The sequence below is a fragment of the Pedobacter sp. ASV28 genome (assembly GCF_016428855.1).
Classification (GTDB): domain Bacteria; phylum Bacteroidota; class Bacteroidia; order Sphingobacteriales; family Sphingobacteriaceae; genus Pedobacter.
Window position 1 is genome coordinate 1 of the sequence record NZ_JAELTN010000019.1, and the last position, 57,671, is coordinate 57,671.

General features: G+C 38.8%; 48 protein-coding genes and 1 tRNA gene (1 of these 49 running past the window's edge). 17 read left to right on the forward strand and 32 right to left on the reverse strand.

Annotated elements, in window-relative coordinates:
* Positions 1–627: 627 nt before the first annotated feature.
* Entirely contained in the window at positions 628–1,977 is a 1,350-nt protein-coding gene (locus JHD79_RS08880; RefSeq protein ID WP_199118875.1) for a PhoH family protein, read from the forward strand.
* 26 nt (positions 1,978–2,003) lie between these two features.
* Here the strand turns inward: JHD79_RS08880 and JHD79_RS08885 are convergent, their stop codons facing one another.
* From JHD79_RS08885 to JHD79_RS08895, 3 genes are all read right to left on the reverse strand, one after another.
* A complete protein-coding gene (locus JHD79_RS08885; RefSeq protein ID WP_199118876.1) occupies positions 2,004–3,215 on the reverse strand; it encodes a TCR/Tet family MFS transporter in 1,212 nt (403 codons plus the stop codon).
* 421 nt (positions 3,216–3,636) lie between these two features.
* Positions 3,637–3,885, reverse strand: a complete 249-nt coding sequence (locus tag JHD79_RS08890) for a hypothetical protein (RefSeq protein WP_199118877.1) — start codon at positions 3,883–3,885, stop codon at positions 3,637–3,639.
* 110 nt (positions 3,886–3,995) lie between these two features.
* Positions 3,996–6,164, reverse strand: a complete 2,169-nt coding sequence (locus JHD79_RS08895; protein WP_199118878.1) for a S46 family peptidase — start codon at positions 6,162–6,164, stop codon at positions 3,996–3,998.
* A gap of 167 nt (positions 6,165–6,331) precedes the next feature.
* Here JHD79_RS08895 and JHD79_RS08900 point away from each other — a divergent pair, with 167 nt between their 5' ends.
* Together JHD79_RS08900 and JHD79_RS08905 are read left to right on the forward strand one after the other, a co-directional pair.
* Positions 6,332–6,808, forward strand: a complete 477-nt coding sequence (locus tag JHD79_RS08900) for a GAF domain-containing protein (protein ID WP_199118879.1) — start codon at positions 6,332–6,334, stop codon at positions 6,806–6,808.
* The gene (locus JHD79_RS08905; RefSeq protein WP_199118880.1) at positions 6,801–7,403 is read left to right on the forward strand and encodes a DNA-3-methyladenine glycosylase; all 603 of its coding nucleotides are present in this window, start codon (positions 6,801–6,803) and stop codon (positions 7,401–7,403) included. Before JHD79_RS08900 ends, JHD79_RS08905 begins: the two co-directional genes overlap by 8 nt.
* Before the next feature lie 12 nt (positions 7,404–7,415).
* On the opposite strand, the gene ruvB is transcribed toward JHD79_RS08905, so the two are convergent.
* The 7 genes from ruvB to gyrA form a co-directional block, all read right to left on the reverse strand.
* Positions 7,416–8,438 (reverse strand): Holliday junction branch migration DNA helicase RuvB, encoded by a 1,023-nt coding sequence (gene ruvB, locus JHD79_RS08910; protein ID WP_199118881.1) that lies wholly within the window; start codon positions 8,436–8,438, stop codon positions 7,416–7,418.
* An 88-nt stretch (positions 8,439–8,526) separates the two neighbouring features.
* Positions 8,527–9,426, reverse strand: a complete 900-nt coding sequence (locus tag JHD79_RS08915) for a 3-hydroxybutyryl-CoA dehydrogenase (protein WP_370583312.1) — start codon at positions 9,424–9,426, stop codon at positions 8,527–8,529.
* A gap of 721 nt (positions 9,427–10,147) precedes the next feature.
* Positions 10,148–13,102, reverse strand: a complete 2,955-nt coding sequence (locus JHD79_RS08920) for an RNA-directed DNA polymerase (protein ID WP_199118883.1) — start codon at positions 13,100–13,102, stop codon at positions 10,148–10,150.
* A gap of 218 nt (positions 13,103–13,320) precedes the next feature.
* On the reverse strand, positions 13,321–13,902 hold the full coding sequence (locus tag JHD79_RS08925; RefSeq protein WP_199118884.1) for a hypothetical protein: 582 nt from the start codon (positions 13,900–13,902) through the stop codon (positions 13,321–13,323).
* A gap of 368 nt (positions 13,903–14,270) precedes the next feature.
* A complete protein-coding gene (locus JHD79_RS08930; RefSeq protein WP_233164619.1) occupies positions 14,271–15,410 on the reverse strand; it encodes a lipopolysaccharide assembly protein LapB in 1,140 nt (379 codons plus the stop codon).
* An 80-nt stretch (positions 15,411–15,490) separates the two neighbouring features.
* Positions 15,491–16,573, reverse strand: a complete 1,083-nt coding sequence (locus JHD79_RS08935) for a lipopolysaccharide assembly protein LapB (RefSeq protein WP_199118885.1) — start codon at positions 16,571–16,573, stop codon at positions 15,491–15,493.
* A gap of 26 nt (positions 16,574–16,599) precedes the next feature.
* The gene (gene gyrA / locus JHD79_RS08940) at positions 16,600–19,140 is read right to left on the reverse strand and encodes a DNA gyrase subunit A (RefSeq protein ID WP_199118886.1); all 2,541 of its coding nucleotides are present in this window, start codon (positions 19,138–19,140) and stop codon (positions 16,600–16,602) included.
* 267 nt (positions 19,141–19,407) lie between these two features.
* On the opposite strand from gyrA, the gene JHD79_RS08945 reads away from it, so the two are divergent.
* Genes JHD79_RS08945 through JHD79_RS08960 form a run of 4 tightly spaced genes read left to right on the forward strand, consistent with a single transcriptional unit; the run spans position 19,408 to position 23,153 of the window.
* Positions 19,408–19,893 carry a DUF4442 domain-containing protein gene (locus tag JHD79_RS08945; protein WP_199118887.1) on the forward strand — a complete coding sequence of 162 codons (486 nt, stop codon included), beginning with the start codon at positions 19,408–19,410 and terminating at the stop codon, positions 19,891–19,893.
* 17 nt (positions 19,894–19,910) lie between these two features.
* Positions 19,911–20,549 (forward strand): helix-turn-helix domain-containing protein, encoded by a 639-nt coding sequence (locus tag JHD79_RS08950; RefSeq protein WP_199118888.1) that lies wholly within the window; start codon positions 19,911–19,913, stop codon positions 20,547–20,549.
* A 47-nt stretch (positions 20,550–20,596) separates the two neighbouring features.
* Complete coding sequence (locus tag JHD79_RS08955) at positions 20,597–21,979, forward strand: MATE family efflux transporter (RefSeq protein ID WP_199118889.1); 1,383 nt, start codon at positions 20,597–20,599, stop codon at positions 21,977–21,979.
* Between the two features lie 34 nt (positions 21,980–22,013).
* On the forward strand, positions 22,014–23,153 hold the full coding sequence (locus tag JHD79_RS08960) for a cytochrome-c peroxidase (RefSeq protein WP_199118890.1): 1,140 nt from the start codon (positions 22,014–22,016) through the stop codon (positions 23,151–23,153).
* 4 nt (positions 23,154–23,157) lie between these two features.
* Here the strand turns inward: JHD79_RS08960 and JHD79_RS08965 are convergent, their stop codons facing one another.
* The 6 genes from JHD79_RS08965 to JHD79_RS22745 all read right to left on the reverse strand — a co-directional run bounded on the left by JHD79_RS08965 (position 23,158) and on the right by JHD79_RS22745 (position 27,994).
* Complete coding sequence (locus JHD79_RS08965; RefSeq protein ID WP_199118891.1) at positions 23,158–23,316, reverse strand: hypothetical protein; 159 nt, start codon at positions 23,314–23,316, stop codon at positions 23,158–23,160.
* 108 nt (positions 23,317–23,424) lie between these two features.
* Positions 23,425–24,519, reverse strand: coding sequence for a DNA polymerase IV (dinB, locus tag JHD79_RS08970; RefSeq protein ID WP_199118892.1), 1,095 nt, complete (start codon positions 24,517–24,519; stop codon positions 23,425–23,427).
* Positions 24,519–25,472 carry a hypothetical protein gene (locus tag JHD79_RS08975; RefSeq protein WP_199118893.1) on the reverse strand — a complete coding sequence of 318 codons (954 nt, stop codon included), beginning with the start codon at positions 25,470–25,472 and terminating at the stop codon, positions 24,519–24,521. Before JHD79_RS08975 ends, dinB begins: the two co-directional genes overlap by 1 nt.
* A gap of 88 nt (positions 25,473–25,560) precedes the next feature.
* Positions 25,561–26,313 (reverse strand): hypothetical protein, encoded by a 753-nt coding sequence (locus tag JHD79_RS08980; protein ID WP_199118894.1) that lies wholly within the window; start codon positions 26,311–26,313, stop codon positions 25,561–25,563.
* 38 nt (positions 26,314–26,351) lie between these two features.
* Entirely contained in the window at positions 26,352–27,035 is a 684-nt protein-coding gene (locus JHD79_RS08985) for a pseudouridine synthase (protein ID WP_199118895.1), read from the reverse strand.
* Positions 27,036–27,118: 83 nt separating this feature from the next.
* Positions 27,119–27,994 carry a carboxypeptidase-like regulatory domain-containing protein gene (locus JHD79_RS22745; protein WP_233164620.1) on the reverse strand — a complete coding sequence of 292 codons (876 nt, stop codon included), beginning with the start codon at positions 27,992–27,994 and terminating at the stop codon, positions 27,119–27,121.
* Between the two features lie 151 nt (positions 27,995–28,145).
* Between JHD79_RS22745 and JHD79_RS08995 the strand changes: the two genes are divergently transcribed.
* Together JHD79_RS08995 and JHD79_RS09000 are read left to right on the forward strand one after the other, a co-directional pair.
* Positions 28,146–28,493 carry a hypothetical protein gene (locus tag JHD79_RS08995; protein WP_199118896.1) on the forward strand — a complete coding sequence of 116 codons (348 nt, stop codon included), beginning with the start codon at positions 28,146–28,148 and terminating at the stop codon, positions 28,491–28,493.
* Positions 28,493–30,100: a Na+/H+ antiporter gene (locus JHD79_RS09000; protein ID WP_199118897.1), complete on the forward strand. Its 1,608-nt coding sequence runs from the start codon at positions 28,493–28,495 to the stop codon at positions 30,098–30,100. The genes JHD79_RS08995 and JHD79_RS09000 overlap by 1 nt, the downstream gene beginning before the upstream one ends.
* A 28-nt stretch (positions 30,101–30,128) precedes the next feature.
* Here JHD79_RS09000 and JHD79_RS09005 read toward each other — a convergent pair whose 3' ends face one another.
* From JHD79_RS09005 to kynU, 3 genes are all read right to left on the reverse strand, one after another.
* The gene (locus JHD79_RS09005) at positions 30,129–31,031 is read right to left on the reverse strand and encodes a histone deacetylase (RefSeq protein ID WP_199118898.1); all 903 of its coding nucleotides are present in this window, start codon (positions 31,029–31,031) and stop codon (positions 30,129–30,131) included.
* Positions 31,032–31,933: 902 nt separating this feature from the next.
* Positions 31,934–32,794 carry a bestrophin family protein gene (locus tag JHD79_RS09010; protein WP_199118899.1) on the reverse strand — a complete coding sequence of 287 codons (861 nt, stop codon included), beginning with the start codon at positions 32,792–32,794 and terminating at the stop codon, positions 31,934–31,936.
* A gap of 3 nt (positions 32,795–32,797) precedes the next feature.
* Complete coding sequence (kynU, locus tag JHD79_RS09015; RefSeq protein ID WP_199118900.1) at positions 32,798–34,081, reverse strand: kynureninase; 1,284 nt, start codon at positions 34,079–34,081, stop codon at positions 32,798–32,800.
* A 171-nt stretch (positions 34,082–34,252) separates the two neighbouring features.
* On the opposite strand from kynU, the gene JHD79_RS09020 reads away from it, so the two are divergent.
* Complete coding sequence (locus JHD79_RS09020) at positions 34,253–35,758, forward strand: carbon-nitrogen hydrolase family protein (protein ID WP_199118901.1); 1,506 nt, start codon at positions 34,253–34,255, stop codon at positions 35,756–35,758.
* 267 nt (positions 35,759–36,025) lie between these two features.
* Here the strand turns inward: JHD79_RS09020 and JHD79_RS09025 are convergent, their stop codons facing one another.
* Positions 36,026–36,241 carry a hypothetical protein gene (locus JHD79_RS09025; RefSeq protein WP_199118902.1) on the reverse strand — a complete coding sequence of 72 codons (216 nt, stop codon included), beginning with the start codon at positions 36,239–36,241 and terminating at the stop codon, positions 36,026–36,028.
* Positions 36,242–36,344: 103 nt separating this feature from the next.
* Between JHD79_RS09025 and queG the strand changes: the two genes are divergently transcribed.
* A complete protein-coding gene (queG, locus tag JHD79_RS09030) occupies positions 36,345–37,280 on the forward strand; it encodes a tRNA epoxyqueuosine(34) reductase QueG (protein ID WP_199118903.1) in 936 nt (311 codons plus the stop codon).
* 18 nt (positions 37,281–37,298) lie between these two features.
* A complete protein-coding gene (locus JHD79_RS09035; protein WP_233164621.1) occupies positions 37,299–38,129 on the forward strand; it encodes a hypothetical protein in 831 nt (276 codons plus the stop codon).
* Between the two features lie 13 nt (positions 38,130–38,142).
* Here the strand turns inward: JHD79_RS09035 and JHD79_RS09040 are convergent, their stop codons facing one another.
* From JHD79_RS09040 to JHD79_RS09050, 3 genes are read right to left on the reverse strand one after another with little or no spacing between them, the layout of a single operon-like run.
* The gene (locus JHD79_RS09040) at positions 38,143–38,478 is read right to left on the reverse strand and encodes an L-rhamnose mutarotase (protein ID WP_199118905.1); all 336 of its coding nucleotides are present in this window, start codon (positions 38,476–38,478) and stop codon (positions 38,143–38,145) included.
* Positions 38,475–39,326: a fumarylacetoacetate hydrolase family protein gene (locus JHD79_RS09045; RefSeq protein WP_199118906.1), complete on the reverse strand. Its 852-nt coding sequence runs from the start codon at positions 39,324–39,326 to the stop codon at positions 38,475–38,477. The genes JHD79_RS09040 and JHD79_RS09045 overlap by 4 nt, the downstream gene beginning before the upstream one ends.
* A 26-nt stretch (positions 39,327–39,352) precedes the next feature.
* On the reverse strand, positions 39,353–41,689 hold the full coding sequence (locus JHD79_RS09050; RefSeq protein WP_199118907.1) for a glycoside hydrolase N-terminal domain-containing protein: 2,337 nt from the start codon (positions 41,687–41,689) through the stop codon (positions 39,353–39,355).
* Between the two features lie 311 nt (positions 41,690–42,000).
* Between JHD79_RS09050 and JHD79_RS09055 the strand changes: the two genes are divergently transcribed.
* The 3 genes from JHD79_RS09055 to JHD79_RS09065 all read left to right on the forward strand — a co-directional run bounded on the left by JHD79_RS09055 (position 42,001) and on the right by JHD79_RS09065 (position 44,153).
* A tRNA-Lys gene (locus JHD79_RS09055) sits at positions 42,001–42,073 on the forward strand.
* 311 nt (positions 42,074–42,384) lie between these two features.
* On the forward strand, positions 42,385–43,602 hold the full coding sequence (locus JHD79_RS09060; protein WP_199118908.1) for a site-specific integrase: 1,218 nt from the start codon (positions 42,385–42,387) through the stop codon (positions 43,600–43,602).
* A 56-nt stretch (positions 43,603–43,658) separates the two neighbouring features.
* Positions 43,659–44,153, forward strand: coding sequence for an ORF6N domain-containing protein (locus JHD79_RS09065; RefSeq protein WP_199118909.1), 495 nt, complete (start codon positions 43,659–43,661; stop codon positions 44,151–44,153).
* A 250-nt stretch (positions 44,154–44,403) separates the two neighbouring features.
* Here the strand turns inward: JHD79_RS09065 and JHD79_RS09070 are convergent, their stop codons facing one another.
* Genes JHD79_RS09070 through JHD79_RS09080 form a run of 3 tightly spaced genes read right to left on the reverse strand, consistent with a single transcriptional unit; the run spans position 44,404 to position 48,875 of the window.
* A complete protein-coding gene (locus tag JHD79_RS09070) occupies positions 44,404–47,397 on the reverse strand; it encodes a S1 RNA-binding domain-containing protein (protein WP_199118910.1) in 2,994 nt (997 codons plus the stop codon).
* A 37-nt stretch (positions 47,398–47,434) separates the two neighbouring features.
* Complete coding sequence (locus JHD79_RS09075; RefSeq protein ID WP_199118911.1) at positions 47,435–48,064, reverse strand: alpha-ketoglutarate-dependent dioxygenase AlkB; 630 nt, start codon at positions 48,062–48,064, stop codon at positions 47,435–47,437.
* A 19-nt stretch (positions 48,065–48,083) separates the two neighbouring features.
* Complete coding sequence (locus JHD79_RS09080; protein ID WP_199118912.1) at positions 48,084–48,875, reverse strand: hypothetical protein; 792 nt, start codon at positions 48,873–48,875, stop codon at positions 48,084–48,086.
* A 162-nt stretch (positions 48,876–49,037) separates the two neighbouring features.
* Here JHD79_RS09080 and JHD79_RS23135 point away from each other — a divergent pair, with 162 nt between their 5' ends.
* Positions 49,038–50,033, forward strand: coding sequence for a WYL domain-containing protein (locus JHD79_RS23135; RefSeq protein ID WP_199118913.1), 996 nt, complete (start codon positions 49,038–49,040; stop codon positions 50,031–50,033).
* A gap of 453 nt (positions 50,034–50,486) precedes the next feature.
* Here the strand turns inward: JHD79_RS23135 and JHD79_RS09090 are convergent, their stop codons facing one another.
* The 3 genes from JHD79_RS09090 to JHD79_RS09100 all read right to left on the reverse strand — a co-directional run bounded on the left by JHD79_RS09090 (position 50,487) and on the right by JHD79_RS09100 (position 51,752).
* Positions 50,487–50,765, reverse strand: a complete 279-nt coding sequence (locus JHD79_RS09090) for a hypothetical protein (RefSeq protein WP_199118914.1) — start codon at positions 50,763–50,765, stop codon at positions 50,487–50,489.
* A gap of 9 nt (positions 50,766–50,774) precedes the next feature.
* Positions 50,775–51,134, reverse strand: coding sequence for a hypothetical protein (locus JHD79_RS09095; protein WP_199118915.1), 360 nt, complete (start codon positions 51,132–51,134; stop codon positions 50,775–50,777).
* A 138-nt stretch (positions 51,135–51,272) separates the two neighbouring features.
* Positions 51,273–51,752, reverse strand: a complete 480-nt coding sequence (locus tag JHD79_RS09100; protein ID WP_199118916.1) for a hypothetical protein — start codon at positions 51,750–51,752, stop codon at positions 51,273–51,275.
* 314 nt (positions 51,753–52,066) lie between these two features.
* Here JHD79_RS09100 and JHD79_RS09105 point away from each other — a divergent pair, with 314 nt between their 5' ends.
* Positions 52,067–52,846, forward strand: a complete 780-nt coding sequence (locus tag JHD79_RS09105) for a hypothetical protein (protein ID WP_199118917.1) — start codon at positions 52,067–52,069, stop codon at positions 52,844–52,846.
* Between the two features lie 5 nt (positions 52,847–52,851).
* Here the strand turns inward: JHD79_RS09105 and JHD79_RS09110 are convergent, their stop codons facing one another.
* The 3 genes from JHD79_RS09110 to JHD79_RS09120 form a co-directional block, all read right to left on the reverse strand.
* On the reverse strand, positions 52,852–53,652 hold the full coding sequence (locus JHD79_RS09110; protein WP_199118918.1) for a hypothetical protein: 801 nt from the start codon (positions 53,650–53,652) through the stop codon (positions 52,852–52,854).
* A 7-nt stretch (positions 53,653–53,659) separates the two neighbouring features.
* On the reverse strand, positions 53,660–54,454 hold the full coding sequence (locus JHD79_RS09115; RefSeq protein ID WP_199118919.1) for a hypothetical protein: 795 nt from the start codon (positions 54,452–54,454) through the stop codon (positions 53,660–53,662).
* Between the two features lie 328 nt (positions 54,455–54,782).
* On the reverse strand, positions 54,783–57,671 hold the 3' portion of the coding sequence (locus JHD79_RS09120) for an FG-GAP-like repeat-containing protein (protein ID WP_199118920.1). Its footprint extends 2,994 nt past the window's final position; 2,889 of the gene's 5,883 nt are visible here — the last part of the coding sequence; its start codon lies beyond the right edge, outside the window; the stop codon is at positions 54,783–54,785.

Here is a 57,671-nt window from a genome sequence, read left to right on the forward strand (position 1 = left end):
CCCCCCCCCCCCCCCCCCCCCCCCCCCCCCCCCCCCCCCCCCCCCCCCCCTTTTTCAAGCAAAAGACGGAATACGAGATGGTAACGCAGGTCTCGTGGGCGCGGAGATGTGTATAAGAGACAGGATACTATCAATAACGAAGTACTTTGACCGTCTGAAAAAATAATCCAAAACGAATAATGAAGTTGAGAGGCTAAAGTTTTCGGGATTATAAATTGTTTCAACCTACCTCATTTCACAATGATCGTAGCTGTTCAAAGCTAGTTGCAAAACTAATTGAACAAAATTTATCCAATATTCCAGGTCATTCGAAAGAAAGGATGGGAGTAATGAGAAAAGCAGGCTGTAATGCCTAGAATTTGTTGGACAACCAAACAGGCATTGATGTGAAGTGGTGTTCTATGGAACAAAGCGGAAACATCGATAAGTAGAGGCAAAAATGATCGAAAGAAAATAGCGCCAAAACAGGTAAAGTAATATTCTATTGATAGCTTATCTTGAACTACGGTTAAGGATAGGTTTAAACGGAGAACCAAATCGAAAGAGGCGGATCTCCGTTTTGTTTTTTAAGACATTTTTTGCTTTATGCTATAATCTTTAAATGCTAAACGCTAATTTTAAGGTATAATGGCAAAAAAGGAAAATCCTCATCAATTAACCCATAAGATTTTTGTACTCGATACTTCGGTGATCTTATACGACCATGAGGCCGTAAATAGTTTTCAGGAGCATGATGTGGCTATTCCTGCACTGGTATTGGAAGAACTAGACAATTTTAAAAGTGGTAATGATACCAGAAACTTTGAAGCGAGAAATTTTATCAGGATCATAGATCAGGCATCTAAGCATAATCTGCTCAATAAATGGTTTTCCCTGAATAAAAATAGCTTGGGAAAGTTTAAGGTATTGCTCAACGAATTTCCCCAAAAGCAAAATGCCGAAATTCTATTTGGCGAAGGAAAGTTTGATAACCGTATCTTGAACGCAGCTTTGGCCTTGAAAGAAGAACATCCCAGCCATAAAGTTATTCTTGTGTCCAAAGACATCTGTTTGCGCCTTAAGGCTAAATCTTTAGATCTGCATGCCGAAGATTACGAAACCGGCAAGGTGAAAAATGTAGATGAACTTTACACTGGAAAAACAGCACTTAAAAATATTGATATTGACATAATTGAGCAGGTTAGAAAAAATGAAGTGGTTAAGGCTGATGAGATTAAGCTGCCTTTTACCAACGCCAATCATTTCTATATCCTGAAAAACAAAAAAAGGGAGGTGATTACCTATTATAGCCTGCTTGACAAAACCATAAGGCTGGTAAATAAAGCACCTATCTTTAATATATCGCCAAGAAATGCCGAGCAATGTTTTGCCATTGATGCTTTATTAAACCCAGCGGTTAAACTGGTCACCATACAAGGTAATGCAGGCACCGGTAAAACCCTATTGGCCTTGGCCAGTGCGTTGGCTTTAAGAAAGGAATATAGGCAGATTTATATCACCAGGCCCATTGTGCCTCTTAGCAACAAGGATATAGGTTTTTTGCCTGGAGATGTCAAATCTAAAGTAGATCCCTATATGGCACCCATATGGGATAACCTTAAATTTATACGCGAACAGTTTGCCAACGATGAGAAAATGCAGTTTAAGATCGATGAGCTGGTAAGAACCGAAAAGATTGAAATAGCCCCATTGGCTTTTATTAGGGGCAGAACATTGACCAAGATCTTCTTTATTGTTGACGAGGCGCAGAACTTAACCCCACATGAAATCAAAACCATTATCAGCAGGGCGGGGGAACATACCAAAATTGTATTTACCGGCGATATCTATCAAATCGATACTCCTTATCTTGATTCGGAAAGTAATGGACTTTCATACCTCATTGAGAATGCCAAGCACCATCCACTTTATGCGCATATTACCTTACAAAAAGGCGAAAGAAGTGAGTTGGCTAATCTGGCTACAGAATTGCTATAACTGGTTGACTAATTATTTCTCTGGTCTTAATGATGTTTTTTCAAGGTTTGGTAGCAGATTATAATCGATACACAGGTAAGCAGTGCTCCCATGATAAAAGGGGCTCCTGGAAAGTATAGATTTGTTTTCGGGCTGGTGAAATGTGCAAATAGAAAAGACATGAGTAAAGGTCCGATAATACTTGCCAAGCTCATGAAACTGGTCATAATTCCCTGCAGTTCGCCCTGTTCATCTGCACGTACCTGTGTAGAGATAATGCCTTGGATAGCCGGTCCGGTAATTCCAGCGAGGGCGTAGGGAACAATAAAGGCAAACATCATCCAACCCTTACTGGCAAAGGCAAATAAGATAAAGCCCAGTACATATAAACCCAATCCCATCATTATCGATTTTTTATGTCCAAATTTAGGAATGATCAACCTGATCAAGCCACCTTGTACAATGGCTACGGTTAAGCCTACAAAACCTAGGGAATAGCCTACCCAGGAACGATTCCAGTCGAATTTTTCTTTGGTATAATAGGCCCATACGGTTTGTGTAGATTGGGCAGCAATATATAAAATGAGTAGGGCGGTTAATAAGCCAATTAATGCAGGATAACGTTTTATTTGCATTAAGGCACCTACCGGATTGGCTCTTTTCCATTCGAATTTACGTCTGTTCTCTTTTTTTAGCGATTCGGGAAGGATAAAGAAGCCATAAAGCCAATTGATCAAAGATAGGCCGCCTGCGATCATGAAAGGTACCCTAGTGCCAAACTCACCAAATATTCCACCCAGCACAGGGCCTATGATAAAGCCAATGCCAAAAGCAGCGCCAATCAATCCGAAGTTTTGTGCTCTTTTTTCTGGGGTGCTTATATCTGCAATATAAGCGGATGCCGTAGTGATACTGGCCCCGCAAAGTCCAGCTATAATCCTCCCGATAAACAATAGGGTAATGGTGTGGGCAAAGGACAGAAAGAAGTAGTCTATGGCCATGCCCAATAAAGAAATCAGCAATACTGGCCTACGGCCCATTTTATCGCTAAGTGCTCCCAAGATAGGAGAGCATGCAAACATCATGAGCGAATAGATGGTGAGCATTATCCCCCCGTATTCAGAAGCTTTGCTTAAAGTAGAGCCGGTAAGCTCTTTGATCAGGTCGGGCATGATAGGGATGATAATGCCAAAGCCTATGCAATCAAAAAGTATGGTAACCAATATAAAGAATATACCTGCTGTTCTATTTTTCGACATAAATGTAAGGTTGGGATACAAAGGTAATTTTATTTGTAAAAATGTACTTGAGAAATCAATTTTTTCCCGTAGGATTTAGCGCAGGTTGGTAGCCGACGAGATGTGATGAAATCATGGATTCAACTTGTTTTTTGGTGGAAAAAGGCTGTGCATGGGCTTTTATGGAAATGCTCGAAATCACCTGAGAAATCCATAAATTAGGGCATACTTCTCATTTATTTGGCATATTTAGGTGTCGAAATTATATTTTGTTTAATATCATAATTAACTTATTATCAGTATTTTTAAGTTATTTTATTTATACTTTTTATTTATATATTGGTTGTCTACTGCTTTTAAAACTCGTTAAATTTCAAAATTTAATTTTGTTTAATATATTAAATATTTGTAATACAATGAATTATGGTTTATTATTAAACTTTTACTGCTGTTTTTGATAAGCCGTAACGAAATCTGTTCTCATGCTTTTAAATCTTTCTATAACGGTTGTGATAAATTCTTCATCGATGATTTGAAAAACTTCGTTTACACCTCCTCCCATGAGGTCAAGTTCAGCTAGTTTGTAGCTTTGCTCATAAGGTCCCTGTTCAAATTTTACAATGTATTTTTGGTTCATGCTGAAGATGCTGATCTTGCATTGTGGGTGTGGTAGTTCTGCAATTATTCTCATGTTTTTTGTTTTTAAGGTATGATCGTCATTTCGAATGAACGGAGATCTCCTACAATTATGGGGGCAGAAGTATTTGCCGTTGATGTTATTCGAAATGACGATCTGATTGATTACGGGTTTACCCCCATTTCTTTCAGTAGAAAATCGGCCTTGTCAATTTTTGAAGCTGCCCATAGCACATACCTGATGTCAACTCCAATCGAGCGGCTGTAGCTTTCATTCCAGGCATAATCATTAATGGTAGCGCCATAGGCCCGATCAAAGTTTACGCCGATCAGTTCGCCGTTGGCATTCATGATTGGAGACCCCGAATTGCCTCCTGTAGTGTCCATGTTGTATAGCAGGGCTACGGGTACGTCATTTAATTCCTTTTTAACAAAAGGACCAAAGTCTTTCTTTGTCCATAATTGTTTAATGATATCAGGATAATAGAAATCGGGATTTCCGGTAGCGCCTTTTTCTAAGATACCCTTGATCGTGGTAAATGGTGACATATAAGTGGCATCTGCCGGAGAGTAGCCCCTTACATAGCCATAAGTTAGTCGTAAGGTACTGTTGGCATCGGGAATAAATCCCTTTTGCAGGAACTTTTCTTTCACGTTTACATAATCGCCCATTAGTTTGTTCAATAAGCCGTCCCTACGGTCTTTTTCGGGCTTAAGTTCGGTAATCTGTCTGGCAATGTCGTTTTCGAATAAAAGTAGGCCGTCATTATAGTCGCCAATGGATTTGCCAGACTTTAAGAGGTTATTGAATACGTAAGCTTGATCCTTTAATTTGGTCAGGCCAAAGGTATCGTTAATATATTCATTAATGGCTGTCTCATTGTTGTTGCTCCTTGCAGTGATTTTGTCGACGGCAGTCACCCGTTGGTTGGGCGTAAAGCTTACGGCGTCGCTCATCATTTTCTTAAAGATCCTTCTGTCTACATCTAGGTCATAAGCAGCATAAATGTTGTCTAATGTTTGTTTAAGCTTGGCGATGTTTGCGGCAAAGTAGGATTCTTTTTGCGCGGCAGGTTGTTTGTTCAGCTCATTTTTGAATAGGTTGATGTTTTTGGCAACGTTCAGTAGGCTGGTGGAAGTGTAAATTTGCCCTAGCCAAAGGTCTCTGTTGGCATCTCCATTGATTTGTTTGTACAGTTGGTCTATGTTGTCCATAAGTTGACCGTATTGGGCTTTAACATCCGCATTGTTATTGATGAACTGGGCCAATGACTCATCTTCCTGTTTTTTTTGTCCAATGAGGTCGATACCTTTAATTCCGGTCAATTTGCCTCTGTAGTTTTTCATTACATTGGCATTTCTTTTAATTCTTGTGGCCAACTTTATTTCGGTTGTTTTATCTTTTTTGCCTACATTTTCCATGGTGCTGTTCTGGAAATCGTAAAGATCGGAAGTGTAAGGCAGTACGTATTTTGCCTGATACGCTATGAACTGTGCAGGCCTATGCCTGAATGTCTTTCCAGGATAACCCAAGATGAATACAAAATCTTCCTCATTGGTGCCATTGGGATTAACCTTTAACGATTTTTTGGGGACATAGGGTATATTCTCTTTTGCATATTTTGCAGGCTTGCCATCTTTGCCTACATAGGCCCTCATGAAAGAATAATCTCCGGTATGTCGTGGCCAGACCCAATTATCGGTTTCGCCACCAAATTCTCCTATCTGCCTATTTGGAATATAGACCAATCTTACATCTTGAATGGTTTTATAACGGAACAATACATATGTTTTTCCGATAAACATTTCCGATACTTCTGCTTTGATACTTGGATCTTTCTTTTCTGCTTCGGCAGCGAGGCTTTTCATGGCATTGTTGATCAATTGTAGGCGTGCTGCAGGATCTTCTATTTGTGCAACCGCACCTAAAACTTTGCCTGAAACATCTTCATAACTGTCAGTAATACGGCAAGTTAATCCTTTTGCTTCAATTTCTTGTTCACGTGTTCTGGCCACAAAGCCATTGTTCAGGTAATCATGCTCTGGTGTGCTGGCCAATTGCACAGCACTGAAAGCACAGTGGTGGTTGGTAATGATCAATCCCTGGTCCGAAACAAAGGAGCCGGTACATCCTCCAACATTTACCAGGGCATCTACCAGGCTTATGCCGTTAGGGTTATAGACTTCGTTCTGATCAATTTTTAGTCCTGCTTTTTTCAGGTCGAGCTTGTGGATTTCGCTTAAAGGAAACATGCCTTCTTCACGAACTTTATATCCAAGGTGCGAAATTCCGCCAATTAGAAGTAAAGTAATTAATAAGCTTTTCTTATTCATTGTGTTGTTAGTTAAGTTCTAAGCCTCCAAAACTAATGAAATTGTTTTAACCAAGCATAGAATGTGGAATAGTAACTGCATGTTAATTTGATTGGTGGCATAATTCATGGCTTTTATATGATATTTTCCTCAAGGGCAATTTTAAATTTAATGGCTAACTTTGTGTTATGGCAGAAGATTTAACCATCAGCAGGGCAGGTACCAAGGAAGAGCAGTACCAGTCGATTATTCCGCAACTATCCGCTTTATTGGAAGGAGAAACAGATTTGATAGCCAATCTTGCCAATATGGCCGCGGCATTAAAAGAGCAGTTCAATTGGTTTTGGGTAGGTTTTTACCTGATCAAAAACGAAGAGTTGGTACTGGGCCCATTTCAGGGGCCGGTAGCCTGTACGCGTATTGGAAAGGGAAAAGGGGTGTGTGGCAGTTCTTGGGAAAGGGAAGAAACCATTATTGTTCCAAATGTAGATGAATTTCCAGGTCATATTGCCTGTGCTTCCGCTTCGAAATCAGAAATTGTTATTCCTTTTTATCAAAGAGGCAAGATCGCTGGAGTACTAGATGTTGATAGTGAGTATCTATCTCATTTTGATGAAGTTGATCATAAATACCTGAATAAAATAATTAGATTAATTAATGACTAGGCTTTCTTCCGATTTTTATCAGAACGAGGACGTATCTAGCGTGGCCAAACAGTTACTTGGCAAGTTGTTGTTCACTTATGTTGATGGGGAACTAACAGGAGGCGTGATTACGGAAACCGAAGCATATGATGGCGTTGTAGACAAAGCTTGCCATGCTTTTGGGGGAAGAAACACCAATAGGACAGCTACTATGTATTTGGCAGGTGGTGTAACTTATGTTTACCTATGTTATGGTATCCATCATTTGTTAAACGTAGTAAGTGGTAAAGAGGGTAATCCGCAGGCGGTTTTGATAAGGGCCATTGAACCAAAGGTGGGTATTGAAACCATGTTGCTAAGGAGAAAAATGGAAAAGTTAGCGCCACGTATTACTGCTGGCCCTGGTGCTCTGTCGCAAGCCCTGGGTATTGACAAACAATTGAATGCAAAACATCTGTCTGCCAACGAAATATGGATTGAGGAAGATCTGAATTATAAAGCGCCCGAAATTGTCACCACCACCAGGATAGGGGTAGCCTATGCACAAGAACATGCGCTATGGCCCTTTCGCTTTTATATAAAGGGCAATAAGTTTGTAAGCAAGCCCAATTCTTAACGGTTTCTTTTGCTAGAATAATTTGCCGGTTTGCCCCAGTCTTATACGGTTAAGGTGTTTATAGGCCGCTTCTGTTACTTCACGTCCGCGTGCGGTGCGCATGAGGTAACCTTCCTGGATAAGGAAAGGTTCGTACACTTCTTCAATGGTACCATCATCTTCACCTACGGCAGTAGCAATGGTTTTCAGCCCAACTGGGCCTCCCTTAAATTTATCAATAATGGCCAAAAGGATCTTATTGTCCATCTCGTCCAATCCGTGTTCATCGACATTTAAGGCCGATAAGGCATAACGGGCTATTTCGGTATCGATGCTTCCATTGCCCTTTATCTGGGCAAAATCTCTGGTACGACGCAATAAGGCATTGGCTATACGTGGCGTACCTCGGCTGCGTCGGGCAATTTCATAAGCGCCCTCATCACTAATAGGGGTATTGAGTATAGCAGAAGACCTCAGTACGATAGTCGTCAGCAGTTTGGCATCATAATAGGCCAAACGAGAATTGATGCCAAACCTGGCCCTTAAAGGGGCGGTTAACAGACCCGATCGGGTAGTGGCGCCTACAAGGGTAAAGGGGTTAAGTCCTATTTGCACAGAGCGGGCATTAGGGCCACTCTCTAACATAATGTCAATTTTGTAATCTTCCATAGCAGAATACAGATATTCTTCCACTAGGGGACTTAAACGGTGTATTTCATCAATAAATAGGATGTCGCCGCTTTCCAAATTGGTCAACAAACCAGCTAAATCTCCGGGTTTATCCAATACTGGACCCGAAGTTACCTTGATGTTTACGCCCATTTCATTGGCAATAATGTACGATAGGGTAGTCTTGCCCAAGCCCGGAGGGCCATGTAGCAAAACATGATCCAACGCTTCGCCACGCAATTTGGCTGCTTTTACGAAAATCTTCAGGTTTTCGAGAATCTTATCCTGCCCAGTAAAATCCTCAAACTCTTGTGGTCGCAATACTTTTTCGATATCACGTTCTGTAGGGCTTAAGTTTTCTGAAGAAGGATCTAGATTTTCATTCATGCTACAAAGATATATTTTTACAACGCATATCAGCCAGCCGGTTCAATGAAAATTGATTTGGCAAAGAGGTGGCCCTGGAAATACTACATCATGTTACATTGAATTTGCCCGCTACTTTTGCTTCTTTCAAGCCATGACTATAGTCATAGAAACCCTCACCAGATTTAACGCCTTTTTTGCCTGCCGTTACCATGTTGACCAATAGTGGGCAAGGGGCATATTTAGGATTTCCAAAGCCTTGGTGCAATACCTTCAGAATGGCCAAACAAACGTCCAATCCAATAAAATCGGCCAGTTGTAAAGGGCCCATTGGATGTGCCATGCCCAGTTTCATCACTGTATCGATTTCATGAACCCCGGCCACACCTTCATATAAGGAATAAGTGGCTTCATTGATCATGGGCATTAATATACGATTGGCTATAAAGCCGGGATAATCATTCACCTCGACCGGAACTTTGTCCAGTTTATGGGAAATTTCCATGACCAATCGGGTCGTTGCGTCGCTGGTTGCATAACCTCTGATCACTTCCACTAATTTCATGATCGGTACAGGATTCATAAAGTGCATACCAATTACTTTGTCGCCACGTTGGGTAACCGAGGCGATCTGTGTAATGGAAATGGAGGAGGTATTGCTTGCCAAAATCGTATTTGGCCCAGTAAATTCGTCCAGTTCTTTAAATAGCTGTAGTTTTAAGTTGGTATTTTCTGTAGCTGCTTCAACTACAAGATCAACATTGGCCACACCATCTTTCAAATCGGTGTAGGTGGTTATATTTCCTAAAGTATGTTTTTTTTCTGCTTCGGTTAAAGTTCCCTTGGCCAATTGCCTGTCCAAATTTTTGGAAATGGTTTCGATGGCTTTTTGCAAAGCAGCCTTGTTAATGTCGATGAGGTTCACCTGATAACCAAATTGGGCAAAGGTGTGTGCAATGCCATTGCCCATGGTTCCTGAACCGATTACCGCTATATTTTTCATTTTTATTGATAAGTTGATTAGCTGTTTGCTAATTTATAAATATTAATTGATAGATGGGATGTCTATAAGGTTTCTATGCTTTTGAATAAGTCAAAGTTAAAGATTAATGCTGCTGTTGGGGCAAATTAACGAATAACCTCAATTATGATTGTTAGTTGTATTATTGTAATATAATGTATTGCGTTATGTTAACGTAGCTGCCCTTTAAAGTTGTTCTTTATTGCCCCTCGAAGACAAGATCTCCTGCGTGAGGGATAGTAGCGGATAGCCCACAGCCATGAGGCACGAAATGGCGAGGACTACGAGCGATAGCCCGACCACTGCCCCGGTACAAAACCCTTTACCTACAGCACACACCTTAAAAGGGCAGGGGCACGCCCAAATTATAAACAATGTGCTTTTCAATATCCAAAGCAACTATAGCGGAGCCACAGTGCGGGCGCGGGGCAGAGAAATACGAACCCGTTAGTTTTTGAATACTTCTTGCCTTCCCCCGTGGGTAAATATATGTGGGAAGAGAGAGGGGGCGTGCCGCCGCTATGGGGCAGATAACACCACGGCTGCCGATGGCAGAGAAACCTACCGATGCCCCATACCGCCGTCGGGCTATCCGCTGCTACTCCTCACGCAGGGCAACACGATACGAGAACTTTTTGTAAAGATGAAATCAGATTTTCAATATAATAAGGTTCTTGCATAAGATATCTTTAAACTAACTAATATCAAACTATTTATTTTTTCTTGACGAGAAAACTTTGAAATTAGGCGGGGTTGGTTTAAATATTTTGTTCCTTTTTTGAAGGTTATACTCAAGACTCTGAAATTCTCTCAATGCTTTAATGTCAATGGTTCCCGTAATCAGAGAAACATTATTACCACCTTTTATCTTCAAAATATCTTTTCTAAAAGTCTCGGCTGGTTGTGTAATACGACTATCTCCATAGTGAGAGGAATTTACTTGTACCACATAACTATGTATATCTCTGGCTACAGATTCTATAATGTTGGAGAAATAATTGATATCAGGATTGTGTTCTACTGTAGCAATAAAATCTACCTTGCCTCTAAACATTGCCCGCTTTTGGATATCGGCCAATTCGAAGCAATTAAATATGCTGAAATGCACACTATTCCAAACATACAAACGTAATTGCTCTTTATCCATAAGGCCAAAAGGTACTTTAAACTTATGTCCTTGTATTTCTTCTATTTCTTCGGGAGAATAGTCCTTCTTTAATCGAAAATCAATCATAGCGTTCTGATATTTGTTGAACGTGAAAGGCAATATCGTTGCCACGTAGTTGAGCGCCATTCCTTTATCGTTTACAAAATGTTCTACACCACAACAGATAGCAACATTATTACGCTTGGAAAACGACGCTAAAATGTGCAGCCATTGGAAAGGAATAGATATTTCGGGAAAAATAATAATATCACATTTTTGGGTTTGAAGCGATTCGTTTAGCAATTGGTTAATTTCATCAAGACGTTTAAAGGACAAATTGGGCTTGCCCATTAGCGAAGATTTTGAATTTTCGAAATCTATAATCGCATTCACCAACCCAATTTTAAGCTTCTCTTTATTTTTTCCTGATTTTATCTCAATCTTTTTTCCTTTGCTTTTAGCGAAAGGTTTTTCGGTAGGGTAATATGGTTGATAAACCCTTCTCGCTATTTCTGAAAGTTTGTTCAATGACATATACTGATCAAATAAATATCCATATTGATTGTTAGTATATTCATTGTCTTCGTCTGTAATAGCATCAGACTTGAACCATCGTTTCATACTATTAAAAAGACAGATTTCGTGATAATGAATAAACCTTGGCGAATACTCAATTTTATTGTCAGAAAACTTAAACACGGTTTCATCCAATTTAGGATGCTTATCTAGGAAATTGAATTTTGCATTTTGCTCGCAATAGTTCAGTAGCGGGTAATATAGATAATTGTGCCTGAACAAATTAGCATTGATCAATGCTTTGGCCTGCAATTGCACCATATCTGTCGTAACGATTTCAAAGAAAAGAGTGGTATCATTTACTGGCCCGTTATCTTTTAAACTATTAATTATTGCATCGTTAAAAAAAGAAATATTCAGGGCGGCAGCCATAGAAAAACAATTGGTCAGATGCATGAGCAAGCTGGTTTGGATACCTTTATAACCTTTAAGTGTATCAATATCAATCTTGCGGTCTCTGTCTTCTATTTTAGAAATGCTATTTATCTGCGCTTTGGCAAATGTTATCAGTTCTTCTTTTGCAGAATTGACTACATAAAAGGTAAATACCTTTTCCCAGAGGGCATTGAGCTCAAGGCTTCTTTTGCCTGAAAAAAAAGCCACAATCTTTTCATTAAGCTCATCAAACTTTTCTTTTGAGAGTTTTTCAGCTGTTAACGACGTCGCTATAAGTTTCGCCAGATGTTTAGAAGCGCCCAACTTATCTGTATTAAAACCGTCAATAGACCGAAGTTTGTTTACAGTATCAGAATAAGAGATTTTGTACGAAGAATTTTCGAAGCTTTCGAAAATATTTTTTGATTCTGGCTGAAACTTAAATTCACTGCTATTCTTTTTTATTTCCTTCTCAAACTCATCCAGCAGATTTGCACTCTCATTGCTCAAGAAATGATACAATTTTACCTTTTTTACCTGAAATGGTAATACATTAGTGCCCATACGGATATGGTACTCTGCATCCTCTCCGTTTTTTTCTACTACTACTTTAGGGTCTTTGCCCCAAATTCTGTTGTCTGCAAGGATTTTATTAATAAACGAATTGACGTTTGTATTAATTTGGGGATTAGATATTACCAACATAATATCATCCACATATCGTCCGTAAAACTCGGGCTTTACTTTTTTTGTAACAGCGGTATCGAAATCCTTTAAATAATAATTAGCAAGGATGTTAGATGATATGAGGCCAATGGGCATAACAGTTCTTTTTTCTCCTTCTGCCAATTCTCCTTTAAAAAGCAATGCCGAATATTTCGTATGAGCTTCTTCCAGAAAATCATTTAACCAGTCGAATCCCGATGCTATACCCCTTATTGTCTTAAAATCGAAATCTATAGAATTATAATAACTTTTAAGGTCCAGGCTTAATATAGCCACATCAAGGTTGAGCTTGTGTAATGCTTTGGCTTTAGTTATAGCCTCATCTCGCCAATTATTGTAGCTTAAAAAGTATCTTCTAAAAAGCTTGATCGAATTTTCTTCAAACTGATCGTCATAGTTTCTCAGCAGTCTGTTGCCATAACAGGTATTGCTTAATTCGGCATCTAGTAGATGCCCAACCTTCATAATCCACAATATAGAAACAATATGGATTTCTATAGGACACATGATAAAAGGAGTTTCCTTTTCTACTTTATACTTATGTAGTTTGTTAGCGTTTGAAAAATAAAATGCCCCATCGGCCGCTACTCTTTTTTCGTCCTCAAAATTCTTGGGCATTAAGGACACTTCAATTTCATTAAGGTATTTTTTTATTCCTTTGTTTCTGTTTGTAGAATAGGCATTGATTTGTTGGGTCAATTCATTGAGCTTTTCTTCTATTTTATCCGTTTCGTATTTTGCCAATGATACACGTAGCGACAATGAGAAATTCTCATGATATACGTATGATTTGAGTTTCTTATACGCTGTTTTTACTTCTGTAGTAGTTATTTGATCCATATTTGGTTATATTCTTTTGTTCAACGAGTATTCTTTACTGCGTACTGTAAAACTATTACCTCCTCTCATCATCACCGCGGAGTAAAACACACGTTCTGCCAGCTATTTAGCTCTACAGTCAGTACCCTAGGGGCATAAAAAGGGGAGACCTCTTTTGATCTCCCCGCCTAATTCCTGTCTCTTTAATATCCTGATTTTGCTTTTGCTAATCAGTAAACTTATTTATGTTTGCCTATAATCGGATCGAATTTCTTTGCAAATGCCATTTCAATAATAGGCATCGAATCAGCCATATTAGTGTCGAACTCCATAATGTGAAACCTTAGCGTTAAACCCATTCCCTTGGCCCAATAAAACAATTGCAAACCTTGTGTAGCATCTACTTTGAAGTATCCCAAATGTTGTATCAGCCTACCCCAAAATATCTGTTTTACCTTTCCTACGTATAAGGTGTTAGAATCGTAGTTGATATGAGGTCGTAAAGCCGGAGTTACTTTTGCTCCTGGGCTTGCTTTATAAGCATTCAATGCTTCTATTATCTGTCTTCTATCCATATCAGACAATATTTCTATGCGATATAATGTAGGCCCTTTTATGTGTGCCAACTCAGTAAACAATTGGCTGAATTTTTCTGCCTTTCGGATATCGATATAGTTATAGTCTTCCAAATCAGAGCAGTTTATATCAAAACTGTATTCTCTGTTTGCACCATTGGCACGAATATGCTCAAGATTGGCAATAGTGGTACTAATAAAGTCTTGGAGATGCTCGTTATTTGTCAAAATTCTGTTTCTAAACATTGTATCTGTTTGGTAGTGTTCATCATAAGACAAATCTAAAATTTTTCAACTTATGTAAATTACGGATTCCCGCAATAAATTACCAGTAAAACAAATAATATTATCATGTAAAGTACATTGGCCTTATGTGGGATACAACCGCGCAACCGCCTTGCTTTGTGGCAAAAAACAACCTTATGGCAACAGGATCGAATACAAGACAGCTAACGATATGCAACAAAGGCTTTGCCCGCAAAAAGAATTGCTATTTGTACTATAATTAACATTATGTTAAGTTGTAAAAAACATAATCCCCTATGTCAAGCTTTATACCTCTAAAATATCCTTGGATTTACGAATACGATTTAGTTAAGTTAAATAAGGCTTCTTTAAAACTCATTTAATTTGCGTTTCAACTCCTGAACCTTATCCAATCTGTTTTTGCGGGTATAGATATCAATCAGCAGTTTAATGGTATTCTTATGATTGATATTGATTTCATGGGCCTTAAGCAGTGAGAATTCTGCACGGTTGATCATGGAATTAAACTGGCGCGTATTTTTTGCTTTTAAGGCATCATTGGCATTCTGTATATAAACCAAGGCCAATTGATATAGTGCATCAAAATAATTATGGTCAATTTCCAGGGCTTTTTTATAAGCCAATTCTGATGTACCGGTATTTTTTAATTGGTTTTGTTGTAGGTAACCATAAAGGTAATACAATAGTTTGCTTTGTTTTTCTGTAGTTAACGAAGCTTCTATGGCTTTTAGCGCCCTGTCGTACTGTTCGTTATCCAATAAGAGGTTAATGTAGTCATTGGTCAAAAAAACATGATATGGGTTGATTTTTAAGCCATCTTCAATGGTTTTAATGGCCAGTTCATTCTCAAATTTAGAGGCATAAATGCTGGCGATGTTCTGATAGACCGTAGGATTTTTAATGCCATTTTCCTTGGCCCTTAAAAAATAGGCCAAAGCATCGTTATACAGTTGAAGGTTTTGTGCGCATATGGCTACATTGCTGGCCAATAAAGTATCTTTTGGCATAAAATCGCTTACATCCTTGAGTAACTTAAATGCGGTGCCAAAATCATTTTGGACAAATGCTTTTGAGCCTTCCCGTTGCTTTTTGACATTGATGTTGTAGGTGGCTGCCTTGATCAGCTCGGTATTTGATTGGAATTTATCCAGTTTTATGGCATTTTCCAAGGCGTCTGTGGCAAACTGGAAATATTTATCGGAATTGACCTCGTTTTCGTCGATAAGGGCTACATAAGAAGATAAATATGATTTAATAGCCCATGTTTCGGGCCAGTTTTTTGTTTTTTTATCTTTTTCGGCTGTTTCAAGAGCTTTGATCCCCTCTCCTATAATGGTCAGTTGCTTTTTGAAATCGGCTTTTTCTGCAATACTTATGTGTAGCTTGGCCAAGCTGTTGTTGGCAATTTTAATTTGGGAACCTTGTGCAAATACGCAAATGGTAAAAAGCGAAAAAATAAAGGTCAGTGGAAATATCTTGGGCATCATCCTTATACTTTTATACAAAGAAAACAAAAAAGGGAGATAAAACTTACTTATCTCCCTTTTATAACTCAAATTATTTAGAATTATTTCTTTTGAAGGGCATCTAGCAATTTTTTAGTCTCTTCGTAATTCTTGGTGTCGTTTTTAAAGCCGTAAACCTGTTTCAAGGCTTCTAAGGTATGGGTGGCTTTAGGATCAAGCTCTTGTGCTTTTTTATAGTAAGGTAAAGATTGATCAATTAACGCCGTCATCTTGGTCGTTAAAGCATTGTATTCTTTTACTTTCTTTGCATCTAATTTTACACGCTCATTTTGCACATTAAGGGCTTGTTTGTAATAGGTTTCGCCCATTAAGAATTGATAGATGGCTTTCTTAGGATCTTTGGCAATTAATTTGCCTAATGAAGCCTGCGATTTTTCAATTTCGCCCCTAATAATATAAATATCAGTCTGGGTGCCTACAAAATCTGGATCATCTGGATATTTTACCAAGGCTTCATCAATGGAAGCTAGGGCTGTTGTGGTATCTTTTAAGTTAACCAATTCGATGTTGATGACCTCCAATAAAAGATTTTTAGCTTCAGGAACATTAAAGCTTACTACTTTTTTGAAATTTTTAACAGCACCTTTATAATTGCCAGCCTGTTTTGCGGCAACTCCTGCATTTAGGTACATAGAGGTGTCTGTTGGATTTTTCTCCGTAATTTCAGTGAAAATTTTAAACGCAGTAGCAAAGTCCTTTTTATTATAAGCCCTAATTCCTCTTGATTGGATGGCATTGTTAATGTTGATCTCTGCATTGGCCAAGTTATCTTTCTCCTCTCCCTTTTTATCAAGGGTTTTGGCTTTGGCCAGCGCTTCTTCTGCTATTTTTTGTTTAGCAATTGAATTTTCATTGTTAATGGTATCCAACAAGGCAATGGCCGAAGAAAAGGAAGCCCTTAAGGTCCAGGCTTCTAGGCTTTCTTTGGTCTTTTCATTTACAATGGCATTGTCCGTGTTTTTCAAGCCTTTGTTTAACAGGTCCAAATTTTTGGTTAAATTCTGACCTTGATTCATGGCCTGGAAAATTCCCCAAGTTTTCTTGGCTTCTGCAACTTCCGTCTTTTGTGCGTTTACGTATGTAGAAGCTCCTAATAAAAATATACTTAAAATTAACTTTTTCATTTCTATTCGAATTTTTAATCTAATATTTAGTTTTCAGGTTTATTTTCTTCGTTAGTGGTATGGTTATCATTATTTGTTTCTTCTCCGCCAAGTTCTTCGATCTCTTCCTCATCTTCATGGTCTATTCTGGCCACAGAAGCGATTTCATCGTTTCCTTTTAGCGTAATCAACCTTACTCCTTGTGTGGCCCTTCCCATTACCCTAAGTTCACTTACGGCAATTCTAATGACAATACCAGATTTGTTGATGATCATTAAATCGTCAGCATCGGTTACATTTTTAATGGCTACAAGGTCACCTGTTTTATCGGTAATGTTAATGGTTTTCACGCCCTTACCACCACGATTGGTTACACGGTAGTCTTCAATGTCGGTACGTTTACCATAGCCTTTTTCAGAAACGACCAATATGGTGGCTTCACTACTTTCTACGGCAATCATGCCTACTACTTCATCTTTATCATGTCCCAAGGTCACCCCACGTACGCCTGTAGCCGTTCTGCCCATTGGCCTCACCGTGCTTTCGTTAAAACGGATTGCCCTGCCCGAACGTAGTGCCATGACAATTTCACTGCTTCCGGTAGTTAAACTGGCTTCCAGTAATTGATCGCCCTCGTTAATGTTAATGGCATTGATACCGTTTACACGCGGACGTGAATAGGCTTCTAAAGAAGTTTTCTTAATGGTACCTTTTTTGGTACACATAATGATGAAGTTATTTTCCAGGTATTCTTGGTCTTTTAGGTTTTTGACCTTGATATAAGCCTTTACTTTTTCTTCTTTAGGAATATTGATGATGTTCTGCAATGCTCTTCCTTTACTTTGGCGACTGCCTTCTGGAATTTCATAAACCCTTAGCCAAAAACACCTTCCGGCTTCGGTAAAGAATAGCATATAGTTGTGGTTGGTGGCAATCAACAGGTGTTCTATAAAGTCTTCGTTTCTCGAATCGCTTCCCTTGGAACCTTTTCCTCCACGTCCCTGCGTACGATATTCTGAAGCAGGTGTACGTTTAATATAGCCTTCATGAGAGATGGTAATCACTACTTCTTCATCTTCAATGAAGTCTTCCATACTCATATCTTCGGCAGAGTACACAATGCTCGTTCTACGCTCGTCACCATATTTCTCCAGCATTTCTGCCAGTTCATCTTTAATGATCTGCATACGTAGGCTTTCATCGGCCAATACTGATTTCAAATACTCGATGGTCTTCATCAATTCTGCATATTCATCCTTGATCTTGTCGCGCTCCAGTCCGGTTAACCTACGTAAGGTCATGTCTAAGATGGCACGAGCTTGAATATCGCTCAGGCCGAAAGTTTCCATTAAGCCAGTTCTGGCTTCTTCTGGTGTATTCGAAGAACGGATGAGCTTGATGACCTCTTCTATATGATCAAGGGCAATGAGTAAACCCTCCAAAATATGTGCACGTTTTTCTGCCTCGGCCAGCTCGAACTTGGTCCTGCGAATTACGACATCATGCCTATGGTCAACAAAGTGATGGATGAGGTCTTTTAGGTTGAGCAATTGCGGGCGGCCATTAACCAGGGCAATATTATTAACACTAAAAGAGGTTTGAAGGGCAGTTTGCTTAAATAGATTGTTTAGTACAATACTGGCATTCGCATCGCGTTTGATTTCGTAAACAATACGGATGCCATCTTTATTGGATTCGTCCTTAATGTTAGATATGCCCTCTAGTTTCTTCTCGCCAATCAGCTCTGCTGTTCTTTCGATCATTTGAGCTTTGTTCACTTGGTAAGGGATTTCGGTGACAATGATACTTTCGCGGTCCCTATTGCTTTCTATTTCGGCTTTGGCACGCATCACAATACGTCCCCTACCGGTTTCAAAAGCTTCTTGTACGCCGGTATAACCATAAATAATTGCACCGGTTGGGAAATCTGGTGCCTTTACGAATTTCATCAATTCGGCTATGGTAATTTCCTTATTGTCAATATAAGCTATAGTGGCATTAATGGCTTCGGTAATATTGTGGGGCGCCATGTTGGTAGCCATACCCACCGCAATACCCGATGATCCATTCACCAATAGGTTAGGTATTTTTGCAGGAAGCACAGAAGGCTCCTGTAGCGAGTCATCAAAGTTCAGTTGGAAATCGACCGTATCTTTATTGATGTCGGCCAACATATCCTCTGCAATTTTTTGGAAACGGGCCTCTGTATAACGCATTGCTGCAGGCGAATCGCCATCGATCGAACCGTAGTTACCTTGTCCTTCTACCAATAAATAACGTAAGCTCCAAGGTTGGGCCATACGTACCATAGTCATGTATACCGATGAGTCTCCATGTGGGTGGTACTTACCTAGCACTTCCCCTACAATACGGGCAGATTTCTTATATGGTTTTCCGTTGCCAAGACCTAAATCCAACATACCGTATAAAACCCGACGGTGCACTGGCTTTAAGCCATCGCGTACATCAGGTAATGCCCTACTCACAATAACCGACATGGAATAATCGATATAAGCAGATCGCATCTGCTCATCTATATTAATTGGAATAATCTTGTCGTTCTCTTGATTTTCTAAATCTTCTGCCATAAAACAATTTACTCGTTAAAAACGAAATTAATTAGCTATTGATATAATCTTGCGAATTTAACAAAATAAGCTACACTTTACAGCCCTTTGTGGAAAAGTTTTGACCAATATGAAAATGCAGCAAATGAAGCTGGTATTAGGTAAAAAAATAGGACACCTTATACTTGCTCATGAGGAATAAAAACCATGAGTTGTTGAGGTTTAATTTTTAGTTAAATTTTGCACAAAGTTTTTAATGTTCGGCACAAATGATGATATTTAGCTGTCATGATTGTTTCAGAGAAAACCCTAAAATGGGCATTGAGTTTGTATCCTCCTTTGTTATTTCAGCGAATATGGGTGAGGAAATTCCATCCAGGATTTAGAGGGGTCGACGTAAAGATTACGAACAGTTTCTTGAACAGAAATTACAATGGTTCTATTTTTGGTGGTACCATTTATGCCGCTACGGATCCTTTTTACGCTATTTTGTTTGATCAGTTGATGCAGCGCAAAGGACATAAATGCAGGGTGTGGCTTAAAAGTGCGTCTATCCAGTATTTAAAACCTGGTCTGACCAATCTATATTTTACCCTAACCATTACCGACGAGATGATCAAGGAGGCTGAGGCTTCATTAAATGAATATGGGAAATTTGTGAAGGCCTACCCTATGGAATTATTCAATAAACAGGGCGAGCTGTGCGCTACGGTGATGAACGAAGTTTATCTGCGTACCAAATTCCCGAATGAAAAACAACGTGTAGCCATATAATTTTAAATGCTGAGCTGATGAATATTAAAAGATTGATTTTAGCAGGTGAAAATGTAAGCTTGGATTTCAAGAAAACGATCAGCAATTGCGAAAAAATTGCCAAAACACTCGTGGCATTTGCCAATAATAAAGGAGGCAAGTTACTGATCGGGGTGGCCGATGATGGCACGATAAAGGGCGTAAAAGCTGAGGAAGAGGAAAAATACATGATCACCAGGGCCGCACATCAGTTTTGTAAACCTGCCATTGAGCCATCTTTTGAAGAATATTTGGTAGATGATAAATTGGTTTTGGTGGCCGAAATTCCTAAAAGCGATACCAAACCGCATTACGCTTTAGATGAACAAGGAAAATGGTGGGTATATTTCAGGGTGCAGGACAAGAGCGTGCTGGCCAGCAAAATACTGATAGAAGTCCTAAAAAAAGATGGGGAAAACGAAGGGACTTTCATTGCTTATTCCGAGCAAGAGAAAGCCCTGTTGGAATATTTAGGTGCAAACGGACGAATTACCCTGAAAGAGTTTAGCAAATTGACCAGGAGCGCCTACAAAAAAGCACAGAAAATTATCGTCAACCTTATTTTATCGGGTATTATTTTACCGCACATTACGGAAAAGGAAGAATATTACGTCATGGCCGATTTAGGTGGAAAGTAAAAAGCATTAGTTTATAAGTTCCCACTTAAAATTCCGATTTTTGTGGAATGTTTACGTATTCCGTCGCAAAGTATAAATCTTACTATAAAGACAACCTTATTTTAGCCCTACCTATTGTATTATCACAATTGGGGCATACCTTAGTACACATGGCCGATGGAATGATTGTTGGCCACTTTGCAGGTACGGTACAGCTGGCCTCGGTTTCTCTGGTAAATAGTTTGTTCATGCTCATTTTAGTGTTGGGCCTGGGCATTTCTTACGGCTTAACGCCTTTAATAGCACAAGCCAACGGTAGTGGCCACAAGAACGAATGTGGCAGACTCCTTTCCAACAGCTTGCTTATTAATTTTGTGGCCAGCCTTATCTTGTTTGCGCTGGTGTTGCTGGTTTATTTTAAAGTAATTGACCATATTGGGCAATCGCCAGATGTGGTCTTACATGCCAAGCCCTATTTAATGTACATGGGTATTTCGATATTTCCATTAATGATTTTCCAGGCTTTTAAGCAATTTACCGAGGGATTAGGATTTACCAAACAGGCCATGTTAATTTCTATTTGGGGAAATCTGTTAAATGTCGTTTTGGGAATTATCTTTGTTAGAGGCATGTTTGGCATTGTTCCTATGGGGGTTAAGGGTGTAGGATTAAGTACACTGATAGACCGTGTTTTAATGGCCGTTGCCATGGGGGCCTATGTTTTTAATGCTCAAAATTTCAAGGTGTACCTTCCTGATTTTAAACTGTTTTCTTTTGATACCTCAAGAATTACTAAAATTATAAAACTGGGTGCTCCGGTAGCTATGCAATATGCTTTCGAAATCAGTGCCTTTAGTGGTGCAGGCATATTGATTGGAACCATTGGTAAGATTGAACAGGCGGCCCATTTTACAGCACTTTCTTTGGCAGCGTTCACTTATATGCTAGCTACAGGTATTGCTAATGCGGCTACCATTAAAACCGGAAATAATTTTGGAAGCAAAAACTATATTGGTTTACGCTTATCGGCCATTGCCAGCTACCATGTGGTAATCGTATTCATGTCTATTACGGCGTTAATTTTTATGTTGGCCAACCATTACCTTCCCTATATTTATACCAGCGATCAAACGGTAATTGGTATTGCGGCACAATTGCTAATTTTGGCAGGCTTCTTCCAACTTTTTGATGGAACACAGGTGGTTGGTTTGGGTGTACTTAGGGGCTTGGGCGATGTAAATATGCCTACTTTCATTACATTTTTATCGTACTGGGTAATAGGGATCCCGGTAGGTTATTTGCTAGGCTTTCCATTGGGCTGGGGCGTTAAAGGAATTTGGTACGGTTTAACTTTAGGACTACTTACTGCCTCTATCCTACTCTTTATCAGGTTTCAGAACAGAACAAAGAAATTAATTGCCAATGAAGAAACTGAGCTTCATCAGCATTAAGTTGCATATTTAGCATTTTATTATTTTTGCAGCTATGAACAAAGTGCTGGTTTGCATCGCCTTTCTTTTGAGTTTTCTATTGTTGATCTCCTTTAAATCTCATGAATGGATGAATGGTAGTGGTTTACTGGACGATTCTTTAAGAAAAATATATGCAAAACCCAGTCAGGATTGGCCAAAGCCCAATGTAGAGGCTAGTGTTAAATTTGAAGAACTGGCTTCTTTATCCTCTACTCCGCTCGATTTATCTAATGATTCGATTAAAAAAGTGATGGAGTTGGGTAAACTGCTATTTTTCGATCCGCGACTTTCTGGTGCCAACCAGATTTCTTGTGCCTCCTGCCATACTCCAGCAATGCATTGGTCTGATGGAAAAGAAGTTTCTTTGGGGCATAACGAACTGCCCAATATTCGAAATGCACCATCTTTAGAAAACGTTTGGATTTATTACAGTTTCTTTTGGGATGGTAGGGCCAATACTTTAGTAAAACAGGCCGAAGGTCCCATTTCTGCACACCATGAAATGAACCAAGATTTAAAATTACTGCCTAAAAAACTTGGCAGGATAAAAGGATACGAGCCTTTATTTATGGCGGCATTTGGCACGGCCAAAATCACCAACCAATTGATATTTGAGAGTTTGGCCACTTTTCAACAAAGTATTGTAAGCGGAGAAACACCGTTTGACAGGTTTTTAAATGGGGACAAGGCGGCATTGACAGATGAGCAACTGGTAGGCCTGCACTTGTTCAGGACCAAAGCTCGATGTATGAATTGCCATTATGGGGCTTATTTCACCGATAAAGAATTTCATAATATTGGATTGACGGAATATGGCCTGAAAAACCAAGATTTAGGTTTGTACCATGTAACCAAAAAGGTAGAAGATATAGGTAAATTTAAAACCCCTGGTTTACGTAATGTGATGAAAACCGGTCCCTGGTTTCATCATGGAATGGTTAAAAGTATGGATAGCCTGATGGTTTTGTACAATATGGGTATGCCTGAACATATCGTTTTACCAGGCCAAAAGGATGATCCTCTGCTGCCAAAAAAGGATAAATTAATTAGGGGGATTATGTTGAGCATAAGGGAAAGAAAAGCCGTCATCGCTTTTTTGGAAGCATTGTCGTCTCCTCCTGTGATCATAAAAGTAGACCAATTGCCTAAATAGGCCACTACATATGTTCGCTATCGTGCTTTTCTGGTTTTAGCTCTTTTTGGTTGAGTTCTTTTTCCAGTTCTTTTTGGTCTTTCTGATTTCTTTTGATGATGAAATAAACAAAACCTAAAATGGCAACAATAGCTACTGCGATAAGAATAAAATTAATCTTCATTATCTCTAATTTGATATAACAAATTTAACTTAAGTAAATTAAGTGACTATTAAGTAGCTGTTAAACTTTATCTTCAATAGAAGATATACAAGGCTGGGTCAATCACAATTAAAAAAGCTCCTTCTGTTCCTCTATCCTATTTCTCATTTTAGGTTCGTGGAAATTAGAAAAACCAACCCCTATTAACCTTACTGATTTACCGTCGAAATCAGCGTTTTCAAGTAACGTTCTTGCCGCCTGATAGGCCTCATTTTCATCCGTAATGGGCTGTTCAAAAGAAATGCTCCTGGTGATCTGCTTAAAATCAGCAAATTTAACCTTTACGGTTATGGTCCTTCCGTAAAGTTGATATTGGCTAATTCTCCTGAAAGCCGATTGGGTAATTTGCAGTAAGCGTTCATATAACTCGCTTCCTTTATCTAAATCATAACTAAAGGTATCTTCAGAACTGATTGATTTGATTTCACGATCGGGTTTTACAGCCCTGTTGTCAATACCCCTTACAATATGATAGAAGAACTTGCCCGATTTGCCAAACAAGATGGCCAAACGTTCTTCACTGAGTTTCTTAAGGTCGCTACCTTTGCGTATCCCCTGCATTTTCATTTTTTCGGCGGTTACCTTTCCCACCCCATGGAATTTTTCGACGGGAAGTTTCTCCATGAACTTCTCTATTTTAGAGGGGCCAATGAAAGTCAGCCCATCGGGCTTGTTCATATCAGAAGCTATTTTAGCCACGAATTTGTTGATGGAAACACCCGCCGATGCTGTTAAATGAAGTTCGTCTTTAATGGCTTTCTTTATTTGTTCGGCAATGGTAATGGCAGAGCCGATTCCCAATTTATCTTCCGTAACGTCTAAATAAGCTTCGTCTAAAGAGAGTGGCTCTATCAGATCGGTATATCGGCTAAATATTGCTCTGATATGCTTGGAAACTTCTTTGTAAGCCGAAAAACGTGGGTAAACAAAAATGGCATAGGGACAAAGTTGCTGCGCTTTTTTTGACGACATGGCCGAACGAATGCCGTAGGTTCTGGCTTCGTAACTGGCGGTAGCGACCACTCCTCCTCTGCCCTCTGGTGATCCGCCAACCACCACGGGCTTGCCCCTCAATTCTGGAAAATCTCTTTGTTCTACTGAAGCATAAAAGGCATCCATATCGATGTGGATAATTTTTCGAATAGGTCGGACAGCTGTTTCCATTATTTTAGCAAATTGTTGTCATAAGCCCGATTAGCCCAAAATTGATAATGCTTTCCGCTAAATTTTGTGCCATTAAATACCAAGTGGATAAATCCGTTCTTTTCCACCAAAATCGTATGAAGTATTTTTGCTTCCGGATTTTTAATCAATAGGAATGCTATATTTTCCGATTTATTTTTCCATACCTCTCGATCATTTTCATCTTTATATTTTAACTCAAAGGTAGTTTGAAGATCTCTTGCCATTAACTTACTGCGATATAATGTACCACCTGTTGCCGATACCAGTGGTTTACCGTTATAAACGACCACGCTATCGTTATACGCAATTACCTGTAAAAACTTGTTTTTTTGTTGTAGCCAGCTCTTCAGTTTGGCCAAGTGCTTTTGGGGCTCATAGCCATAAGTGGCCTCTAAAAATACTATTCTTTCGATATAATTGGGCAGTATTTCATAGGCATTGATATAGCCAAAGACAAAACTTCCACCACCACTATGACCACTTAGCGTAATTTGAGGCTTTAAAGCTTGATATTTTTCATAGATCTTATCCACCATATTTCTAATGAGACGATCGCTATGCTGGTATTGTCTTCGCCAAGATGGCCAACTTTTATACTTGTTTTCTGCGTAGACAATAATGTAATTGGTACCTTGATCGGTCTGACGAACAAAAGCACTTTGTGCACCTATGTGTTGGATGTTATAATGCCAATCTTCAGTGTCGTCTACTTTTTTTCCAAAGGTTTGTGCAGTTGTATTGCCATTGGGAAGTGCATAAATGACAATCTCGGTTGGTTTTTGGGGGTAAATAATGGGCTCGTCGATACTAAGCGTAACACCGCTGTCCATCTGAATCTGTACTAAAGAATGAATTTTTTGTTGAAATGCAGTTTGTGCCTGTAGGCCAAGCGAAGCAAATAAATAAAAAGCCAGTACAAGAAGCCTCATCATCCAAATTTAAGAAACTGTTTAAACTTTGTTGAGCAGAAGTGTACTTATTTTAGTCTATTGAATGGAGATGCCATTGCAGCTTGTCTTCTTATTTGGTTTTTGGCTTTCTGCCAATATTCAATACGGCACCTACGCTAAATACAGAGTTCCCGGCATTTAAAAACTTTCTGCTCTTTAAACCAAAATTGCTTCCACTGGTATATTGTAGCTGCACCTCGTCACTCAGGATCATTCGGGTAAAAAATACGGGCTCTAAAAAGATGTTATCTTCATTGGGCTGTAGCACACCATTCCTGTAAAAGTTATCGGTGTTGATAAAACTTAAACGCCAAGCGGTACCATAATTGAGACCGAAATTAATACCGAACAATTTTAGGTTGCTTATTCTTTTTGAACTGTAGTTCACCTGAAAGAACTTTTTGTTGTAATTTGCCTCGTAGTGGTCGGTGCTCAATATGACATCATCTTGATCCAACTCTCTGAACGTTCTTTTACTCTTTCCGGTACCTACACCTGCATAAATTTCCAAGATCCTGTTGTTTTCTGGCCCAAATGTTTTAAAATATCCTCCCCCTATCTCAAAAGCTTTATGGTTAATGTCTTTTTTGGTGTTTTCAAAGTTCATAAAACTTCCGTTTGCCATTACTGCAAAGTTTTCGACTAGGGCATAAGCAGTATTAAAATTGGCATTTCCCCTTAACGAAATATGGGCACCTCCTGCAAATTCGCCTTTGGTGGTCAGCATTGGGGTATTGGGTACACTTGGAATATAGATGGATGAGCAACTGCCCAAAAGTAATACAAGCGCAAAGGATAGGATCGGGTTAAATTTTAACTGCATAGATTTATTATTAACAGATTTAATAAAGGAAAATTGCCTTAGCGGGTAAAATTCATGAGGTCCATCATGCGTTTGAACGCTTCTTGTACCCTGGCTTGAATCTGAATCTGTTCGGTGGTGACGGGGTGCTTAAAACGAAGTGACGATGCATGTAATAACATGGTCTCCATTTCGAATTGTTCCTTAAAAAATCTATTCTGTTTGTTGCAGCCGTGCGGCCGGTCGCCAATAATGGGATGAAAGATGTGTGCAAAGTGTTTGCGCAATTGATGCATCCTTCCGGTTTTTGGGTTAGCTTCTACCAAACTGTAGCGTGAAGTAGGATGTTGGCCAAAAGGAATATCCATTTCGACCTGCTGTAAGGTTCTAAAAGTGGTATAAGCTTCCTGTATGGTGCCATTTTCTTTGGCCAGTGGATAATCTATTACCATTTCGGGAAGCGTAAAGCCCCTAACAATGGCCAGATAATGTTTATCTACCAAGTTTTCCTGAAACTGTTTTTGCATGGCTATTTCTACCTCTTTATCAAAGGCAAACAACAATACACCACCTGTTTTTCGATCTAAGCGATGAACGGGATTGACTTGGCGACCTATTTGATCCCTAAGCATTTGTAAGGCAAATTCCTTGGCATCGTTGGCTATTTTAGAACGATGCACCAGCAATCCGTGTGGCTTGTTAATGGCAATCAAATGCTCGTCCTGATATACAATTTCTAACACGCTGCGAAGATAGGAAATTATATCAGCGAATTTGTTTCGTGATTATCGGGTAAATAAAGTAAGACCTGCAAGGACTAGGGTGCTCATTTCTTTTTAGAGAAGTCTATTTTGTTGGCATATTTTTTCTTTATGCCTATCAAAATTACGCCATTGGCAGCTTTTGATCCATAGAGCGCTGCTGCTTTTGCATCTTTTAATATTTCTAATTTTTCTATCCATTCTGGATTGATGTCCTTTAACTGGCTATCTTTTTCCAAGATACAACTTTTATCGCCGACATAGACCACATATAAAGGTTGATTAGAGGTGTTTATCGCATGGACACCTCCTACCATTATCCTTTGTGCTTTAGATAGCTTTATCACCATATTGGCGCTGATTTCTTTTTCTATATTACTATAATTGTCCAGGTTAAAAACCAATGGGTATATGCTTTCTTCTGGAGCCATGCTTAGCATAAAATGACCACCGCTATCTGTTAAGGCGATCACATTTTTAAAGCCCTTTTGGGTAATCTTAACACCTGCTAATGGCTTGCCTGTCGTTTCGTCTATTACTTTTCCCTTTATGGTATCCAGTTTTGCTTTCTCAATTGGCTGAGACTGCTCTGTTTTTTGAACCCTTGGAAGAATGCCGTCATTGTGAACCGTAACTGGTTTTAATGCTGATGCTTTGGCAGGAGTAAAAATGCTTGCTCCCATAACAATGGGCCATAGCCAATGCCAATTAGGTTTTTGTGTAGGTGCAGTGATCTCTCGGTCGAGCTGGTTAGATAATAACCGACCGCAAACATTGTCTTTCTTTTTGGTGAAAAAATCAATCAGCTCGGCATCAGAGCGCTTGGTCAGATCTATCACATGTTTTGCGCAAGTATTACAATAGCGACCCGCTTCGGAAGGAAGCATTTCATCCCAATTTTCAGCACAAGGATTGGTAAGTAGGAGTTGTAGTTTTTTCATCTATTTATCGATGCTTAATTTCGCACCATTCCATAAATATTAATTCAATTTTTTTCATGTACAGAAATGGAAAATTTAATCCAGCTCAGATTCTGAAAGTCTCACCTTTTTTGTAAATAAACTAAATCTTATTTTAGTAGAAAAAACTACGATGATAAAAATTATAAATAGTCTATTGATACTTTTTGCCGTGTTTATGGGCTTAAAACAAGGCTACAGCATGTTTTCTGCCAAACCCGAAATGATTGAACTATTTAGCAAATGGCATTTCTCTAAAACGGCGGTTACCATTAATGGCCTAATCACCATGCTGGGTGCATTGCTTATTTTGCATCCCAAGACCTTTCTATGGGGCAACTTTATCATGGCCGCTGGCATATTGCTAATTTTGTGTTTACAATTATTGATTAAAGATTTGAAAGGTGCAGCTATCGAATTACCATTTCTGCTTCTTAATTTTGTAATTATTTACTTCCAATATCCCTTAAATAAAGTCTAATGCATCACGATATACTTCTAATATTAGCCTTACTTTTTATCGTTTTCTTATTGGTCATGCTGGCCCAAAGGATTAAGATTGCCTATCCTATTTTTTTGGTGATCGCAGGCCTTGGCATTAGTTTTATACCTGGTATACCTATTTTACATTTAGATCCCGATCTGATCTTCCTGATCTTTCTACCTCCATTGCTTTATGAAGCCGCTTGGTATACCTCTTGGAATGATTTCTGGAAGTGGAAACGACCAATTGCGTTATTGGCCTTCGGTCTGGTCTTTTTTACTTCGGTCATTATCGCCTATACTTCTACAGCATTTATTCCCGGTTTTACCCTGGCCTTAGGTTTTCTATTGGGCGGCATTGTATCTCCACCAGATGCTGTTGCTGCAGCTACCGTACTTAAGGGCATGAGTGTACCGAAGAGGATATTGACCATTTTGGAAGGGGAAAGTTTGGTCAACGATGCTTCTTCATTGATTGTATTCAAATTTGCTTTGGTGGCCGTTATGACGGGTGCATTTTCCATGCAGCAGGCCACCGGACAATTTTTTTTGGTGGCAGGTATGGGCATTGTGGTTGGCTTGGCTGGAGCGCATGTGATGTACGTGATCCATCGTTTCCTGCCTACTACACCCGCTATTGATGCCGCTTTAACGGTAATGACCCCCTATATGCTATTCTTGTCGGCTGAGCAATTTCATTTCTCCGGTGTAATGGCCGTAGTAACCGGAGGCTTGTTCATTTCTTATCGTTCGCATGAGGTTTTTCAAACCGGAAGCACCAGATTGAACATGCTTGGCGTGTGGACCACTCTGATCTTTGTCATGAATGCCTTAGTTTTTGTACTGATAGGACTGGAACTGCCCGAAATTATCCATGGTTTGGGCAATTATTCTATAAGTGATGGGATTAAATATGGTTTGATCATTAGTGGGATTACCATTCTATTGCGATTTTTATGGATTTATCCAGCGGCTTATGTGCCACGCTGGTTAAGCGCCAGTATCAGAAAGGATCCGTCGCCAGGTTGGAAAGGACCATTGGTGATTGGCTGGGCCGGAATGCGAGGCGTGGTTTCCCTGGCAACAGCACTTTCTATTCCTTTGTTAATGACTGACGGAACGGCCTTTCCACAACGTAACCTGATCATCTTTATCACTTTTGTGGTCATCTTCATTACCTTAGTAGTGCAAGGCTTAACCTTGCCTTTTGTCATCAAGTTGATCAAATTAAAAGAAATTGATGCCATTATGCGTAGTGAAGAACAGCAAGCGGGCATACAATTAAAGTTAGATGAATTGGCATTAGCAATTATTAATGAACATCATCTGAATAAAGTAAGTGAAAATGAGCTCATCGGCTTTTACAAAAGTGCTTTAGAAGACAGCATTGCCGATGGAAAAAGGCAGCTGGCATCTTTAGAATGCAATGACACAGAGATTGAAGAAATACATTTGTATCAACACGTATTATTAGAGGTTTATGCAGCACAAAGAAAGGAGCTGTTTAAGCTTCGTAAAGAAAAGTTTTATACTGACGAGGAAATTAGAAAAGCTGAACTACAGCTTGATCTTAATGAGCTAAAGATTACTGGTAGAGAACATTAAGCCAATACATATAGCACAGAAATGAAGTTTAAGTAAAGAATGAAAAAGCCGTTCTAAAGGTATTGCAATGCGCATCAACTATCACTTTGATGTCTTCTGAGTATCCGCCGCCCATGCTCACTTGCAAAGGCAGTCCGTATTTGATGCAAGTTTCAAAAACCAATTGATCTCGATGTTTGCAAGCCTGCTTACTTAAGGACAGCTTGCCAAGCTTATCGCTTTCCAGTACATCAACCCCCGATAAATAAAAAACAAAATCAGGTTGATGCGTTTCCATAAGAAAAGGTAATTTATCCTTTAAAATGGTGAGGAATTCATCATCGCTAGTCCCATCGGCCAAAGGAATATCCAAATCAGATTTTTCTTTCCTAAAGGGGAAATTCTTATCCCCGTGCATAGAGAAAGTAAATACTTTATCCTCATTTTCGAAAATTTGGGCGGTGCCGTTGCCCTGATGTACATCTAAATCAATAATTAATATACGTTTAGACAAGTTGTTATTTAACAGGTAGTAAGCTGCAATGGCCTGGTCATTCAACAGGCAGAACCCTTCCCCCCAGTTTCGGCCTGCGTGGTGTGTACCTCCAGCCACGTTAAAGGCAACGCCATTCTGTTGTGCAGCTATTGCGCCGTCAATGGTACCCTGGGCAATTCTCAATTCCCTTTCTACCAATTGGGCATCTAAAGGAAATCCAATTCTGCGTTGCTCTTTATAGGGTAGCGTCAAATCTTTTAATTGTTGCCAATAAGCCTTATCATGTGCAGCTAATATATTTATTTCTGCTGTTGGGAGAGGCTCAAACAAATTGTCCTTACCGATCGTTCCCTCGTGCAGCAATTGTTCGGGGATCAGCTCATATTTCAGCATGGGAAACCGATGACCCTTAGGCAATGGATGTGCGTATATGGGGTGATAAGCGATTTTAATCATTTCTTAAGTCAGAAGTCAGATGTCGGAAGTCCGAAGATATAGTGTTTTAAAACAATTGAACGATTTAAACAATTTTAGCAGTTAACCTTATCCTAGTATCTCCCCTACTGCTTTCCCATATTATTACTGATTTCATTCATTTTTTAAGTCAGAAGTTAGATGTCGGAAGTCCGAAGATATGGTGTTTTAAAACAATTGAACGGTTTAAACAATTTTAGCAGTTAACCTTATCCTAGTATCTGCCTTACATGCTTTTCCATATTATTACTGATTTCATTCATTTTTTAAGTCAGAAGTTAGATGTCGGAAGTCCGAAGATATAAGGTTTTAAAAAACATTAAATGATTTAAACATTTCAGCAGTTAACCTTATATTCCCCTACCGCTTTCCCATATTATTACTGATTTCATACGTTTTTTAAGTCAGAAGTTAAATGTCGGAAGTCCGAAGATATAAGGTTTTAAAAAACATTAAATGATTTAAACATTTCAGCAGTTAACCTTATCCTAGTATCTCCCCTACTGCTTTCCCATATTATTACTGATTTCATTCATTTTTTAAGTCAGAAGTTAGATGTCCGAAGATATAGTGTTTTAAAACAATTGAACGATTTAAACAATTTCAACAGTTAACCTTATCCTAGGATCTCCCCTACATGCTTTTCCATATTATCACTGATTTCATCCGTTTTTTAAGTCAGAAGTTAAATGTCGGAAGTCCGAAGATATAAGGTTTTAAAAAACATTAAACGATTTAAACATTTCAGCAGTTAACCTTATATTCCCCTACTGCTTTCCCATATTATTACTGATTTCATTCATTTTTTAAGTCAGAAGTTAGATGTCCGAAGATATAGGGTTTTAAAAACCATTAAAAGATTTAAACAATTTCAACAGTTAACCTTATCCTAGGATCTCCCCTACATGTTTTTCAATATTATTACTGATTTCATCTACCGGAAGGTCATTGGCATCGGTACCGAAAGGGTTCTCTATTTCTTCGGCAATGAGTTCTAAACTGGCCAATACATATAAGATAAAGGGTACAATTCCAATAACAAAATAGCCTAGGCTAAATACCCATCCAAAAGGCAGGGTAATCACATAAACGAAAATGAACTTTTTGATGAAGGCACTGTAGGAATAGGGAATTGGGGTATTTTTGATACGTTCGCAGGCGCCACAAACATCGGTGAACTGTGTGGTATCGTTACTTAATATAATGAGCTGTTCTGCGGAGATCTTACCCTCACGTTGTAGTTCAAAAAGCTTATTGGTCATACTTGTGGCCACCTGGTTAGGGATATGCTTACCACCATCTATTTCTATCAAGATACTGTTCTTGCCAAAATACTGCTTCTCTCTCAAATGCTCTTTTAGGGCAAAGGCATATTTGGGAATAGCATATTTGAAGAATTCTTTGTCTGTAGCGCTAAGGTTGAGGGCATTGATCCTAATGGCGAAATTTCGGCTCACGTTCACCAAAGTCCCCAGAAGTCTTCTTCCTTCCCACCATCTGTCGTAGGAAGTATTGGTCCTGAACACCAATAGCATGGAAATCACAAAACCTAAAAGATTATGCATCATGCCTACATTCTTTATATAGGTAGTTTCAGCTAATTTTAGGTAATTCAGTTCTAAATAGGCTATTATTCCAGAGAAAATGGCTACACTGATCATTAGTTTCCATAATTTCCTAATGGTATCTGCTTTATGGATATGGAAAATAAAACTGATCCACTCTTTGGGGTTATAATTAATCATCTTTTAAATAGATTTGCTTAGGGTTAATAAAAGTTCACCTGTTCTAAATACATCTTCAAAACTATTATACATAGGCACTGGGCTCAATCTAATGACATTGGGCTCCCTCCAATCGCCCAAAACGTGGTTGGTCACCAAATGGTCGAATATCTGCTTGCCATGTGTTCTGGCAATAATGGAAACTTGGGCGCCCCTGTCGTTTTCTTCTGTAGGCGTAATGATCTTGAATTGCTCAAATCCAAGCTTTTCATTTACTTGATTTACAATATAAAACAGGTAAGAAGTTAAAGTTTTACTTTTTGTTCTTAAAACCTCCATATTTCCTGCTTTTTCAAACAACTTTAGGGAAGCATGGTACAAGGCCATAGGCATTACCTGTGTGCAGCTGACCTGCCAACCGTCGGCTCCTGTTTCGGGTACAAAACCTTTCTCCATTAAAAAACGTGTGTTTTCTTGGTAGCCCCACCAACCTGCGAAGCGGTGCAGGCTTTTGTCCAAAAAATGCTTTTCGTGTACAAAAATACCACTTATACCACCAGGTCCCGCATTTTGATATTTATAAGAACACCAACAGGCAAAATCTACCCCCCAATGGTGTAACGCTAGCGGCACGTTGCCAGCAGCATGTGCTAAATCGAAACCCACTTTAGCGCCTATACCCTGCCCAGCCTTGGTAATGGCCTCCATGTCAAACCATTGTCCGGTGAAATAATTAATTCCTCCAAATAGTACCAAGGCTATTTCATTGGCATGCGCTTCAATCTTTTCTATAATGTCGACCGTCCTTAAAGTATATTCTCCTTCTCTTGGCTTAACTTCTATGATGGCATCTTTAGGATCGAAGCCATGAAAACGTACCTGGCTTTCAATGGCATATTGGTCGGATGGAAAAGCACCCGCTTCCATAATGATCTTATAACGCTTTTGGCTAGGTTGGTAAAAGCTGACCATCAGTAAATGTAGATTGACCGTTAAGGTATTCATTGGGCAAACTTCAGCCTCTTTTGCCCCCACTATAGGAGCCATTAACCTCTTTAGCTCCTTATGGTAGAACATCCAAGGCTCATCCCCTTCAAACCAACCTTCTACCGCTAGGTTTTGCCAAAGTTGAAGCTGTTGGTCAAGTACCTTTTTTGCTGATTTAGGTTGAAGTCCTAATGAATTGCCACACAGGTAGATAAATGGAGTTCCGTTTTGTTGCGGAAAAAGATATTCATTTCGCATTTCCCTTAAGGGATCTTTGCTATCCATGGATTGGGCAAAGGCCAGATGGTTTTCAAAATTCATGCGCCAATAATAATAAAAAAGCCAAAGCTTTTATTAACAGTTTGGATTTAGCTCAACTATTTTATATTCCATGTTTTATTACACAACGACAATTCGTTATGGGCAGGATGATATTTTCCCAATTTTTCTCGGTTGCAATGAACATTATTTTTCTTTTGATGTTGTTTAGTTATGAATATAGAATTACGAAAACTTACCATTGACGATTATAATGATTTAAGGGAATCGATGCAGCAGGCCTATTTGGATAGTGGTAACGGAGTTTGGAGCAAGGCAAAAATCCAAAACCTACTCAACATTTTTCCTGAAGGTCAGCTTTGTATTTCGGTAGATGATAAAGTGGTGGCCTGCTCATTATCCATCATTGTAGATTATGATATTTTTGGAGATAACCATACCTATGAACAGATTACCGGAAAATATACCTTTTCTACACATACTGCAAAAGGCAATGTACTTTATGGCATAGAAATATTTGTTCATCCCGATTATAGGGGATTACGGTTGGCCAGAAGGTTATATGAAGCCAGAAAAGAATTATGTGAACTGTTAAGTTTGGAAAGTATTATTGCGGGTGGAAGAATACCGGGGTATCATCAATATGCGGAAACTTTAAATCCGAGGCAATACATCGATAAGGTGAAGGCAAAGGAGCTATATGATCCTACCCTGAGCTTCCAGATTTCGAACGATTTCCACGTTCGTAAAATTTTAAAAAATTACCTGCCTGGAGACCTGGAATCAAAGGAATATGCCACCTTAATAGAATGGAATAACATATATTATCAGGATAACGTATCTGCCCGATCTGCTAAAACGATTAGGTTGGGCTTGGTACAATGGCAAATGCGATTATTTGCAGATTTGGATGCTTTTTATGAACAGGTAGAATTTTTTGTAGATGCGGTTAGCGGATATAAGTCTGATTTTATCATGTTCCCCGAATTTTTCAATACCCCACTGTTGCAGCCTTATAATCATTTGCCGGAAATGGAAGCCATGCGGAAATTGGCCGAAAAAACAGAGGAAATTGTTCATAAACTACAAGAATATGCCGTGTCCTATAATGTGAATATCATTTCTGGTAGTATGCCGATTATAGAGAATGGTAAATTGTATAACGCCACTTATTTATGCCATAGAAATGGATTAACAGAAGATTATAGGAAGATACACATTACCCCCAATGAACAAAAGTATTACGGCATGAGCGGTGGGGATAAAATCGGCGTATTTGATACCGATTGTGGCAAAATTGGAATCTTGATCTGTTATGATGTAGAGTTTCCTGAGCTCAGCAGGATCTATGCCGATCAGGGAATGCAGATTTTGTTTGTTCCTTTTTTAACAGATACACAGAATGGTTATACCCGAGTAAGACATTGCGCACAGGCAAGGGCCATAGAGAATGAATGCTATGTGGCCATTGCAGGTTGTGTGGGTAATTTACCAAAGGTGAATAATATGGATATACAATTTGCACAATCTGCAGTGTTTACCCCCTCAGACTTTGCTTTTCCTACCAATGCGGTGAAGGCAGAAACCACGCCCAACACGGAAATGATGTTGGTGGTTGATGTGGACCTGCACTTGCTGGATGAATTACATCACTTCGGGACCGTCAAGATTCTTAAGGATAGACGTAGGGATTTATATGAGGTAAAATTGCTTAAATAAGGTGAGCTTAGGCGAAATCAAAAAAGTACAGTTTTGAGTTTACTCATTTTTGCCTTAATGGCTCGCTGAGCCTGACAAAGGTCTACAAGATTTAGGACATCCTATTCTTTTTGAAAAGCTATTGGTGGGGACACCAATAGCCCCTTTTTGGGTTTTGCTGTATCAGCCCATAATCACCTCCAAAATGTTGGCGTCCTTACCACGTATATAACCATATGGTAAAAGTAGGCTTGTTATGCAGCTTTTGCCACACAACACTTACTTTTGTCAGATATCCTTCCTGAAAAATATGAACCACAGAATCAATAAAATGATGACGGCTATGGGAATGATCCATTTCATGGCCTGCCCTGCTCCCTTGTTATCGGGCTCGTTTACCGTGGGCCCCGGTCCAGGGTCTGATTGATGTGCTCCATAATTGGTTTCTACAGGATGAGTAGGTTTATTAGGATCCTCGGTATGGTTTGGGCTTGAATTTTCCATGATGTTTCACATTTAGTTTTTGATGTTGCTTGTTGATTATGCTATGAAGTAACAAACAGTACGGTCAAAAGTTTTTCTGTTAAAAGCCTATCTTTGTACTTCGATGTTCAGTAATGCTGCAAAATATAGTCAAATGATCAAGGCCGAGGCGCTACGCTTGGGCTTTATGGCCTGTGGCATTAGTAAAGCCGAATTTCTGGAGGAAGAAGCTCCCCGACTGGAAAGTTGGCTGAACAATAACCATCATGGTGAAATGGGCTATATGGAAAATCATTTTGATAAGCGGCTTGATCCCAGAATCTTGGTAGAAGGTGCCAAGTCTGTCGTTTCGCTCACCCTGAATTATTACAGTGATGAAAAACAAAGTGATCCTGCAGCTCCAAAAATCTCCAAGTATGCTTATGGGATGGATTATCATACGGTGATCAAGGAGAAGTTGAAGGCGTTGATGGCTTATATCAATGCGCACATTGGTGAAGTAGGCGGCCGTTGCTTTGTAGATTCGGCTCCGGTAATGGATAAGGCCTGGGCGCAAAAATCGGGCTTGGGTTGGCGCGGAAAGAATTCCAATCTGATTAGCAAGAAAGCGGGTTCGTTCTTCTTCTTGGCAGAATTGATCATAGACTTGGAGCTTGAATATGATAGTCCCTTTGTTACCGACCATTGCGGCTCGTGTACCCGTTGTATAGATGCCTGCCCTACTGATGCTATTGTGGCGCCCTATCAGGTCGACGGAAGTAGATGCATTTCTTATTTAACAATTGAGCTGAAAAACGAAATCCCCATAGCATTTAAGCAAAAAATGGACAATTGGATGTTTGGCTGCGATATATGTCAAGATGTTTGTCCATGGAACCGTTTTGCTGTACCTCACCAGGAAGAATATTTTAAACCAGCGGCAGAGTTGCTCCAGCTCAACCAGCAGGACCTGATCGAAATGACCGATGAGGTATTTGCCAAAGTATTCAAGAACTCGGCGGTTAAACGCACAAAGTATAGTGGACTGAAAAGGAATATCGAATTTTTACATCAAATTTAGGTTAAAAGTATGCGTAGAATGGTATTTTTATGGGGTTTGGTAATGATGTTTAACTTACCGTTACAGGGCCAGATGCTTCGATTGAAAGCCCGTTCTGACCAAGCATTGAGCGGAAGTGCTTTTGCGAAATCTATAGCAGATACCAGTCTATCTTTAGCGAATAGGGAAGCATTGATCTTCAAGGAAATTAAGGAAGGAAATGTTCCTGATTTTTTAAGAAAACTAAGTGTGGTGAAATTAACGGATACAATTGAGGGCAAGGTTTACATTTTAGCATGTGAGGTATTGCCCGATTATTTGGCCATCGGTAATAATGAGGATTATTTCTATATTCCCACTACGCCTATGCTAGCCCAAAAAATCGCCAATCTTACCCATACAGTTTTACCTACCCGTAAGCTGGTCGACTTGATCTATCAACAGGCCAAGATTAAATTGATGCCGCAACCTATTCCTCCAAGTATGTCGATGACAAGTGTACCTGTCTTTATGGCCCATAATGCTATGGTTTTAGCGCAACTGGCTCCATTTAATACAGCGCATTTGAATTCGGCGTTAACGGCCGGAAATAAAAAGGATGTGATCATTTCCAATAAGATCTATGGTGAAAAAACACCAAGGGTGGTCATTTATGGATGGCATCAATTAGACGGCAAGCCTATTCAGCCGGTTTACAACAAACATACTCATACTTGGGCCGATTATAGCCATGGCATACGTTTGGTGCTAAATAAAGTTCGGCTAAATGGTCGTGTGGTCGCTATTAAGAAATTATTGAAAGACCCCATTTTGGCCGAACTTTTAAGTGATGAAGGCATGATAGCCAAACCTGCCTATCCTATAGATTGATCATAACAGTTCTTTAGGCTTTAAGGGCAAAAATTTTATCCATCAATAACCATTTCTCCCCAGGTTTTGCCATAGGCAGTGCCTGCTGGTATTTCCACATCAGCTCTTCCCATTCCTGTACTTTAGGGTTGCCAATATCGGCCATTGTTTTGTATGAAAAGGAAAAATCATCCTCCGTTTCCATGATCATGAAAAGACGGTTGCCTAACCTATAAATCTCCATGCTTTGCACGCCTGTTGACAAGATACTTTGTGTTATTTCTGGCCAAATGGCTTGATGGTAGGCTTCGTATTGGGCAATCAGTTTTTCGTCATCCTTTAAGTCGAGGGCTAAGGCATATCTTTTCATCTTGAATAAGCTTTTGCAATTTGCTGTGCCTTTCCCAATCCGTCAATACCATAGGCTACCACATCGCCAGGTTTAAGGAACCAAGGTTCTGGTCGTTGACCTTGTCCCACCCCTGCCGGTGTACCTGTGGTAATCACATCTCCGGGTAAAAGGGTCATAAACTGGCTAATATAACTCACCAAAAAGGCAACATCAAAAATCATGTTGTGGGTATTTCCATCCTGCAAGATTTTTCCGTTCACACTGAGCCAAAGCCTTAGCTGTTGTACATCTTTAATTTCATCTTTGGTAGCCATGAAAGGTCCCATTGGGGCAAAGGTATCACAGCTCTTGCCTTTTACCCATTGTCCGTTACGCTCCAACTGAAAAGCCCTTTCACTATAATCGTTGAGCAATACATAACCCGCAATGTACTCTTGTGCTTCTTCTACCGTTACGTATGCCGCTCTTTTCCCGATCACTACGGCCAATTCTACTTCCCAATCCGTTTTGGAGCTGTCTTTGGGAAGAACCAGCTCATCATTCGGTCCTACAATGGCTGAAGTAGATTTGAAAAATAAAATGGGTTCTTTGGGCAAGGGAGAATTTGTTTCTGCCGCGTGATCTTTATAGTTCAGGCCTACACAAACGAGCTTTGAGGGTCTGGCCAAAGGTGAACCCAAACGTTGCGTTTTCGAAATCTTAGGCAGATCGTCCCTTAAAATCACTTTTTCAAGTAGATTTAGTCCACCATTTTCAAAAAAGGCTTCATTGTAATCCTGTACATGGGCGGATACATCATAATATTCATCATTTAAGATAATCCCTGGCCTTTCCTTTCCATAAGGTCCAAATCTGATCAGTTTCATTTGCGGTTTGGTTTTAGTTTGTCGTATTATTTAGCCACCAATATATCCAAAGGATAACGTTGATGGGGTTTTGTTTTCAGTTCGATTGTCTTTTTACCATACTTGATCTTGGTGCTATTGCCTTTGTTCGATAAGATTTCTGCATGGATGAGTTGGCCATTCTTCCATACGATATCCAACTCAAAGCCTCCTCTCGCTACCAGGCCTTTAATTTTCCCCTCTTGCCATGTAGAAGGTAAGGCAGGCAACAGTTCTATGTAGCCATTGTGGCTTTGAAGCAATGCTTCGGCAATGCCTGCCGTAGCGCCAAAATTTCCGTCAATTTGAAATGGCGGATGGGTATCGAGCAGGTTATCCAATGTAGATTTGGCCAGTAGTGCATTTACATTTTCGCCCACTTTGTCACCATCAAATAAACGGGCATAGAAATTAATGATCCAGGCCCTGCTCCATCCGGTATGTCCACCGCCATTGGCCAACCGCCTTTCGAGTGTTTTTCTGGCGGCCTCAAACAAAGCTGGTTTTGCGGGTGTAATGGTATAGCCCGGATATAGTCCAAGTAAGTGAGAGATATGTCTATGGCCAGGCTCTGCTTCTTCATAATCTTCTATCCATTCTTGTATGGTGCCTGTTCTCTTGCTGATCTGTATGGGCGGAAGCTTTTTTGAGATCTCATTTAATTGCTGAACGAATTTGGTATCTGTATGAAGAACTTTTGCCGCTTCGCTACAGGCTTTAAATAGATCCATGACCAATTCGATGTCAATGGTTGGTGCATAGGTTAGCTGATCTTTTTTTCCATTGGCCATTATAAAAGTATTTTCAGGCGACATAGAGGGTGCAGTGACCCAATAGCCATTTTTGTCTTTGATGAGAAAGGACTGTACAAATTCTGCCGCCTCTTTCATAATGGGATAAGCTTCGTTTTTTAGATAGGCCGTATCGGCAGTAAATAAATAATGGTCCCATAAATTTAGGCATAACCATGCTGCAGATAATGGAGAAGTTGACCAATGTATGCCCGAATGGATGGCCCCTTTTCCAAATACATCGGTAGCATGATGGATGGTCCAGCCTTTGGCACCATAATATTCTTTTGCCGTATTTCTACCGGGTATACGCTGTTGATCTACAAAGTTAACATAAGGGGCAAAAGCAATGGAAGTATTGGTAAGGTCGGTAGGCCAATAATTCATCTGTATGTTAATGTTGGTATGGTAATCGGCATTCCAAGGGGCTATATAATGGTCATTCCAAATACCCTGAAGGTTGGCTGGAAGTACGCCCGGCGCCCTGGAAGAAGCCAGCATGAGGTACCTTCCAAACTGGAAATAAAGAGGGATAAGGCTTAGGTCTGCCTTTCCTTTTTTAAATAGGGCTAAGCGTTCGTTGGTTGGTAAATTGGTGTCTTCTTGTTTCCCCAAGCTAAATGACATTTTATGGAACAGTGGCTGGTATTCTTCAAGGTGACGGTTAAGCAGGGTTTTGAAATCCTTTTCACCTGCCTTTTGGATGATATCCTCGCAAGTCTGCTGCGGATTGATACGTCTATCGAAATCTAACTTTTTCAAATTATAATCTGTGGCTGCTGTTATGATGATGGTCACCTCATTGGCCTTGCTTACCATAATCCCATTATGGGCTGCTTCAGTCTTTCCTCCATTGGCCATTACCCTTACCATGGCCTTAAATTTCATATGAAGGCCACCTGGTCCTGTGTCGCTATTGGGTAGATCCATGACCTGCCCACTCATGAGTAAGGTACGTTGATCAATGGCATTTGTACTGGCATCAAACGCTCTGTTAAGTTGAAGTTTAAAAGTAAGGCTTTGGGCTTGATCGGCTTCCAAGTGGATAACGATTGCGTTATCGGGAGCTGAAACAAAGGTTTCACGTTTAAATTTAATGCCATTTGACTGAAATTCTATCTTGGCAATGCCTGTAGAAAGGTCTAAGCTTCTTTCATAATTTCGTATACTGCCCTGATCGATAAAACTTAATTTAAGGTTGCCCAAGGTTTGGTAAGAACCAAAATTGGCCGGTGTGGCCAATAAATATTGATCTGCCAAGGCATGTGCCTCGTTGTTCCTGCCCTCTAAAAGCAGTTGTTGGATCTGTTTGATGTTGGCCGATGCTTGTGGGTTATTGTTGTTGAACTTGCTGCCACTCCATAAGCTTTCTTCGTTGAGCTGGATGTTTTCTGCCAAGGGGTCTCCATAAACCATGGCGCCTAATCGGCCATTGCCGAGCGGCAGGGCGTCATTCCATTGGCTCGCTGGTTTTTTGAACCATATTTTTAAAGGTTCTTGTGCACGGAGGTTTACTGCAAAAAATAGCAGTAAAAAAAATAATCTGAATTTCATGGTGTAGGTGTTTGTTTTATGAGCTATAAATATAATTGTAAAAGTCTAAAAACCTTATACTATTGTCATCATTGGAAAGAAAAGTGCCATTCATTAAAAAAACATACCTATAATTTAAAAAGATGTTTTTAGTCGAAAAATGGACGCAAAATATTAATTTTCAATGATTTATTATCGCTTTTTTTGTTGGTGTATTTACCCGAAAAAGCTTGTCTGCTGGGCTCCTATTCAAGTAATTTTATCTTTTTTTTCAAATAATTGGGTAAATTCATTTTAATGGCTATATTTGCACCTCCTTAAACAAAAGGAATGATTCCGTAGCTCAGCTGGTAGAGCATTACACTTTTAATGTAGTGGTCCTGGGTTCGAATCCCAGCGGGATCACAGAAGATAGTATTAAAACTACGTAAAAGCTTGCAAATCAAATGATTGCAAGCTTTTTTGTTTTACCGGAAACACCAAAATATGCACCAATTCTCATATAAAAAGTGAGCGATTTGGTGAGTAGTTTTAGAAAAGTTCACAACTCACCGAATAAGTTATAACTAATTGTATTACAACTAGTTCATTAACTGTACATCTTGTAAACGTCATTCTGCAAAGCTAATTTTACATCGCTAATTAATTGTTTTTAATGGCGATGTAGCTCTTGCCCGAAAATCGGGCTCGGGTTGTTCACTCTTAATGTTCACATTATGAAAACTAATTTTAGCCTGCTCTTCTACATGAAGAAGCAAAAGAACTACACCAAGGGCGTTGCCCCTATCTACATCCGCATCACCGTTAACGGAAAGAGAGCAGAATGTACAACTGGCAGGTCATGCGAACCAGACCGCTGGAACTGCAAATCTGGAAGGTCTATCGGCACAAAAGAAGATTCCAGATCACTTAATTCATTTTTAGACCAACTGCAAAATATGGTCTATGATGCACATGGCGAACTTCTCAAATCTGGTTATGTAATTACCGCTGAATCCATCAAAAACAAGTTTATGGGCAGGGAAGAAAAATCATTAACTCTTCTACAGGCAATTACCGAGCATAACCAAAAGGTAGAAGCCCTTGTGGGAAAGGAATTTGTACAGGGAACACTCAACAGGTACAAGGTACTTAAAAAGCACTTGGAGATTTTTTTGCCATTCAAATATAATGTTAAGGACATCGACATGCGGAATGTTGATATCGCATTTCTTAATGAGTTCGATTACTATCTAAGGTCTGAGAAATCATGTGCCAACAACTACACGGTAAAAATGATCAAGAACCTCGGAAAGATCATCAACATCAGCTTTGAAAATGGACATATACAGGCAAATCCCTTCGCCTGTTACAAGGGGAGATCAAAAAAGGTAGACCGATATTTTCTCAACCAAGAGGAAATACAGATCATTGCCGATAAAAAATTCGTTTCTGAAAGGCTGGACATCATCAGGGATGTATTTCTTTTCTGCTGTTTTACTGGGCTTGCCTATGCAGATGTACAAAAATTAGAGATTTCCCACGTTAACAAAGGCATCGATGGCGAACAATGGATCATCAAGAACCGCCAAAAAACCAATATCAGATCTGCCATACCACTATTGCCCTCAGCTGTTACCATCATTAACAAATACAAAAACCATCCAGTATGTATGAACAAGGGCTTGGTATTTCCAGTTCCAAGTAACCAAAAAATGAACGAATATCTAAAGGAGATAGAGGAACGATGCGAAATTGGCAAGAAACTGACCTCGCATATCGCCCGCCATACCTTTGCCACAACGATAACGCTGTTGAACGGCGTGCCCATTGAAAGCGTATCGCAGATGCTCGGACATACCAATATCCGAACAACACAGCATTATGCCAAGATACTTGATATTAAGGTCGGTGCAGATATGGCGCTGTTGAAAAGTAAATTGGCAGTTATTTAAAATCTGGAAAAATGAGTGGTGAAACTAATGGATTATTAGTCCCTGATGAGATAGTAATGAATAAAATCTATCATATCAGGGGTATGAAAGTGATGGTTGATAAAGATCTTGCGGAACTATATGAGGTACAAACAAGCAATCTGAATAAAGCAGTCGGCAGAAATTTAAAGCGCTTTCCCGATGAAGACTTTATGTTCCAATTAACGGAGGACGAATTTAAAAACTTGATATTCCAAAATGGAATATCAAGTTGGGGCGGAACACGAAAATCGCCCCGAGTATTTACTGAACAAGGCGTGGCTATGCTTTCTGGCATACTTAAGAGTGACAGGGCTATAGCAGTGAACATTCAGATTATGCGCATATTTACACGTATCCGTCAAATGGATAACACAGAAATTCGTTTAGAGATTGAAAAGATAAAGAACAAGCTAGATAACCAGGACAAGAACATGGAAATCGTGTTCAAGTATCTTGATGAACTGCTTGAAAAACAGGAACGTCCAAATCCTCCCAGAAAACGCATTGGATATAAACCCGATGATCTTTAAACATTCACGTTAAATCTTAAGGTGCCAAATTAGCACCTTAAGATTTGTTTATTTGAAGTGTACATTAATTGCAAAAGTTGCACAATTAGAAAATCCGCACTCGTTTTAAATTGTTGGATGACACTGATTAATGACTAAATACTTTCAAAGTCCTGATACGTTTTATTGTTGTCTAAAAATACATCTACTATTTCAATATCCATTTTTCTATGAAAATTGAACAGGTAGTATTTGGTATAATCTTCTAGTCTCAGTTCAAAACATCCTGACATATTCCTTTCATAGATAATGTTAATCCCTTTTTTTCCTCACGCAGTACTTTCACATTTATTTTTTTACCAATGTACAAGAACTGGTTTATGTCCGAAATTATTTCATCTGAAATGGCGTCAATATGAATTACAGCTTTTTTCTGACGACTTTCAAGGGTTACGAAGGCAGTCTTCAAGTTTTTATGAATACCGGTAACTTCACCTCTTAATATTTCGGTTTTATTATTGATTGGTGATGCAGCTTTAACAAGACTTTCTTTAACCTTGTTCAAGGAATCAATAGATTTTAAATCCAAATTAGGACTGAATTTTTGAGGTGAATAGGCTTTTTTAAATGATGTATTAGATTTTGATTGATTTAAAATTTGCTTAAATTGATTTTTCCAATGATCATCTAAATTTGTGATAGAATAATTGCAAATTTCCTCAACTAAATCATTCTTTTTCATCAATAATGCTAAATCCGCTAAATGCCTTAATCCTGTTGCACCATTTGTTTTTTTCCCTTTGTCAATAAAATTATGTTTTTGGAATTTCTCAAATAATGGCAAACCTGTCTTTTCAATAAATGAAATTACCCTTTGCTTAATATCCTTTTGAGAATCAGAAAGTAATTCAAACGATTTTGTTAGAGCTCTTGCACCACCTTGGCCTATAATCTGGTCAACTAATTGCTTTTTCTTCCTTGTAATTAACAACCCCATAAAATCCAATTCATCTTCCATCTTTAATGGGGTATGGCTTAATTTCTTATTTAGTACCTGTTCAATCATATCGATAGATTTATGTATCATATCGTTTTCATAACAAAATAATGAATATGTTTTGATGTAAGGCAAATATCCTTTAAATGTCTGCTCATAGCTTTGATATTCCTCATACGCAGTATTCGGACTACCTAAATTTATTCTATAGTAGTTAGCAAGTTCAAATAGTGCTTGATATCTTGTTTCAATCGGGGAATCTTCCTTGTTTAATATTTGCCTAAAACCGCTTTTTATTTCTGCTTCAGACCTTTCTAAGACTTTATTCGTTCTTGCAGCATTTAATAAAGAATCGTACAAATTTTCCTTTCCTGAAATTTGTTCTATACGTTGATTAATATTTCCCTTATTAAAATCTTTTGTATCCTTTTTGTCAGTAAATGAGGTAATCATCCCTTTTAGGATATCTTTATCCCAAACCTTAAACCGTTCACCATCCAATAATTCTATAATTCTTAATTTTTCTAATTCTTGAATCGCTTTATTAAATCTATCCTCATTTTTCTCTGGCCATATTAGTGAATATTTAACCTTTGAGATTGTTGAAATTAAATCCTCGTCAAATGTCATTTTTCCCATAACCAAATACACTTCTTGAGCATCTTTATTCAGGTAATCATAAAATCTGCCATAGAAGAAGTCATTTAATTCATCAGATGGCGATTTAATGAAATGTTCTATGGTTTTGTGTATTGTTCCGAAAGAATTAAATATGAACTCAAATTGGAGTATTCTTAAAGGTCGTCCAAGCGTGATGATTTTTAGTTTTCTTTTTAGTTCAGGATCATTCAACTCCTTTTCAATCTCAGTAATTTTATTAGATGGAGTGCTGGAGGAGGCAAATATTTTCTTTAAGAAATTTACAGTTTCCTGTTCATTTAATTCGTTAAAACTAATATCTGCACCACCCACTCTAACTGTAGAACGTGTTGTAATAATTACTTTATGGTGGTGAGGGTCAAGGTTATTAATGAAGTCATTTATTTTGAGTTTGTCCTCACTGCCAAATGTTTCAAAGTCATCAATAATGATTAGCATTTTTCCATAATCAAAATCAATGATTTTATTTTCGTTGAATTCTGCGGAATCATTATCGTTCAGGACAATGTTAATTTCTTTTACTAATTCTTCGAAAGATTTTATTCTTTCGTCATCTCCAATCGTTTCAATTTTGTCTTTGTAAACATTATAGAATCTGTCCTTGTTAGTAAGGAATATTATAAAGTTAAAATGTTTTGTGTCGCTGTTTTTTAATTCTTCAATAATGTTTTGAATTGTCGCTGTTTTACCAACTCCACCGTGCCCCCAAAGGTTTGCACAAACGGAACTTTTTGAAGGTGTGCCAGTTAAAAATTCGTAAACTTTATTTTTATTTTCACCCAATTCTATATAAGTATGTTGGTTGTAATTCGGTGTAAAGATGTTTACGATTGTATTGTTTTTGCTTATTGAAACCTTTTTGCTTTTTGCTTGATAATAATTAGAAAAAAACGGCCATTCTTTAATTGGCTTATTAGTTTTGAAAATTTGATTATACCTTATAGCACCAGTGAGTTTTTGTTCAACACATTTAAACAAATAAATATCGCTATCATTTTCAATGTGAATAAATGGGGTAAGGCGAAAAAAGTCTGGATTAAGTTGTCCAGCCTTTAAGTAGTAACCATAAACTTCGCCAACTTCAAAATCGTAACTACGTAAATCGCCACTCCACAAACTAATAGTACCATTTGGCTCATATTTTTTGCCTTTTACTGAGTTTCCTTCTATTCTTAAAGGACAAACAAAATAAATATCTGAATTTGTGAAATTTGGGTTTGCGTTTAGAAACTCGGCATAAATAGTATTTAATTCTGCAATATATTCGTCTAAAAAATCATCATATGTAAAGCCGTGTCCTGTAGTGTCAATTCGAAATGCATTATATTTTCTTAAAAGTTCAATTGCATTTTTACTTACAATCGTGTTTTCATTATCTAATTTCTCAATAATGTATAAAATTGACCCGAGAGTGGGCTTGATTAAAATTTTTAATATTTCTTCCTTAATTGATGAATGGCTTAATTTTTTATCTACCAAATATGAAAGCATTAATATGAAGAGGTATTCACATCTGACACGATAGTTTTCTTTTAAATCTGACGATTCATTATTTAAAAATTCTTGGTTCTGAATTTCTGTATTAATTTTATTTAATATAAAGTTCATTTTGTTTAATTTATTTCGTTTTCAAAAAAGATATTAGTTACGCAATTACCCTAAAGGTTAAGTTCAATCTTTCGCCTATTTTAGTTGCAGTTTTTGGGACTTGGTGTTGCCAAAATTGCTGTGTACTGCCCTGCATTAATAAAAAAGTCCCGTGTTTTAGCTCAAGTTCAAATTTGTCTTTGTGGTCGTCAATTCTTCTCAATTGAAATCTTCGTGTAGCTCCAAAATTTATCGACCCAATAACTGGATTTTCACCCAGCTCCTTTTCTGAGTCTGTATGCCAACCTACATAGTCCTGGCCGTCTCGATATCGGTTCAATAGTACACTCGTAAATTTAACTTTAGCTTCCACTTCAATTTTCTCTTTTATCTGTAGAAGTTCGTCGGTCCAGGGTAATGGATTAAGCCTTATTCCTGAATAGGTATAAGGCTTATTATTGTCTCCATACCATGCCGAAAGGCGTGGTAAAGGCAATTCCTTTCCATACATTACTATTTTATCCTGTTTCCACTCTATAGTTTCCAAAAGTATTTTAAAAATTTCATCGCTTTCTGCTTTATCGTAAAATGCAGGACGGTAAAGCAATTCAGCATCTTGCAATTTAATTATCGGGCTCGAGGTTTCCATTGTTAGCCCGAATAAATCCGCTTGAATATTGTTGTTCATATGTTGTAAATTTAATTATTTATAGGTTAGTTTTGAAAATGTATTCTACTCTTGAAATTGATTTTGCAATCTTTTTCATTGCACTTGGTCGAAAAACATCGGTTACAATAGAGTTGCTCTTTGATGACAATAGATTTGACTGATTAAACATTTTGTAAAATGTTTGTAATCGGATTTCATTTATTGGACTTACGCAAACAAAATAATTCAAGCCAGCAAAATTACTCGTTACATTTTTAAATATTTGATTCAGGTTTAATGAGTTTATATCAAGCACATTTGAAAAAAGGTGAATCTTGATTTTACAACTTGACTGACAACGTTGTATAGAAAGACTGGTATCAGCCTTTTCATTTATTAAAAATGTTTGAGGTTTTTGCTTCCTTTGATAGATAGCATCAATATGCTCTAATCCTCTTTGTAACGCCATTGTGGATGGCTCGATTAAAGTGAATTTGGACAAATTAAGATTGATGTTGTTATTCTTGATGAAGTCTATTAGAACACAAGATGCGAAAGCCTGTCCGCAACCCCAGTCTATGATTTCAGCTGATTTGTTGTTAAAATCCTCTTTGCCAAACAATGAAGTAAAGGCAAGGTTAAGTTTGTGTTGATGCATATCTGCATATGAAGCCAAATAGGTATTAAGTTGTTCGGCTGTTTGCAAAATGGCTATACCGTTTCCAAGTTGGTTATAATATTTTGAATATCCATCAACTGGAAATTGTTGGATATTAAACTCACAAATTGCTTTGAAAGTTGGGTTTACTGCAATTGCAGATTTTAAATTGTTCGCGTAGTTGTTGCTCATGTTTTTATATTTTGATTTAAATATTAATTTAATGACACAAAGATGGAACCGATGTGTTCAGTCAAACTGAACTTATAAATTTCTATTTTTTATGCTTTTTAAATTACTTTTTTGATTACGCCGCAAACAAACACTACATTTGTTCAGTCTAACTGAACAAATGTGTCGATAAATAAAAAAGCATTAACACGCTATCTTGCTTATGATAGGTGTCTAAGGAATAAAGGAGCCAGATACACTTGGCAACGATTAATAGATGAAGCCAACAAATCTTTATTAGAAGAGGGTTTGGAAGGAATTGGGAAAACTCAATTTTATGCAGATATGAAGTATATGGAATTGTCGGAATGGAAAGCTCCAATTGAAAAATACAAAGATGGGAGAACGGTGTATTTCAAATATTCCGATTCGGCATATTCTATAAATAACCAACCTTTAAACGAAACAGAGGCAAAGCAATTAAAGTCTGCTCTGCAAGTATTATCAAGGTTCAAGGGTATTCCGCAATTTGAGTTTATCAATGAAATAATTCCAGCCATTGAAACTAAACTTGGTTTAGTAACACTTGAGAGAGAAGTTATGTCATTTGATAATAACTTGGATTATGAAGGTTCAAAATTCATTACGCCATTATTTAATGCTATTGTAAACAAACGGTCATTAACCGTTGAATATCAAGACTTCAAAAGTCCCTTACCATATACTATTGCCTTTCATCCTTATTATTTGAAACAATACAATAATCGTTGGTTCATCTTCGGTTATAATGAGTTTACAAAAAATGAACACTGGAATATGGCATTAGATAGGATTAAGACTATTGAGGAAACCAAAGCCAAGTACATTGAAACTGAGGTCGATTGGGAGGACTATTTTTACGATTTTATTGGCGTTACTAAAAAAGTTGATTATGAATTACAAACTGTCAAGTTGTGGTTTTCGCCAAGTCAAGCTCCATATGTCTTAACGAAACCAATACATCCAACGCAAAAAAGTAAAAACACGGAAGATGGTCTTGAAGTTACAATTAACGTAGTCCCCAATTATGAGTTAGAAAAGTTAATTTTGTCGTTTGGGGAAACTGTCAAAGTATTAAGTCCAGAGTCTTTTGAGAAAACAATTTTGGATCGGATTAATAAGACTACTCTTTTGTATTAATAGTGTGGTGGGCAAAAATAAATGTGTTTTTTTTTGGATCGCTTATATGAAGGAAAAAACACCTTTATAATTTTGCTAAGCATGGACATTTTGTAGTCCAATATCAACACAAATGTTAATGGTTGCACGGCTTTATCCTACAATGGGATATATATGCAAATCATAAAAATTTAAATGTTTAAAAGTTATATTAGAGCTCTATTCATTTTCAGAAATCCAATTTGGCACCTTGAAATTAACCTACTTATTAACGAGCAAACCACTCCAATCTTTTTGGTAAACCACCGCTCCTGAACACGATCCATTTTCAAGACAAGGCTTTGCAGAAAAAAATACCTCGCAAGCGCAGCGAGCAGGGATGATTTTTTTCTAGCAAACCCGAAGGGCTTGGCCTTGTCGAAAATGGATGGTTCAGAAATTTGTGCAACAAAAAAATTGAGTGGTAATCACCAGTCATTCCCGAACTTCTTTATTCTTTTCTGTAAACACAAAACAAAGGTTCAGCATCTCTATAAGACTGTTAGAGAAAAAAATCATATCCTTCAGTTCTTCTCCATCGGGAGATTCCGAGGCTAGATAAATCCAGCCTTCATAAAGTCTCCAAAGCTTCTCCCTTGATTCGTGCAGTGGATGGTTCACGAAAAAATAGTTCATTCCCGAAATGGGATTATCGATATCGCTTTCACGGATATCGGCAGGTTGATAATTCAGCACCTTCTTTATCTTGTCCATAATAGTGTATTATTTGTTTATAAATCTGTAGTTATCCCTAAGCTTGCCAACAAATTCCCTGCAATAATCTTCATAATGGGTCTTTACCATCAGCAGTTGAAAATTGCTCTTACTAAAAAAAGCGATCAGTTCGCATTCCGTTACCGAGCTTAAGAGAAAGTACCTTTTTGGATCGCCTGAAGCAGTAATAAAAAAAGCAGTATCAAAAAACTGCGATACCTCATGCATTTTTCCACCCACTACAAAACGCAGTTCAAGCTTGAAATAATCGCCCTTGTCCTTCCAAAGGAAACAGATTTCTGGAACTTCGTTACTGATGATACAAGGCTTCATATCCTGTTTGGATGGCTTTCCCTTAATGTTCCGCATCCCATAGGTAAAACGGTAATGTACATAGAGCCTACCTGCCAATATCGGGAGAGCCTGATGCCAAAGTCCAAGTAATCTGGCAAAGTTTTCCCTGTTTGCTGTTCTTTTTTCGTCTATTACATCCTCTTCGTCCCCATATTATGGGTATTTTACAAGAGCTATTTTTCTCATTTCGATGCAGATATTAATAAGTTTATCTTGAATGGGATCAACCTGTACATCTGTAAGATTGCCATAGCCTAATACATACTTACTGAATCCCTTTACAAAAGTCCTGTTGTTGTCCAGAATGCCTGTATAGGGAACAAGAAAGGGAAAGTGGTTGGTATGCCACCTCTCGGTACTCGTGTCTGCAAGACAGAAGCCCAGTATTTTCTGAGTATCTTTGGGCGGAATTTCGTTGAAGATTGCAACGGCTTGCTTCGTTCCCTGTATTTTATCCCCTATGGAGGGAAGAGTCTGTTCAGGCTTATAAAGTCCTTTGTAGCGGACTTTTGGAAAAACAACAAGGCTACCCTTGTACATTCTGATCATCAGATACTTGCTTTCCTCTTTTTCATCGAAGAAACCTGGCCAATAGTAATCCTCAAAATCTGTTTCTTCATAGATCGACATCATGTCGTACAGCGCAAAATAGGCATATCGGCTCAAGTAGCTGTCCGTGGTATCAACAGATACCTTTTATCATTTAAACCGATAACAAGTTTATTTTTTGGCCCGCTCAGTGTGGAAAAAGTGACCAAATAATTATAAAAGAGGTTTTCTATGGTACATATGCTAGGCATTTATGTTTTATGGGTTCAATCAATATAAAGCGATATTATACTTACTTAATATACTATTTGGATTGCAGCATTGATGCATTACTACCCATCCTCATAGAGAATAATATGCTTACATTAGGGTTATAAAGTGCTAAACAATAGTAAGCAATGGACGAACAAATTATTATTAATACCAATGCCGCAGGTAAAAATCTTTACGAAACTACAAACGAGACCTATGGATTTTATCAAGAACGCCTAGATAGTTTAAACAGATGGATTGCTGATCTAGATATATACGAGAGCTTAGATTTAAAATATCAAACCGGTCAGAATTTCCAGACATTGAAAGGCCTTTACAGTCTTGATGCCTTAGTAACCATCGCCTCAGTTGATTTATCTATTACCACTACAGAGCTCTACTTAACGAAAAATAGGCTCAAACAGATATTTTACATGAAACAAGTGTATTTAATAGTTTATGAAGCTTATGATACTTATAATAGCAAAAAGCAATTTTTAAGGTCTCTTATAAATATCTCTCAGCCAGAATTAGCTCAAGAGTTCAATGCCATTGCTCTATTAGAACGAAATTTCATTAAAGACTTTAAGTTAAATACGCTGATAAAGAACGTTAGACACAAAGTCGCGGGTCATATTAATAAGGATTTTCGACTATGGTATGATACTGTAACATCCTTAGACCCACAATATACCGCAGATATGGCTATCGCATTTCTTAAAGCGTTTATGCCTTTACAACAATTGACAATGAAGCTGTCTGGAATAGAACATGACAAATTTTTAAAATACAGTGCAGAAAGTAATAAGGCTGCTAATAAAATAATAGATAAAATCGAAAATTTGATGATTGACGTTAATTCTAGGCAACCTGAAGAGTTAAAACTGAATCTTGATATACAGGCAGCTCGTGATTTATTGAAATAGTAATTTTAAGATTGTTTTTTTGTTGCAAATGCCCTTTCAGGTTGATGAGTCAATTCGTCTTGTACTTCTTCTTTCTCTTTTTTCAGATTTTCCATAATATCCACTCTTCTTTTGAAAACGTCCTTTTCAGTAATTTCACGTTTACTAATAGCGTCAAGTAACTTGATTTTTTCGTCAATGATTTCCAGGGTAATATATTTTTCAAAAGCAAGCACGTCGTTTTCAGAGTTATCTGCAAGCGTAAACATCCGGTAGACAGGTTTTAGCAATGAATCTTTGTATGCTTTCCATTTACTAAAAGCAGAAGAATATATATCCTTGAATTTTTCTAGGGTTTTTGTGTCAACATACCTATGCATTTCGTGGGTAAACCCATGACGATATTCCGTTTTAAGGATAAGTAGTGTGCCTAAAACACGAATAAAGAGTTCTTTAAAACTATGGTTTAGATTCTGCTCTTCATCCTCAATAGGATTCGACAACTGAGTTTTTAGGAAATTCGTACATTCTTTTGCCGTAATACTTAAATCAACAAATGAATTACAATCAGGATTATGTATAAACTGGTTTCTGATCTCCATGAACTTAATCATAAATTTGTAATCCTCTGCTTTTAAATCGTCGATGTCTGATAGCAAATCAATTTTACTTTTAAAGGAAAGGCTGCTTGATTTATTGTCAAGAGTTTTAGAAGATGGTTTGATAGTCCTTAGAAGCATCTTCAAAGCACTTGACGCAGCTTCTTCACATCTAATGGAACAGATTAAGATGGTACTACGTAAATCTTTATTATAATCCTTTGCCATAGTGTTATCAAGTCATTAAAAACGCCTTCTTCATTTTGGCAATAAAGCTTTCTCTACTAAATTGCCTTAGGTTATCTTTCAAACGTTTCCTCCGATCAGCCCTATTCAGTTGTGGGTAGTGATTTTTTGTTTGACCAACTAAACGCTTAAAAGTTTCTTGCTTGTTGATAGTGGTGCCTTTGTAGTTTTTTTCAATATAATATTCAAATATTCCCTTACAATGCAAATAGATGTACTTCTTTCGGTTTCCATTTTCAACTAGCCGTTCAAGAGCCTTATCCCAACTTTGTTCAGTTAAAAGACTATCATAAAATTCACCGAAATCCTCCATGATATCACCAGCTCCAATTTTCTCTCTAGGGCCAATGTATCCCCAGTAAGGGGCAGGAATACCGATATCAATCATTTTCCAGATACTGCTACCCCAACATGTAGCTAATGTTACTATTAGTTGATTTTTAGTCTTAACGTTTATTAATCTGCAATATTCTTGTAGTTCCTTCCAGACAACAAAATCGCCATTTTTTAAACCAAGGCCATGTTCTGATCCGTGGATTTCAAAATGTAAAATTGGGAGCAGATCATCATTAAGAACATTGTCGCAAATGATATTTAGCACCTCTATTAATTCATTTTTAGATGAAGGATTATAAAAATATTTGCCATGCCCATTCTGGTCACAGCGCCTTGCTATTATGTCATCATACAATATTGTACCTGTTTGCTTTTCATCATCAGGTAGCGATTGGATAACCACTATTCCATTATATTTTAGCCTAAAGGCTGGTGCGTCCTCTTTCATAGTTAGCTATAAATATACTCAACTTCATACTATTCCCTTATAATTTTAATGCTATTATTTTCTTGCAATCTTCAATAAAGGTGTTCGATATTTGTACCAGCGGGATCACTTAAGAGGACGATCAAAATTGATTGTCCTCTTTTTGTTTTACAGCAAACTATTATCTATTAACAACTTATATCGGCAATCTAAAAATATGTGAAGCTTCGATATTTGTATATTCCAAATGAACCCACTGTAGAAGCAGAAAAAAGCAAGGTATATATATAATTCAGATAAAGGTTAGATGTTCGATTTCTCCCTGCGGATACCATCAATTCGTTAGATACTATCTTCTAATTACCTTTAGCTGCACTATTTCCCTAGCGCCTTGTACAGTGACAATATATATCCCTGCGGGGTAACTGCCCAGCGAAACCACTTTAGTAATCTCGCCGTCTCGGATTCCGATTTTCTGCAGTACCCTACCGTTTACGTCCATTATCTCTAACCAGGTAAAAGTTGCTGCGCTGAAAGATAGCGTAATGAGGTCGTCCGTGGGGTTCGGGTAAAGTCGTATTTCCGAGGTCGAAAAGCTAAAGTTTAGCATCCTGGTTCCCAAATTCTTAGATTTCCCGTCGTCGTCTAGTTGTATCAGTTTATAGTAATTAGCGCCATTGGCAGGCTGTTTATCTGTGAAAGAATAGATTTGAGATTTGACATTTGCGACATGGGAAGCCTTTACGTTTCCAATTTTAACAAAGGTTGGCTCCGCTGACCCCTCGTTCCTTTGCGTTGCGCTATCCGCTCTCCAAACCTCAAACCCTTTATTCCATTGCTCTGCAGCCGTGGCCCAATTCAATAGTGCATAATTTCTATCCGCCTTTACGGTAAAAGAAATCAAGGAAACCGGTAGTACCGACTCTTGAGTGATGTTAAGCGTGTAGCTTTTGGTCGTCACGCCATCTTGAGCGCTTACTACAACGGTAATGATATTTAAGCCGGTACTTAACGCAATATTTCCCGATGCATTTCCACTGATTGCCGGGCTGCCGTTAACGGTAATGGTCGCACCGTTTTGTGCCGCGGTTGCAATTACCCTTAAACTCGTTGCCGTTACGACAGCGGTGTAGGTCGTCGTACCTGTTACAAAAGTTGGTGACAAAGTGCCTTCTGTAATGCTTAGCGAAGCTAAATCTGCATTGGAAGAGCCAGCCCTCGATATTGTAACGGAGTAAATTTTTATGCTTGTACCATCTTGCGCCATAACCCTTACCTCGATCGTATTTGAGCCCACGTTTAATGAAAGGGCAGTACTCTCGCCGCCACTGGCTACTGGGACGTAACTTCCGCCATTTACCCTCACCTGTACCGTTGCATTGGCTTGGTTTACGGTCGGTGTTACGGTGATGCTGGTTATTGCGCTGCCCACAGTTGCCGTATAAGTTTCCGTTGCCGCTGCAAAAACAGGCGATAAAGTGCCCGCACCTAACAATAAGCTACTCAACGTTGCATCAGTAGATGCTGTGGTGGTCACATTTAACGGGTTGTCTTGCGCAGTTTCGGACAAATATTGCTGGTAACCGCCAGCATTATTATTGTATTCTACTACCATCGCACGATAGTTGGTCCCTGGTTTTAAGTTAGTAGCGGTCACCGTAGTGCCGGTTCCATCATAAATACAGTACCAGCCACTTGTTCCAATTTGAGCGCCGTTGCCAAATGTTGCACTGGCCGTATAAGCGGTATTTACCATCGGGGCGGGAGTGCCACTGCCGCCCTCCAACATAAACACGGAAACCCTGCTGCCATTGCCCCTACTCCACGACAGGCTGGTTGAATGGGTTAATGTATTGTAAAACATCACCGACGTTGGCTGTGCCGTGGGTGGCGCAATACCATTCCTGAAAACAGAAATGGTACGCTCGTCGGTATTGTCGGCATAATTGGCCACTACCACATCCTGTCTGCCATCCCCATCCAAATCGGCTACGGCCACGCCCCAAGGAGTATCGCCGGTGGCTAAATCGTCTTTTGCAGCAAAACCGATATTACCCAAAGTTGACGCGTTGCGCAATATGGAAGCCGAATTGCCACCATAATTACTGGTCACTAGGTCGGGCCTGCCATCGCCGTCCACATCGCCAACAGTTAAGGCAGTTGGACTGGGACCCGTGGCAAAATCAGCCTTGGTTGCAAAGCCCGAATCATCTATGACAGCCCCAACACTAACGTTGTTCCTAAAAACCGATATGGTATTGTCGGCCTGGTTGAGTGCGGCCAGATCAGGTTTGCCATCACCATCAAAATCGGCCACTGCCATGCTGCATATTTGTGGTGCACCCGTAGTTCCCGAAGTAATATCTATCCTCGATGCGAACATAAAAGTACCCACTACAGACTGGTTCTGAATCACACTTATCTTATCGCTGCCATAGTGTGCCACGGCAATATCTGGCTTTCCATCACCATTTAAATCTTCGGCAACAATGCTGAAAGGTGTTGTCCTTACGGGAATACCTTGTACAGGTATGGCATTAAAAGCACCATTTAGAGGGGTCACATTACGGTAGGTAAGCAGGGTATTAGTATATAATGAGCTTGTGACCACATCGTTCAATCCATCGCCATCAAAATCTGCAATGGCAATGGCCCTGGGACTGGTGTAGGGAGAAATGGTAGCGATATCCACCTTTGTATCAAAACCAATGGCACCTACCGAGGAGTTGTTGATGAATACCGAAAAGCTGTTGCTGCCTGCATTGACCACTGCTAGGTCAGGCCTGCCATCTCCATTCAGATCACCCGTGGCTATATTTACCGGACTGGTACCGGTTGCAAAATCGACCTTGGAGGCAAAACTGCCGGCAGCTATACTGCCCGTAGCAGAAGTATTACGGAACACGGATATGGTGTTTGCCCCAAAATTTGCCACCACAAGGTCGGGCTTGCCATCTCCGTCCAGGTCAACTATAACGGGGGAAATAGGGCTTTTGGAAGTAGCAAACTTCTGTTGCGGCACAAAGTTGATCAGCCCGTTAGGGTAGGTAACGGCAAACGGTGTATTTGCCATACGGCCTATGCCCGTACTTAAATCTGTAAAGCTGATGTTTTTAAAGCTGCCACTTGCCGGAGCGGTAACGGTAAGGCTGGTGGGGGTTGCCACTGTAACATTGCCCTTTACGGCACCAAAAAATACGGCACTGTTGGCTGGTTCCGGGCTAAAATTGGTACCTGT

Excerpts from the sequence above, each read along its gene's own strand:
- JHD79_RS08920 (WP_199118883.1), bottom strand. The coding sequence starts at position 13,102 with ATGGATCAAATAACTACTACAGAAGTAAAAACAGCGTATAAGAAACTC.
- JHD79_RS08975 (WP_199118893.1), bottom strand. The coding sequence starts at position 25,472 with ATGATGAGGCTTCTTGTACTGGCTTTTTATTTATTTGCTTCGCTTGGC.
- JHD79_RS08900 (WP_199118879.1), top strand. The coding sequence starts at position 6,332 with ATGGCAGAAGATTTAACCATCAGCAGGGCAGGTACCAAGGAAGAGCAG.
- JHD79_RS09050 (WP_199118907.1), bottom strand. The coding sequence starts at position 41,689 with ATGAAATTCAGATTATTTTTTTTACTGCTATTTTTTGCAGTAAACCTC.
- JHD79_RS09110 (WP_199118918.1), bottom strand. The coding sequence starts at position 53,652 with ATGGCAAAGGATTATAATAAAGATTTACGTAGTACCATCTTAATCTGT.
- JHD79_RS08880 (WP_199118875.1), top strand. The coding sequence starts at position 628 with ATGGCAAAAAAGGAAAATCCTCATCAATTAACCCATAAGATTTTTGTA.
- gyrA (WP_199118886.1), bottom strand. The coding sequence starts at position 19,140 with ATGGCAGAAGATTTAGAAAATCAAGAGAACGACAAGATTATTCCAATT.
- kynU (WP_199118900.1), bottom strand. The coding sequence starts at position 34,081 with ATGAATTTTGAAAACCATCTGGCCTTTGCCCAATCCATGGATAGCAAA.
- JHD79_RS09115 (WP_199118919.1), bottom strand. The coding sequence starts at position 54,454 with ATGAAAGAGGACGCACCAGCCTTTAGGCTAAAATATAATGGAATAGTG.
- JHD79_RS22745 (WP_233164620.1), bottom strand. The coding sequence starts at position 27,994 with ATGAAAAAACTACAACTCCTACTTACCAATCCTTGTGCTGAAAATTGG.
- JHD79_RS08895 (WP_199118878.1), bottom strand. The coding sequence starts at position 6,164 with ATGAATAAGAAAAGCTTATTAATTACTTTACTTCTAATTGGCGGAATT.
- JHD79_RS09005 (WP_199118898.1), bottom strand. The coding sequence starts at position 31,031 with ATGATTAAAATCGCTTATCACCCCATATACGCACATCCATTGCCTAAG.
- JHD79_RS09080 (WP_199118912.1), bottom strand. The coding sequence starts at position 48,875 with ATGAGCAACAACTACGCGAACAATTTAAAATCTGCAATTGCAGTAAAC.
- JHD79_RS09075 (WP_199118911.1), bottom strand. The coding sequence starts at position 48,064 with ATGAACAACAATATTCAAGCGGATTTATTCGGGCTAACAATGGAAACC.
- JHD79_RS09035 (WP_233164621.1), top strand. The coding sequence starts at position 37,299 with ATGGTATTTTTATGGGGTTTGGTAATGATGTTTAACTTACCGTTACAG.
- JHD79_RS08995 (WP_199118896.1), top strand. The coding sequence starts at position 28,146 with ATGATAAAAATTATAAATAGTCTATTGATACTTTTTGCCGTGTTTATG.
- queG (WP_199118903.1), top strand. The coding sequence starts at position 36,345 with ATGTTCAGTAATGCTGCAAAATATAGTCAAATGATCAAGGCCGAGGCG.
- JHD79_RS09000 (WP_199118897.1), top strand. The coding sequence starts at position 28,493 with ATGCATCACGATATACTTCTAATATTAGCCTTACTTTTTATCGTTTTC.
- JHD79_RS08885 (WP_199118876.1), bottom strand. The coding sequence starts at position 3,215 with ATGTCGAAAAATAGAACAGCAGGTATATTCTTTATATTGGTTACCATA.
- JHD79_RS08890 (WP_199118877.1), bottom strand. The coding sequence starts at position 3,885 with ATGAGAATAATTGCAGAACTACCACACCCACAATGCAAGATCAGCATC.
- JHD79_RS08905 (WP_199118880.1), top strand. The coding sequence starts at position 6,801 with ATGACTAGGCTTTCTTCCGATTTTTATCAGAACGAGGACGTATCTAGC.
- JHD79_RS09070 (WP_199118910.1), bottom strand. The coding sequence starts at position 47,397 with ATGAACTTTATATTAAATAAAATTAATACAGAAATTCAGAACCAAGAA.
- JHD79_RS09045 (WP_199118906.1), bottom strand. The coding sequence starts at position 39,326 with ATGAAACTGATCAGATTTGGACCTTATGGAAAGGAAAGGCCAGGGATT.
- JHD79_RS08960 (WP_199118890.1), top strand. The coding sequence starts at position 22,014 with ATGAACAAAGTGCTGGTTTGCATCGCCTTTCTTTTGAGTTTTCTATTG.
- JHD79_RS09040 (WP_199118905.1), bottom strand. The coding sequence starts at position 38,478 with ATGAAAAGATATGCCTTAGCCCTCGACTTAAAGGATGACGAAAAACTG.
- JHD79_RS08965 (WP_199118891.1), bottom strand. The coding sequence starts at position 23,316 with ATGAAGATTAATTTTATTCTTATCGCAGTAGCTATTGTTGCCATTTTA.
- dinB (WP_199118892.1), bottom strand. The coding sequence starts at position 24,519 with ATGGAAACAGCTGTCCGACCTATTCGAAAAATTATCCACATCGATATG.
- ruvB (WP_199118881.1), bottom strand. The coding sequence starts at position 8,438 with ATGAATGAAAATCTAGATCCTTCTTCAGAAAACTTAAGCCCTACAGAA.
- JHD79_RS08930 (WP_233164619.1), bottom strand. The coding sequence starts at position 15,410 with ATGATGCCCAAGATATTTCCACTGACCTTTATTTTTTCGCTTTTTACC.
- JHD79_RS08935 (WP_199118885.1), bottom strand. The coding sequence starts at position 16,573 with ATGAAAAAGTTAATTTTAAGTATATTTTTATTAGGAGCTTCTACATAC.
- JHD79_RS09010 (WP_199118899.1), bottom strand. The coding sequence starts at position 32,794 with ATGATTAATTATAACCCCAAAGAGTGGATCAGTTTTATTTTCCATATC.
- JHD79_RS09060 (WP_199118908.1), top strand. The coding sequence starts at position 42,385 with ATGAAAACTAATTTTAGCCTGCTCTTCTACATGAAGAAGCAAAAGAAC.
- JHD79_RS09025 (WP_199118902.1), bottom strand. The coding sequence starts at position 36,241 with ATGGAAAATTCAAGCCCAAACCATACCGAGGATCCTAATAAACCTACT.
- JHD79_RS08980 (WP_199118894.1), bottom strand. The coding sequence starts at position 26,313 with ATGCAGTTAAAATTTAACCCGATCCTATCCTTTGCGCTTGTATTACTT.
- JHD79_RS09065 (WP_199118909.1), top strand. The coding sequence starts at position 43,659 with ATGAATAAAATCTATCATATCAGGGGTATGAAAGTGATGGTTGATAAA.
- JHD79_RS09095 (WP_199118915.1), bottom strand. The coding sequence starts at position 51,134 with ATGCGGAACATTAAGGGAAAGCCATCCAAACAGGATATGAAGCCTTGT.
- JHD79_RS08945 (WP_199118887.1), top strand. The coding sequence starts at position 19,408 with ATGATTGTTTCAGAGAAAACCCTAAAATGGGCATTGAGTTTGTATCCT.
- JHD79_RS09100 (WP_199118916.1), bottom strand. The coding sequence starts at position 51,752 with ATGATGTCGATCTATGAAGAAACAGATTTTGAGGATTACTATTGGCCA.
- JHD79_RS09090 (WP_199118914.1), bottom strand. The coding sequence starts at position 50,765 with ATGGACAAGATAAAGAAGGTGCTGAATTATCAACCTGCCGATATCCGT.
- JHD79_RS08950 (WP_199118888.1), top strand. The coding sequence starts at position 19,911 with ATGAATATTAAAAGATTGATTTTAGCAGGTGAAAATGTAAGCTTGGAT.
- JHD79_RS09105 (WP_199118917.1), top strand. The coding sequence starts at position 52,067 with ATGGACGAACAAATTATTATTAATACCAATGCCGCAGGTAAAAATCTT.
- JHD79_RS08925 (WP_199118884.1), bottom strand. The coding sequence starts at position 13,902 with ATGTTTAGAAACAGAATTTTGACAAATAACGAGCATCTCCAAGACTTT.
- JHD79_RS08955 (WP_199118889.1), top strand. The coding sequence starts at position 20,597 with ATGTTTACGTATTCCGTCGCAAAGTATAAATCTTACTATAAAGACAAC.
- JHD79_RS09020 (WP_199118901.1), top strand. The coding sequence starts at position 34,253 with ATGAATATAGAATTACGAAAACTTACCATTGACGATTATAATGATTTA.